This is a genomic window from Streptomyces sp. A18 (assembly GCF_059026065.1).
In genome coordinates, this window is the sequence record NZ_JBWLKL010000004.1 from 396,860 (window position 1) to 453,140 (window position 56,281).

Annotated in this window: 55 protein-coding genes and 1 pseudogene (2 of these 56 cut by a window edge); 21 read left to right on the forward strand and 35 right to left on the reverse strand. The window is 70.9% G+C overall.

Going from position 1 to position 56,281, the window contains the following annotated elements:
- On the reverse strand, positions 1–585 hold the start of the coding sequence (locus AC5P1C_RS09845; protein ID WP_493865380.1) for a phage minor capsid protein. The gene continues 1,647 nt to the left of window position 1, outside the view; only the first 585 of its 2,232 coding nucleotides appear in the window; its start codon is at positions 583–585; its stop codon lies off the left edge, out of view.
- 257 nt (positions 586–842) lie between these two features.
- Between AC5P1C_RS09845 and AC5P1C_RS09850 the strand changes: the two genes are divergently transcribed.
- A complete protein-coding gene (locus tag AC5P1C_RS09850) occupies positions 843–1,256 on the forward strand; it encodes a hypothetical protein (RefSeq protein WP_493865306.1) in 414 nt (137 codons plus the stop codon).
- A 107-nt stretch (positions 1,257–1,363) separates the two neighbouring features.
- On the opposite strand, the gene AC5P1C_RS09855 is transcribed toward AC5P1C_RS09850, so the two are convergent.
- From AC5P1C_RS09855 to AC5P1C_RS09970, 24 genes are all read right to left on the reverse strand, one after another.
- Positions 1,364–2,845 carry a phage portal protein gene (locus AC5P1C_RS09855; RefSeq protein ID WP_493865307.1) on the reverse strand — a complete coding sequence of 494 codons (1,482 nt, stop codon included), beginning with the start codon at positions 2,843–2,845 and terminating at the stop codon, positions 1,364–1,366.
- Between the two features lie 6 nt (positions 2,846–2,851).
- Entirely contained in the window at positions 2,852–4,111 is a 1,260-nt protein-coding gene (locus tag AC5P1C_RS09860; RefSeq protein ID WP_493865308.1) for a PBSX family phage terminase large subunit, read from the reverse strand.
- Between the two features lie 6 nt (positions 4,112–4,117).
- Positions 4,118–4,648, reverse strand: a complete 531-nt coding sequence (locus tag AC5P1C_RS09865; RefSeq protein WP_493865309.1) for a helix-turn-helix domain-containing protein — start codon at positions 4,646–4,648, stop codon at positions 4,118–4,120.
- A 377-nt stretch (positions 4,649–5,025) separates the two neighbouring features.
- A complete protein-coding gene (locus tag AC5P1C_RS09870; RefSeq protein ID WP_493865310.1) occupies positions 5,026–5,466 on the reverse strand; it encodes a DUF6221 family protein in 441 nt (146 codons plus the stop codon).
- A gap of 63 nt (positions 5,467–5,529) precedes the next feature.
- A complete protein-coding gene (locus tag AC5P1C_RS09875) occupies positions 5,530–5,892 on the reverse strand; it encodes a ribbon-helix-helix domain-containing protein (protein ID WP_493865311.1) in 363 nt (120 codons plus the stop codon).
- Positions 5,893–5,973: 81 nt separating this feature from the next.
- Positions 5,974–6,735, reverse strand: a complete 762-nt coding sequence (locus AC5P1C_RS09880) for a hypothetical protein (RefSeq protein ID WP_493865312.1) — start codon at positions 6,733–6,735, stop codon at positions 5,974–5,976.
- Between the two features lie 64 nt (positions 6,736–6,799).
- On the reverse strand, positions 6,800–8,227 hold the full coding sequence (locus tag AC5P1C_RS09885; protein ID WP_493865313.1) for a hypothetical protein: 1,428 nt from the start codon (positions 8,225–8,227) through the stop codon (positions 6,800–6,802).
- 201 nt (positions 8,228–8,428) lie between these two features.
- On the reverse strand, positions 8,429–9,253 hold the full coding sequence (locus tag AC5P1C_RS09890) for a hypothetical protein (RefSeq protein WP_493865314.1): 825 nt from the start codon (positions 9,251–9,253) through the stop codon (positions 8,429–8,431).
- Positions 9,253–9,984 (reverse strand): hypothetical protein, encoded by a 732-nt coding sequence (locus tag AC5P1C_RS09895; protein WP_493865315.1) that lies wholly within the window; start codon positions 9,982–9,984, stop codon positions 9,253–9,255. Before AC5P1C_RS09895 ends, AC5P1C_RS09890 begins: the two co-directional genes overlap by 1 nt.
- 199 nt (positions 9,985–10,183) lie before the next feature.
- Positions 10,184–10,309, reverse strand: a complete 126-nt coding sequence (locus AC5P1C_RS09900) for a hypothetical protein (protein WP_493865316.1) — start codon at positions 10,307–10,309, stop codon at positions 10,184–10,186.
- Positions 10,306–10,683, reverse strand: a complete 378-nt coding sequence (locus tag AC5P1C_RS09905; protein ID WP_493865317.1) for a hypothetical protein — start codon at positions 10,681–10,683, stop codon at positions 10,306–10,308. Before AC5P1C_RS09905 ends, AC5P1C_RS09900 begins: the two co-directional genes overlap by 4 nt.
- Before the next feature lie 26 nt (positions 10,684–10,709).
- Positions 10,710–10,889: a zinc finger domain-containing protein gene (locus tag AC5P1C_RS09910; protein WP_493865318.1), complete on the reverse strand. Its 180-nt coding sequence runs from the start codon at positions 10,887–10,889 to the stop codon at positions 10,710–10,712.
- Between the two features lie 87 nt (positions 10,890–10,976).
- Positions 10,977–11,471: a single-stranded DNA-binding protein gene (locus tag AC5P1C_RS09915; RefSeq protein ID WP_493865319.1), complete on the reverse strand. Its 495-nt coding sequence runs from the start codon at positions 11,469–11,471 to the stop codon at positions 10,977–10,979.
- The gene (locus AC5P1C_RS09920) at positions 11,471–11,983 is read right to left on the reverse strand and encodes an HNH endonuclease signature motif containing protein (RefSeq protein ID WP_493865320.1); all 513 of its coding nucleotides are present in this window, start codon (positions 11,981–11,983) and stop codon (positions 11,471–11,473) included. Before AC5P1C_RS09920 ends, AC5P1C_RS09915 begins: the two co-directional genes overlap by 1 nt.
- A gap of 144 nt (positions 11,984–12,127) precedes the next feature.
- Entirely contained in the window at positions 12,128–12,286 is a 159-nt protein-coding gene (locus AC5P1C_RS09925) for a hypothetical protein (protein ID WP_493865321.1), read from the reverse strand.
- Positions 12,283–12,843, reverse strand: coding sequence for a hypothetical protein (locus tag AC5P1C_RS09930; RefSeq protein ID WP_493865322.1), 561 nt, complete (start codon positions 12,841–12,843; stop codon positions 12,283–12,285). Before AC5P1C_RS09930 ends, AC5P1C_RS09925 begins: the two co-directional genes overlap by 4 nt.
- On the reverse strand, positions 12,840–13,562 hold the full coding sequence (locus AC5P1C_RS09935) for a zinc finger domain-containing protein (protein ID WP_493865323.1): 723 nt from the start codon (positions 13,560–13,562) through the stop codon (positions 12,840–12,842). Before AC5P1C_RS09935 ends, AC5P1C_RS09930 begins: the two co-directional genes overlap by 4 nt.
- Positions 13,559–14,461, reverse strand: a complete 903-nt coding sequence (locus tag AC5P1C_RS09940; protein WP_493865324.1) for a hypothetical protein — start codon at positions 14,459–14,461, stop codon at positions 13,559–13,561. The genes AC5P1C_RS09935 and AC5P1C_RS09940 overlap by 4 nt, the downstream gene beginning before the upstream one ends.
- A gap of 215 nt (positions 14,462–14,676) precedes the next feature.
- The gene (locus tag AC5P1C_RS09945) at positions 14,677–15,432 is read right to left on the reverse strand and encodes a hypothetical protein (protein WP_493865325.1); all 756 of its coding nucleotides are present in this window, start codon (positions 15,430–15,432) and stop codon (positions 14,677–14,679) included.
- Positions 15,429–16,673 (reverse strand): recombinase RecT, encoded by a 1,245-nt coding sequence (locus AC5P1C_RS09950; protein WP_493865326.1) that lies wholly within the window; start codon positions 16,671–16,673, stop codon positions 15,429–15,431. The genes AC5P1C_RS09945 and AC5P1C_RS09950 overlap by 4 nt, the downstream gene beginning before the upstream one ends.
- Positions 16,670–17,050: a hypothetical protein gene (locus tag AC5P1C_RS09955; protein WP_493865327.1), complete on the reverse strand. Its 381-nt coding sequence runs from the start codon at positions 17,048–17,050 to the stop codon at positions 16,670–16,672. The genes AC5P1C_RS09950 and AC5P1C_RS09955 overlap by 4 nt, the downstream gene beginning before the upstream one ends.
- Positions 17,047–17,427, reverse strand: a complete 381-nt coding sequence (locus AC5P1C_RS09960; protein ID WP_493865328.1) for a hypothetical protein — start codon at positions 17,425–17,427, stop codon at positions 17,047–17,049. Before AC5P1C_RS09960 ends, AC5P1C_RS09955 begins: the two co-directional genes overlap by 4 nt.
- A gap of 69 nt (positions 17,428–17,496) precedes the next feature.
- The gene (locus tag AC5P1C_RS09965; RefSeq protein WP_493865329.1) at positions 17,497–17,688 is read right to left on the reverse strand and encodes a hypothetical protein; all 192 of its coding nucleotides are present in this window, start codon (positions 17,686–17,688) and stop codon (positions 17,497–17,499) included.
- On the reverse strand, positions 17,685–17,867 hold the full coding sequence (locus tag AC5P1C_RS09970; protein WP_493865330.1) for a helix-turn-helix domain-containing protein: 183 nt from the start codon (positions 17,865–17,867) through the stop codon (positions 17,685–17,687). Before AC5P1C_RS09970 ends, AC5P1C_RS09965 begins: the two co-directional genes overlap by 4 nt.
- Positions 17,868–18,170: 303 nt before the next feature.
- Here AC5P1C_RS09970 and AC5P1C_RS09975 point away from each other — a divergent pair, with 303 nt between their 5' ends.
- From AC5P1C_RS09975 to AC5P1C_RS09990, 4 genes and pseudogenes are all read left to right on the forward strand, one after another.
- Entirely contained in the window at positions 18,171–18,632 is a 462-nt protein-coding gene (locus tag AC5P1C_RS09975) for a helix-turn-helix domain-containing protein (protein WP_493865331.1), read from the forward strand.
- Positions 18,633–18,658: 26 nt separating this feature from the next.
- A complete protein-coding gene (locus tag AC5P1C_RS09980) occupies positions 18,659–19,069 on the forward strand; it encodes a hypothetical protein (protein ID WP_493865332.1) in 411 nt (136 codons plus the stop codon).
- 46 nt (positions 19,070–19,115) lie between these two features.
- Positions 19,116–20,903, forward strand: a complete 1,788-nt coding sequence (locus AC5P1C_RS09985) for a recombinase family protein (RefSeq protein ID WP_493865333.1) — start codon at positions 19,116–19,118, stop codon at positions 20,901–20,903.
- 21 nt (positions 20,904–20,924) lie between these two features.
- Positions 20,925–21,230: pseudogene (locus AC5P1C_RS09990) on the forward strand (acyl-CoA thioesterase); the annotation flags it as partial.
- Positions 21,231–21,252: 22 nt separating this feature from the next.
- On the opposite strand, the gene AC5P1C_RS09995 reads toward AC5P1C_RS09990, so the two are convergent.
- Positions 21,253–22,734, reverse strand: coding sequence for an LCP family protein (locus AC5P1C_RS09995; protein ID WP_493865334.1), 1,482 nt, complete (start codon positions 22,732–22,734; stop codon positions 21,253–21,255).
- Positions 22,735–22,895: 161 nt separating this feature from the next.
- Between AC5P1C_RS09995 and AC5P1C_RS10000 the strand changes: the two genes are divergently transcribed.
- A complete protein-coding gene (locus AC5P1C_RS10000) occupies positions 22,896–23,936 on the forward strand; it encodes a glycosyltransferase family 2 protein (protein ID WP_493865335.1) in 1,041 nt (346 codons plus the stop codon).
- Between the two features lie 36 nt (positions 23,937–23,972).
- Here the strand turns inward: AC5P1C_RS10000 and AC5P1C_RS10005 are convergent, their stop codons facing one another.
- The 4 genes from AC5P1C_RS10005 to AC5P1C_RS10020 form a co-directional block, all read right to left on the reverse strand.
- Positions 23,973–25,613 (reverse strand): LCP family protein, encoded by a 1,641-nt coding sequence (locus tag AC5P1C_RS10005; protein WP_493865336.1) that lies wholly within the window; start codon positions 25,611–25,613, stop codon positions 23,973–23,975.
- A 74-nt stretch (positions 25,614–25,687) separates the two neighbouring features.
- A complete protein-coding gene (locus AC5P1C_RS10010; protein ID WP_493865337.1) occupies positions 25,688–27,418 on the reverse strand; it encodes an LCP family protein in 1,731 nt (576 codons plus the stop codon).
- 226 nt (positions 27,419–27,644) lie between these two features.
- Positions 27,645–28,931, reverse strand: a complete 1,287-nt coding sequence (locus AC5P1C_RS10015; RefSeq protein WP_493865338.1) for an LCP family protein — start codon at positions 28,929–28,931, stop codon at positions 27,645–27,647.
- A gap of 159 nt (positions 28,932–29,090) precedes the next feature.
- Complete coding sequence (locus tag AC5P1C_RS10020) at positions 29,091–29,846, reverse strand: TIGR03089 family protein (protein ID WP_493865339.1); 756 nt, start codon at positions 29,844–29,846, stop codon at positions 29,091–29,093.
- 138 nt (positions 29,847–29,984) lie between these two features.
- On the opposite strand from AC5P1C_RS10020, the gene AC5P1C_RS10025 reads away from it, so the two are divergent.
- The 3 genes from AC5P1C_RS10025 (at position 29,985) to AC5P1C_RS10035 (ending at position 33,779) form a co-directional block, all read left to right on the forward strand.
- Positions 29,985–31,361 carry a peptidoglycan recognition protein family protein gene (locus tag AC5P1C_RS10025; RefSeq protein ID WP_493865340.1) on the forward strand — a complete coding sequence of 459 codons (1,377 nt, stop codon included), beginning with the start codon at positions 29,985–29,987 and terminating at the stop codon, positions 31,359–31,361.
- A 143-nt stretch (positions 31,362–31,504) separates the two neighbouring features.
- Positions 31,505–32,587, forward strand: coding sequence for a mannose-1-phosphate guanylyltransferase (gene manB, locus AC5P1C_RS10030; RefSeq protein ID WP_493865341.1), 1,083 nt, complete (start codon positions 31,505–31,507; stop codon positions 32,585–32,587).
- Positions 32,588–32,768: 181 nt separating this feature from the next.
- A complete protein-coding gene (locus tag AC5P1C_RS10035; protein ID WP_493865342.1) occupies positions 32,769–33,779 on the forward strand; it encodes a DNA-3-methyladenine glycosylase family protein in 1,011 nt (336 codons plus the stop codon).
- Positions 33,780–33,947: 168 nt separating this feature from the next.
- Here the strand turns inward: AC5P1C_RS10035 and AC5P1C_RS10040 are convergent, their stop codons facing one another.
- The 3 genes from AC5P1C_RS10040 to AC5P1C_RS10050 are packed head-to-tail and all read right to left on the reverse strand — an operon-like array spanning position 33,948 to position 36,767.
- Positions 33,948–35,264: a coenzyme F420-0:L-glutamate ligase gene (locus AC5P1C_RS10040; RefSeq protein WP_493865343.1), complete on the reverse strand. Its 1,317-nt coding sequence runs from the start codon at positions 35,262–35,264 to the stop codon at positions 33,948–33,950.
- Positions 35,261–36,217 (reverse strand): 2-phospho-L-lactate transferase, encoded by a 957-nt coding sequence (gene cofD / locus AC5P1C_RS10045; RefSeq protein ID WP_493865344.1) that lies wholly within the window; start codon positions 36,215–36,217, stop codon positions 35,261–35,263. The genes AC5P1C_RS10040 and cofD overlap by 4 nt, the downstream gene beginning before the upstream one ends.
- Positions 36,218–36,251: 34 nt before the next feature.
- Complete coding sequence (locus AC5P1C_RS10050; protein ID WP_493865345.1) at positions 36,252–36,767, reverse strand: cysteine dioxygenase; 516 nt, start codon at positions 36,765–36,767, stop codon at positions 36,252–36,254.
- Positions 36,768–37,470: 703 nt separating this feature from the next.
- Between AC5P1C_RS10050 and AC5P1C_RS10055 the strand changes: the two genes are divergently transcribed.
- The 3 genes from AC5P1C_RS10055 to AC5P1C_RS10065 all read left to right on the forward strand — a co-directional run bounded on the left by AC5P1C_RS10055 (position 37,471) and on the right by AC5P1C_RS10065 (position 43,109).
- Positions 37,471–37,734: a WhiB family transcriptional regulator gene (locus AC5P1C_RS10055; RefSeq protein ID WP_016642094.1), complete on the forward strand. Its 264-nt coding sequence runs from the start codon at positions 37,471–37,473 to the stop codon at positions 37,732–37,734.
- A 204-nt stretch (positions 37,735–37,938) separates the two neighbouring features.
- The gene (locus AC5P1C_RS10060) at positions 37,939–41,613 is read left to right on the forward strand and encodes a glycosyltransferase family 2 protein (RefSeq protein WP_493865346.1); all 3,675 of its coding nucleotides are present in this window, start codon (positions 37,939–37,941) and stop codon (positions 41,611–41,613) included.
- Positions 41,610–43,109 (forward strand): DUF5719 family protein, encoded by a 1,500-nt coding sequence (locus AC5P1C_RS10065; protein WP_493865347.1) that lies wholly within the window; start codon positions 41,610–41,612, stop codon positions 43,107–43,109. Before AC5P1C_RS10060 ends, AC5P1C_RS10065 begins: the two co-directional genes overlap by 4 nt.
- Before the next feature lie 14 nt (positions 43,110–43,123).
- Here the strand turns inward: AC5P1C_RS10065 and AC5P1C_RS10070 are convergent, their stop codons facing one another.
- On the reverse strand, positions 43,124–43,585 hold the full coding sequence (locus AC5P1C_RS10070) for a metallopeptidase family protein (RefSeq protein ID WP_493865348.1): 462 nt from the start codon (positions 43,583–43,585) through the stop codon (positions 43,124–43,126).
- Positions 43,586–43,962: 377 nt separating this feature from the next.
- Between AC5P1C_RS10070 and AC5P1C_RS10075 the strand changes: the two genes are divergently transcribed.
- From AC5P1C_RS10075 to AC5P1C_RS10105, 7 genes are all read left to right on the forward strand, one after another.
- A complete protein-coding gene (locus AC5P1C_RS10075) occupies positions 43,963–44,337 on the forward strand; it encodes a DUF3499 domain-containing protein (RefSeq protein ID WP_030793262.1) in 375 nt (124 codons plus the stop codon).
- Positions 44,338–44,578: 241 nt separating this feature from the next.
- Positions 44,579–46,195, forward strand: a complete 1,617-nt coding sequence (locus AC5P1C_RS10080; protein ID WP_493865349.1) for an L-lactate permease — start codon at positions 44,579–44,581, stop codon at positions 46,193–46,195.
- 134 nt (positions 46,196–46,329) lie between these two features.
- On the forward strand, positions 46,330–47,694 hold the full coding sequence (locus AC5P1C_RS10085; protein ID WP_493865350.1) for a phosphomannomutase/phosphoglucomutase: 1,365 nt from the start codon (positions 46,330–46,332) through the stop codon (positions 47,692–47,694).
- Positions 47,695–47,990: 296 nt separating this feature from the next.
- On the forward strand, positions 47,991–48,167 hold the full coding sequence (locus tag AC5P1C_RS10090; RefSeq protein WP_493865351.1) for a Trm112 family protein: 177 nt from the start codon (positions 47,991–47,993) through the stop codon (positions 48,165–48,167).
- Between the two features lie 123 nt (positions 48,168–48,290).
- The gene (locus tag AC5P1C_RS10095; RefSeq protein WP_493865352.1) at positions 48,291–49,487 is read left to right on the forward strand and encodes an SIS domain-containing protein; all 1,197 of its coding nucleotides are present in this window, start codon (positions 48,291–48,293) and stop codon (positions 49,485–49,487) included.
- A gap of 85 nt (positions 49,488–49,572) precedes the next feature.
- Positions 49,573–50,730 (forward strand): mannose-6-phosphate isomerase, class I, encoded by a 1,158-nt coding sequence (gene manA, locus AC5P1C_RS10100; RefSeq protein WP_493865353.1) that lies wholly within the window; start codon positions 49,573–49,575, stop codon positions 50,728–50,730.
- A 128-nt stretch (positions 50,731–50,858) separates the two neighbouring features.
- Complete coding sequence (locus AC5P1C_RS10105) at positions 50,859–51,818, forward strand: cation diffusion facilitator family transporter (RefSeq protein WP_493865354.1); 960 nt, start codon at positions 50,859–50,861, stop codon at positions 51,816–51,818.
- A 105-nt stretch (positions 51,819–51,923) separates the two neighbouring features.
- Here AC5P1C_RS10105 and AC5P1C_RS10110 read toward each other — a convergent pair whose 3' ends face one another.
- Complete coding sequence (locus AC5P1C_RS10110) at positions 51,924–53,984, reverse strand: fructose-specific PTS transporter subunit EIIC (RefSeq protein WP_493865355.1); 2,061 nt, start codon at positions 53,982–53,984, stop codon at positions 51,924–51,926.
- Between the two features lie 397 nt (positions 53,985–54,381).
- Here AC5P1C_RS10110 and ahcY point away from each other — a divergent pair, with 397 nt between their 5' ends.
- Positions 54,382–55,839 carry an adenosylhomocysteinase gene (gene ahcY / locus AC5P1C_RS10115; protein ID WP_493865356.1) on the forward strand — a complete coding sequence of 486 codons (1,458 nt, stop codon included), beginning with the start codon at positions 54,382–54,384 and terminating at the stop codon, positions 55,837–55,839.
- 363 nt (positions 55,840–56,202) lie between these two features.
- Positions 56,203–56,281 carry the 5' end (the start) of a hypothetical protein gene (locus AC5P1C_RS10120; RefSeq protein WP_493865357.1) on the forward strand. Its footprint extends 536 nt past the window's final position, so 79 of the gene's 615 nt are visible here — the first part of the coding sequence; its start codon is at positions 56,203–56,205; its stop codon lies off the right edge, out of view.

The following is a 56,281-nucleotide window of genomic DNA, read 5'->3' on the forward strand; positions in this document are numbered from 1 at the left end:
TGCCCGCGCGGTCGCCGTGCGTACGGCCATCTCGGCGTAGGAGGGGAGCGACCAGCGGCGCCCCGCCTTGTCGACGAACGCCCGTATCCCGCGATCGGCGAACTGCCGCAGGGCGTCTTGCACGGCTTGGCGGCGGGTGCCGGTGCCGAGCAGGGGCGTTGCGGCCACGGATGCCACGACGGACCGGAAGACGTCGACGACGGCCCGCAGAATGCCGCGGTGCGTCGCGGTGACGACGTCGACCGCTTCCTGTGCAAGGCGGTCGACGGCCTGGGCCTGGGGCAAGCGGTCATCGACCAGGCGACGGGCGTCGTCGGACAGGGCGCCCAACTCGGCGACCGCGGCGCGGTGCCCCTCGTTGTACGCCTCGGCGACCGCGTCGAACACTTCGAGCTGCGTTGCGCGGCCCAGCTCGTCGACGACGGCCTGTGCGGCTCGCCTGAGCTGCTGCACGGCGGCGAGCTTGGCCTCGACCCATCCGGGTGCGTCGAGGCCCGCGGCGAGCTGACGGGCGATGATGCCCAACAGCCGCTCCTCGGCGCTGGCGTAGGTGTCGCGTGTGGTGCTGGCGAGGTCCTCGACCATGCCGGGGTGAATTGGCACGGCTCACCCCCCGTCGTGTCAGCCCCTGTGTCTGATCCAGCCATGCCAAGAGTGGTGTCTTCATTCGGGTGCCAGGCGAGGCCGGTATATCGGCGGTATTCGATCGTTGCGACCATGCGCTGAACCGAACCTCGCAGGCGGGGCAGGACCGTTCGGGTGACTCGGCCGCTGATGATCGACATTGGACGCAGGCGCGGCGGTTGACTGGTCCTGCGTTCCGATCGTCCGAGGAGGACTCCATGCTCAGCAGGACCATGCTCGCTGCCGCCGCGCTCGCTGTCACGGCGCTCACCGTGCCCGCCGCAGTGCCTGATGCCGAAGCCGTACCGGTGATGCACGCCGCCGCCGTACAGCTGTCCAACGATGCCAACGGGAAGTCAGTCGACGCCCTTGTGGGCGATCAGGTATCCGTCCGCCTTGCGTCGGCCGAAGGCACGGGCGGGTTGATCGTGACATACGGCGACCCCATGAGTTCCGACGAGGCCGTACTGGCCTTCAGTGGCGAACGCGGCGACTTCAAGGCTGCTGCTGAGGGGACAGTCAGCATCACGGCGACGGCTACCTGCAAAGACGCAGACGGTGCCGTGGCCGACTGTCCCGACGGCAGCGATTGGAAGGTCACCGTCAACGTCGCCGAGGCCCCTCCGGCCTAAGAGCCCGCGTCACGTCCTTGCGTGACAGGTCGTTTGGCCTGTTGATGCAGTTCAGGGGCTCGTTGCTTCGGGCGGATCTGCCCGAAGCAACGATGTGACACAGGCACTCAGGCGGCGAGCGGGTACGTTCCGCCGGGGTCGGGGGCGTCCGCGGCGCCGGTCTCGCGAAGGATGGCGGCGGCCTCGGCGGCGACCTCTCGGTCGTCCCACTCCGGGTTGAGGATCTTGACCCTGGTAGCGGTCGAGACAGCCTGTGCACGGTTCAACAGTTCGAGGGTCTGCGCCGTGTCCATGGGGGACTCGGCGACACCGTCGGAGAACTCGACCCGCGGACGTTCCGGGGTCGCTCTGCTGCGGAAGTGCACGGCGTCAAGGGCGAGCAGGGCGAACAGGCCGTCGGCAAGTCCCTGTTTCCAGTGGCCTGCCTTCTTCTTCCGCGTGATCATGCTCTTGTCGTCGTCGCTGTCGACCTCGGTTGCGGTCCGTGCCTGGCCGCCGTTGCGGTCGAGGCCGAACGAACGGGCGGCGTACCCAGCGGACTGGGTGGCCTGCCGGGTCAGTGCCTCGGTCGTCTGCTGGTGCTCCTCGACCCGGATTTCGAATTGGCTCAAGGTGATGCCGCCGTTTTCGGTTGGCGGCATGTTGAGCTGGGCGTATACCTCGGCGTCCTCGTCGAACGATGCGCCCTTTCCGGGTCCGTGGCTGCGGAGGTATCCGTCAGGGACGATCAGCCGCGCGCGGGCGAGGCGGATATCGCGCATCCACGACGTCCACGTTTCGTCGAGGCTGTCGAGCTGGTCATAGATCGGGGCGGCGTAGTCGCTGCGTCCGATCGGCGACCCCCGGTGCAGTCTGTTGGGCGTCATGTTGGGGATGTAGCAGGCGGTGAGCTGCCGGATTCCGGTCGTGGTCGACTCGCCGTCGTTCTCGATGCTGCCGACCAGGGCGGCCGTATCAGGGTGCTCGGTGAGCGGGACGCGCCGGCCGATGTTGTCGCCGTTGCCCTGGTAGAGGGCGTGCACGATCCGGCCGGGCTCGTGCCGCTCGATGTGCCGCCACACAAGTTGTGTGGTGCTGCCGGAAAGTTCCCTCCAGAAGTTCACCGCGGCGAGCATGCCGAACCTGAACTCGGGCACGGCGTTGTCCGGTTGGACGGCGGTCAAGAGCGGTCGATCGACTAGGTCGCGGTCCCACGTCGATCGGAGGTAGATCCCGGACAGGGCGGCGCACTGCTCGGCGGCCGACAAGAGCATCTGCTGTACGTGCCCGTCGGCGAGCAGCTGGTCGAGGCGGGTCTGAGTGCGAGCGTCTTCGACAATGAAGCTCGGCATGTCGGCGAACAACATGTCGGCGGACGTCTGGGCAATGTCGCCTGCGAGGGGGACGTGTAGGCGAGTGTCGCGGCTGGGACGGTGCGCGCTGCTGCGACGGCTCCACAGACGGCGGCGCGGCGTCTTCTGCTCGCGACCGTAGATGCGGGCCAACCTGTCACGGTCACCGGAATACCAGGCGTCATCAACGGCGATGCGGTCGTAGTACGGGGCCCACTGCGGGGGCGGCCACGCTGCGCCGTTCTCGGGCAGTGCCATCGGGGCTCACCTCCTGGTGGTGGTGTCGGATGCGGGGGCGGTGAGCAGGTGGCGCCACTCGTGCGCGGTGGAGTGGACGACGTAGCGCAGGGCGTCGGCTGAGTGGTCGTCGACCTTGATCGGGGCGTCGTCGCCGCGCTCGGTGGCCTTGGGGTCCCAGGAGTAGCCGGGGAGTTCGGCGAGCAGGCCCTCGCACGAGTCGTGCACGAGCAGGCGGTCGGCGGCGAGCAGGCTCGACACGGACCGGATTCCGTCAGTGACGTCGTTGGTGGCGCGGGCGAGGCCAGGGTGCCCGTCCTGCCACATCTGCGTAGAGAAAGAGGCGGCGCTCGGGTCAATGAACGTCCACTCGGGCGTGATGCCGAGGGCGTCGAGCCACGCGCGGACGGCGGCGCTGTACTGCGCATCGGTCATGCTGCGGTGCGCGGCGCGGGAGTCGTGGCGCCACTCGGCACACACGTACAGACGGCCGTCGGTGCCCTCGCCGAGCAGGACCGCAGCAAAGGGGTTGGTCGTGCCGTAGTCGATGCCGCACCAGTGCCGGCGCATGTCGGGCAGCTCGTCGACGACGTGGCGGGCCTCGTCCCACATGTCGTAGATGGCGCCCTCGGCGACCACCCACGCGCCGTCGATCATGCGGCGGCGCCACAGACCGACGTACTCGGCGGCGAGGTCGGCGACGTACTCGGGCGACAGACTCGGGTTGTCGGCGAGCTTGAAATGCCAGGCTCGGAGGTTGAGTTGGTGGGCGCGGTCGAGATATCCAGTTTTGAGCCAATGGCGCGGACTATCCGGGTTTGTGGTGGCGTACAGGCGCGCGCCGGGCACGGACAGACGGGCGAGAAGCTGCACCCAAAAGCCCTCGGGCAGGAGGGTTGCCTCGTCGACGTACGCGAGTTGCGCGGTGAGGCCACGTAGGCGGCCCTCGGCGCGGGCGTCCGCGGCGCCGATCAGGTGCACGGTGCGACCGAGGATCGTCGCCGTCGTCGCCCCGCGGGTATGCACGACGTGCCGGGCAAGGGGACCGAAAAGAGCGCGGTCTTGCAGGGGTTCGAGGATGTTCCGCTCGATCGTCTGGAGACTGCGCCCGCACACGATGATCAGGCCCGACGGTCCGGCGGTGGCAACGGCGATCACAAACGCCAACAGGCTTGCGATCGTCTTGCCGCTGCGCACGCTGCCGTGCCACAGGTTGATACGGGCGGTCGCCTGCCCGATGCTGCGGAGTTGCTTGCGAGACAGGGGCAGACAGTCGAGGTCGAGCACAGCGGCTCACCCCCCGGCGTCGCCCCCGTCGTCGTGGGCCTGGTCGTCGTTGGCGGCCTGCGTCAGTGCCTCGCCGAGGGCGCCCAGCATGCTGCGCACTTCCTCGGCGTTCTCTCCGCCCTCGACGGGTGCGAGACGTAGTGAGGTACCGACGGCGGTCTGTACCGAGCCGACGATCGCCCGTTGGTCGCCGAACCGCGGTTGCGGTAGGTGGGCTTCGTGCCACTCGCCCTCGCGGCCGGCGAACTCGCCGTGCGTGGTGGGCGCCCAAAGCTGGGTGCGTAGGCGCTCGGCGTCGCCCTGTAGGGCGAGGGCGAGGGCGGCACGGCGGGCGGCGAGGTCGGCGGTGCGGGCGCGGGTGGCGGCCTCGACCTGCTCGGCCCGATCGAACGACAGGGGTGGGTCGAGGTTGGCGGCGATCTTCGAAACGGTTGAGGGGGAACGTTTCAGCGTGCGGGCGATGTCGTTGCGGGACTTGCCCGCGGCGTGTAGCTCGCGCACCTGGCGGCGGTCGGCGTCCGTGATGGGGCGCGCCATCGGCGGTCACCTCCTGGTGCTGCTCCTCAGCGCGGGCGGGGGCGGCGGACTCTGGACGCGGGCATGCAAAACGCCCCGCGGCGGGGGCATGCGGGGCGAGGGTGATCGACGGCGTGAGCGGGAGCCCCCGGTCAAAGGGCTCCCGCTCCTTCCCGTGTCGGTCGCGCGGTGAGTCGGCCGCGCGGCCAAGTTCATGATTGCCTGATGCGGGCCGGTCTACGCCGTGGCGGCATCCCCTGCGATGCCGTCCCCCAGATGGCCGCGCGGGGGTGTTTCCGGGCACGCCGGGGACGGCCCCCACATTAGGTCACGGAACTATAACGGCGCAAGCTCGTTCGGTTCGCGTGCGCGTGGGATTGGGGCGCGTCCGGTCGCCGCTACAGACGCCAGTCATCGAGGTACTCGGCGTGGTCGGCGTAGGGGGCGAGCAGCAGACGCACGGGCTCACACGGCCAGTCTCCGGGGTGCGCAACGGTGACTTGGCAGGCGCCGCAGCATGGGAGCCACGTAGAGCGGTCGTCCACATCCGAGTCACTGCTCGGCTGCATGGTCGGTTCGTGCGGCGCGAGCAAGCCGCGGGCGGTCTCAACGTCGCGGAGGATGCGAGCCGGGGCGTTGGCGATGATGTGGGCGGCCTGCGCCTCTGTGGGGGCTCCCTCGTCGTACGTGACTACCTCGCCGCGGTCGTCGTGGATGCGGCCGGGCTCCTCGTCGTAGGGCTGCGTCCAGAGCCCTTTGCCTTCATGGCGGGCGGCCTCGGCCTTGGCGGCGCGTTCGTTGAGGCGGGCGTGCAGGAACGCGATCGGATCGCCGGTCATGTGGTCATCCTGTCGTGTCGGACGAATGCGCCCCGCCTGTCGGACGGGCGGGGCGCGGTGGCGTCAAGCGGGGTACGTGGGTCCGACGGGCGCATTGGGCAAGCGGCGATCGGCACTCCGGGGCGTCGGTCGCGCGTCGGACGTGGCGTCATACCGGCTGGTCGCGCGCTGTGCGAGCGTCTGCGGGTCGTCCATCTGATAGGCGAGCACGACGGGCGGAGTGCCGGGCGGGCACACGTCGTTCGCCCATGCGGTGCGGTACTGGTCGGCAAGCTGTCGGACGGCGCGTCGGACGGCATCGGACAGGTTGACGCCCGTACGCATGACAACGGCGAGGTCGGCGGCGAGCTGCTCGTCGACGCGGATCGAGGGGCGGGTACCCGGCTCGGGCGGGCCGGGCTTCTGGTTACGCTGGGCGGTAGCCATCGTTTGGGGTCGCTCCTTTTCGGTGGTCAGGGCCCGCCCAACGGTTTGTGAGGAACCGGGCGGGCCCGCAGTGTTTTTGGGTTACTGGGTGTCTGGCATGCGGTCGGTGTTCGTGTGGACGGCTTCGGCGAGGTGCTCGCCCTCGCTCTCGCCGAATCGCCATACCCGTACGCGCACGGTGTCGGCGGTCAGGCTCTCGCGGGCGGTGCTGAGTACCCGTCGGGTGAGGGCGGTCGGCGTCTCCGCGGTGGCAACGCTCTCGTTGGTCAGCTCTCGCCACTCGTTTCCGTCGTGCTCCTCGACGGTCACGAACGCGTGCCACTGATCGGCAGGCGGAGCCGCGGCGCGGCGCTGCTTCTCCTCGCGGAGGAACTGAGCGACACGGGAAGCGGTGTATCCGGTCTTCTGGGCGATCTCGTCGGCGCTCATACCGTCCTCGCGGGCGGCGAGGGCGATACGCCCCATGGCCTCGGCGACGGCGGTCGCGGCGGTGCGCAGTGCGCGGACGTCGGAGAGGTCGAGGTCGTCGGCGAGGTTGTCGAGGAACCGTTCGAGGTCCGCGGGGTCCTCGGTCCTGGCGCGTGCGCCGTCGTACTGCTCGGCGAGGTCGTGCACATCGGCGTACGGGGCGAGGTCGTACGGGTTGGGGTCGCCCTCGGCTGCTCGGCGGGCGGCGCTGTCGCGCTCGTGCTGGATCACCTCGGCGAGCAGGCGCTCGGCATAGGCGCGGGCGCCTTCGATGGGGTTGGGTCGGCTGGCCTTCATCTTGCGAGTGATCTCAACGGATGAGTAGGCGCGGCCGGTCTCGTATGCGTCGTCGTGGGGTGGCTGCTCGTTGCTCATCTGGGTTGCTCCTGTCGGTCCGGGGCGGGCCCGCCCTCGGGTGAGGGCGGGCCGGTCGGGTGGGCTACTCGGGGCGCCAAGCCATGACGCAACGGCGGGTGTGCGGCTCGATCCTCCACCCGGCGGCGCTCAGCTTGTCGGCGCCGATCTTCAGCTCGACGGCCCACGGCTTGCCGTCGCGGGTCACGTAGCGGCCGGACTCAAGCCAGTACAGGGCGATGCGGCCGTGTCCGCGGGGCTCGGCGAGGAATCCCCAGGCGTCGGGCTGGTGGTCGGGGTCGCCGGGCTCGGCGGCCACGTCTGTGTGGTCGGTGACCTCGGCGAGGCGCAGGGCGCCGAGGGCCGCGAGGGCGGCGAGTGCGTCGGAGTTGGCCGCGTGCTTGGGCGCGGTGCCCTTCGTGCGGCCGTTGTGGGTGACGATCACGCCCTCGACGACGCGCCGCTCGGTGGCCTGCTCGGTGGCCTGTTCGGTGGCGCGGCGGGCCTCGATACGGGCCTGTACGGCGGACGGGACGGGGGCGCCGTGGGCGCGGTGCTCGGCGGCCTGGCGCTCGTCCATGTGGGCGCGGTACGCCTCGCGGTCGGCGGCGGCCTCGGCCTTGACGCGGTCGAGGTCTTCACGGCGGAAGCTCGCGCGGGCGACGATCGGCTCGCGAGTGGGCTCTTGAGCGGCGCGATTGTCGAACAGGGCGCCTTGTTCAGTCGGGCGTTCGACGGCGAACAGGGCGTCGTCGGTGGGCTGCTCGCCGATCCACTCGCCGCGCCACGTGCCCTCGGCCTCGGCGGCCTGCTGCCCCTCGGTGTCCGTGGCCGCGCTGCTCGGTTCGGCGTCGAGCAGTGCGGCAACCTTGGGGTGCTCGCGGGCAATGTAGGCGTCGGCGGACGCGCGTGCGGCGTCGGCGGCTTCGCGGTCGGCCGCCGAGGGGGCGATCGCGGCGACCTGCTTGCGGGCGTGTCCGGCCTGCTCGACCCACGTCTGTGCGGCGATGCGCTCGGCGCGGGTGGCGTCGTCCGCCGTGAGCAGGCTGTCGGCGTACTCGCTGATGACGTTAAGGACGTCGGTGTTCTGCGGCTTGATGATCAGGGTGCGGCCTCGGCCGCGGCGTCCGGCGTCGAGGGCCTCGCGGGTGGCCTTGCTGGCGGGGTCGTGGTCGTCGGCCCCGGTGGCGAGGTTGGTGTCGGCGAGGTGGTCGGCGAGGGCGCCCGGAATCGTGACCTCACCGGAGCGCGCGGCGGCGGGGGCGGTGGGCGCGGTCTGCTCGGCGGGGGCCTGTGTGGCGGCGTCGAGCTTCTGCACGCACCGGGCGTGCAGGGTCGACACCGCATCGTCGTACCTGGCGCGGGTGCCCCAGTCGTCGTGAAGCGTCGTGTCCGTGCGCGGCCGGATGCTGCGGTTGCACAGGGCGCGGCCCTCGGAGTTGAAGGCGTGCGCCATGCGGCCGTTGTGCGCGGTCGACCAGACGGTGTCGGTGTCGGGGTTGTACTTGCCCATGGGGTCGCTCCCTTGGTTGGTGTGGTGCCGGGTGAGGTCCGGCGGTTCCTGTCGGGGTGAGGACCCTTCAGGAGTGCCAACAGTAGCCATTGCAGTAATGATTGCAGTAATAGTTACAGCAACAGTTATCAACCCGTGATGCGGGCCGAGCCGAACCAGGAACGACGGCACCCCCGAACGTGCGTCCGGGGGTGTGTCGCCCTATGCGGCCGAGGGTGTTCGGCGGGACTCCAGCGCGGTCAACAGGCCGACCAGGTCGGCCCCGCGCCACGCTCGGCGGCCTCGCTCGGCATCGACGGGTGCCGGGCACGTTGGGCCGGTCGAGCAGGTCGCCACGGCGGCCCGCGGGTCGCCTCCCCCGTTGTGCACGGTGATGCGGCCCGCGCGGCAGAACGGGCACGGCTCGTCGAGCGTGATCGTCCGGGCGGTGCGGCCGAGGGCGCCCTCGACCTGGCGGCGCGCGGTGTGGGCGACGTCGGCGATCTGGTCGACCAGGGTCGCCGGGGTGGGGGCGAACAGGTCGCGGTCGAGCGCGTCGTCGAGGGCGCGACCGCCGAGCCACACGGCGGCCCAGTGGAGACCGAATACGCGTGATCCGGTCGAGGCGATGCTCGCCGGTCCTGCGTCGCGGTACGTGGGCACGTGCCACAGGCTCGGGTCGCTCGGGTCGGCGCCGAGGGTCCATCGGCCGTTGAGGTCGCGGGCGGGGAGTTGCACGCGCTCGGCGACGGCGTCGCACATGTCGAACACCTCGCGCTCGACCTCGACCGCGGCATCGAGCGCCCGCAAGTTCGCCGGCGCGGGGTGCTCGCGGAGGATGAGGGGCAGACGGCCGACGGCGGCCTCGTTGAGGGCCTGGTCGTCCTCGGCCCGGTCGTCGGCGGCGAGCTGGTCGAGGAATCCGCGGCGCTCGTAGGGCATCCAGTCGGCGGACCGCGGGGGCTCGGCGATGGCGGCGAGCAGGTCGCCCCACTGCTCGCGGACGGTGGCGAGGTCGTCGGCGGCACGCTGGCCGGGGGTGGTCATCAGTGCTGCTCCTGGTGCTCGTCGGCGAGGGCCTGCTCGATGCGGTCGGCGCAGATGGCGGCGGCGCCCTGCGGTGATCCGGCGCGCATCCGGGCGGCGAGGGCGCGCGCACGCTCGACGGCCTGCGCGAGGGGCAGCTCGGCGGCCATGGCGGCTCGGTCGGCGTAGCGGTCGCGGCGGGCTGCCAACCAGGCGATGCGGTAGCGGCCCGCATTGCGCTCGGCGTCGTGGGCGTGCTGCTTCCATCCCTCGGACCGGCGGCGCTCGGTGGCGAGGGCGATGTCGTGGTCGCGCTGCTGCTCGGCGAGGCGGGCCTCGGTCGAGTCGGCGCGGTCGAGGATGCGCGCGTGTATGTGGGCGAGGGCGGGTGAGAGGCCGTCGTGTTCGGCGACGGCGGCGAGGGCGTGGCCGAGCGTTTCGGCGTTGCGGACGCGGGCGAGGACGGCGCGCACCTGGTCGCGGTCTACGCCCGCCACGCGGTAGAGGCGGCGTACCTCGGCGAGGGCGGCCTCGCGGTGGCGTTCGAGGGCCTGCGTAGTGCCTGCCATGGCGCGGCGGCTCTCGTCGGCGAGTCGCTGCTCCTCGCGTACGTGCTCGCTGAGTAGGGCGGCCTCGGCCGGGGACAGAACCCCTCGTCGGGCGCGGGAGAGCAGTACGTCGACGACGGCCCGCCGGTCGGTGCGGTCGCGGTAGTGGCCCTTGGGGGCGCGCTGCTGGGGGCGGGTGCTCATGCGGGTTGCTGCTCCTGGGCGTCGTCGAGGGTGGGGTGTTCGGGCGGGGCGGGGCGCGGCTGCTGGGCGAGGGCGTACAAGTCGCCCCCGTGGGCCCGGACGTTGGGCGACTGGTGCTTGCGGCGGCACTTGGGCCCGTATCCGTCGGGCGAGGGTGCGCAGAGTGGGCGGCGGCACGCCCGACACGTCCGGGCGGCGGTCACTGGTCGCCCTGGTGGACGCGGGCGGGCTCGCCGGACAGTCCCCACGCGATCAGGTGGACGCTGGCGGCGAGCAGGGCGACGGCAACGGCGAGGTTCGCGGCGAGGGCGGCGGCCGGGGTCACGGCTCGACCTGGTCGGCTGCTGCGCCCTCGGCGAGGGCCTGCTCGTCGGCGAGGCGGTCGGCGTACGCGCGGATGGCGCGGCGGGCGCCGCTGTATCCGGTGAGCAGGCCGCGACTTGAGCGGTTGAGACCCCATCGGCTCTGGGTGTCGTTGTGCTCGCGCTCGACCAGGGCGGCGAGGTGATGGGCGTGGGCGGTCAGGATGATGCGGGCGGCGGCGAGGGCCTGCTCGGGGGTCGGCTCGGCGGCGTCGAGCAGGATGTCGCGGAGCGTGGCGAGGGCGGGGTCGCGGTCGGCACTGTTGAACGCGAGGGCGTCGCGTACGTCCTGGGCCGTGAGTTCGTCGCGGTGAGAGTCGCGGGCGGCGGCGGTCATGGTGGGGCGCTCCTGTCGTGCGGTGGTCACTGCTGTGCCTGGGCGTGTGCGGCGGTGCGGGCGCGGTGCACGTTGTGTCGGCGCTCGCGGGTGCCGCTGTGCGAGGTGCACAGGGCGTTCGGCTGCGATCCGCACGCGGGGCACTCGACGCGGAGCGCGGGGAGGTGCAGCGCGGGGGCATCGTCCACGGGCGGGCGAGGCGTCATGGCGGGGTGTCTCCGGGTGTCAGTGGTGGGTGGTAGCGCGTGCGGGCCCGCACGTGGGCGGGCCCGCGTCCGGTCGCGGCGAGTGATCTAGAACGGGGGCTCGTTGCCGTATCCCTGGCGGGGCTGCTGCGTCGCCCACGGGTCGCCCTGGGGGGCCCCGTAGCCCTGTTGGGGGGCCTGTTGGCCGTATCCCTGGGCGCGTGGCTGCTGGCCGTTCTGGGCGCTGTTCTTGGCGACCTGGGCGGTAGCGTTCTTGAGCGCTGGCCCGACGTCGTCGGCCTGGATTTCGTACGACGATTTCCGCTCGCCGTCCTTCTCGTAGTGGCGCTGTCCGAGGCGGCCCACGACGATCACGCGGTCGCCGCGTCGGATCGTTTCTGCGACGTTCTCGGCCTGTTGGCGCCACACGCTGACGGACAGAAAGAGGGTGTCGCCGTCCTTCCACTCGTTCGTGGCGCGGTCGAGCGTGCGCGGGGTGCTGGCTACGCGGAAGTTGCAGACGGCGGCTCCGCCGGGGGTGAACCTGAGTTCGGGGTCAGCAACGACGTTGCCGACGACGTGCATCGGGGTTTCTCCGGCCATTAGGCGGCGGTCCTCTCGGGGGTGGTGCGGGTGGGAAGGGTGGCGACGGGGGCGAGTTGGGGCTCGCGGGTGCGGCGGCCACGGTTGCGGGCGCACGCGCGGCACTTGCGCATGCCGTTGGGGTGCGACGGGGGGTAGCTCACGTGGACGTTGTCCGGGTCGGTGAGGTCGTGGTCGTTCGTGCACCGGGTGCGGCGGGCGTTGACGGCCGCGGGGCCGGTCGAGCGGAGCACGTTGGTGCGGTGGTCGACGGCGTCGAGGTGGTCGTCGGCGACGCAACGGCGCACGGTGCACAGGTGGTCAAGTTCGAGGCCGGCGGGGATGGGGCCGCGGTTTTGCTCGTACGACCAGCGGTGGGCGGGGACGACGCGGCCCTCGGCCCAGAAGCGGCCGTATCCGTCGCGGTCGAGGCTGCCCTCGGGCCACAAGAGGCACGGGGTGGCGAGGTTGGCGGGCACGGGTCCCGGGGCCGTCTTGGCGGTGAAGCGCTCGGCCGGGGTGGTGCGAGCCATCGGGACGTACCTCCGGGGGATGTGCGGCGGGCTGCGGGATGTGGGGGTGTGCTGCCGAGACAGAAAGTCTTTCTGCCGAGACAGAAAGCTAGCAGGTAGGGGGGCGCCACGTCGCGGGGGATGCGCCCCCCCTGTCCTGCGGTGTTAGGCGGCCTTGCGGTCGGCCTGGTCGAGCCGGGTGATGGTCCACCCCTGGTCGCGTAGCTCGGCCACGATGCGGGCGGCTGCGGCCTCGGCCTGGTCGTGCTCGCGCTGCGCGTCCTCGACGGCGGCCCGGACAACGGCGAGGGCGGCCGGGGTCATCGCTGCGCCCCGGTGATGTGCCGGGCGCGCTGGCGGTTCTCGGGCCGGACGATCGCGGGCGCGCTCATCAGGGCGCGGGCGTCTCGGCTCACCTCGGCGGCGAGGCGGCGCCGTCGGGCTGCTCCCTCGGCGGCCTGGCGCACGGCGTCGAGGCGGGCCTGTTCGCGGGCCTGCTCGGCGACGGCCCACCATGCGAGCCACGAACGGTGACGGTCCTCCTCGTCGGGCCGGTAGAAGGGCGGGGTCGGCGGGTGCCCGGCGGCGGCGAGCTGCTGCTCGGCCTTGCGCTCGGCGAGCAGTGCGGCCCCGTCGGCCTCGCGCACGGTGCGCCACCGGTCCCACCCTGCGTGTTCCTGGTAGATCACGTAGGCGCCCTTGTCGACCAGGTCGCGAAACACCTTCTGGGACCGCTTGCGGTCCGATGTGCGGACGATGACCGGAGCGTCGGGGCGATGGCCCCAACTGGCCTCGATACGCCACGCCTTGACGTTCTTCGTCCGGTCGCCGCTCGCGGCCTTGCGGCGGTGGGTGCGGGCCTGCTTCGGGGTGGGGCTCATGCTGCGGTCTCCTGCTCCTGGCGGCGGGCGTGGTGGGCGTGGGCGTCCTCGACGCGGGATGGGTGGGAATCGGCACGGGCGCGAACGCGCTGCTGTGGGTCCTTGCCGGGCCGGATGTTGCGGGTCCGGCACGGCTGGCCCGTGTCGGCGCCGCACCACGTGCACGCCACGGCGAGGGCGTCGGGCAGACCAGCGGCGGCCAGACGCTCGCGCTCGGCTCGGTGCGGACGGTGGGCGGCGAGGGCTTGGGCGACGGTGGGAGGCAGGTAGGTGCCCAACTCGGCGAGACGGCGCTGTACTTGCACGGCGGGCGGTCCCGCGGTGATGACGTGGTGGGTGACGGGCGCCCGCTGTCCGGAAGCGACGGCGGCGCGCTCGGCCCGCAGAGCGGCGACAAAGGCATCACCGGTCTCGTCGTCGGGGCTGATCTCGGGGTGTGCGGTGGGCTCGAACGTGCCGACGTGGCGGCGCATCGTGTCGGCCTTGTGGGCGTGCCACGGGCGGGACACGTCCGAGGGCTGAATGCGGTAGGGGCTGCGGGCGATGTGGTCGCGGGCGACGCGGGCGGCGTCCCATCCGGGGATGGTGGCGGGGACGTCGGACAGCAGGTCGCACCACTGGGCGAGGCGGTCGGCGGCGGCGGCCTGGTCGTCGAGGGCGAGCCGGGGGTCGAGCTTGACGACGTAGGCGAGCAGGGCGGCGACTTCACGGGGGGTCACTGCTGGGCCTCCATGGCGGCGAGGGCGGCGGCGAGGTGGTCGGCGGACTGGGCGACGCGTCCGCGGGGCTGGGCGCGGTCGAGGGGGATCACGTTCGAGGCGGGCGCGGCCGGGGCTGCGGCGGGGACGGTGCCGGGCGCCGGGGCTGGCGGCAGGGACTGCCACGCCCGCAGGAAGTACCGGGCATGCGACACGCCTCGGCGGTTACGGGCGGCGGCCTGCACGGCGGCCGTGGCGAGCATGTCGAGGCCCGACCGCTTCATCAGGGCGTCGACGATGAACCACTCGGCCTGGGCGAGATTCCAGGCGACCAGGACCCCGGCGGCGGTGATCTGGTCGACCAGGGGGCGGGCGAACTCCGGGATCACTGCGACCGCGTCGCGCCCGCGCTCGCTCCCTCCTTCACTCAATCCCTCTATGGGTGAGTGATGGGGGCCGGAATCCGGTCCCCAAAGGGGCCGAGATTCGGCCCGGTACGGGGTTTGGGGGGTCTCGGCGGGGGGACCGGACTCCGGCCCGGTAAGGGGGCCGAGATCCGGCCCGGTAGCGAATAGGGGGCCGGATTCCGGCCCTGGGGTCATCTGCGTTGTGGGGCCGGATTTCGGCCCGGTAGAGCGGGCGGCGCGGGCGTATCCGACGGCTCCGGGGATCTTGTAGAGGGTCGCGCGGCTGCCCTTGGCGGGCTCGTCCTCGGTCAGTTCGCCACTGGCGAGGGCGGCGTCGACGGCGGCCCGCGCGGTCGAGCGTGAGGCGGCGAGTCGGCGCATGAACTCGGCCGTGCCCATACGCGCGGTGGCCTCGGGGCCGGTGGTGGCGTCGGCGACGGCGAGCAGGACCAGGCGGGCGTTTCCGCGCGCCTTCGCACGGGTCCACACCCAATCCATGGCGTCGAGGGTCACGGGCGGTTGCTCCTGTCGTACAGGGGGCGCCTGGGGCGAGGGTCCGGCGACACCTCGCCCCAGGGCCGTTCACGGGGTTGTGCGGTGGTGAGTGCGTGCGGGCTGGTGCTCGTCGCATCGCCATCCGCACGGGTAGAGCCGGGCAGGCTGCGCGTGACACCGGGGGCGGCCGTACTCGCACGACGGCGGCGGCTCGTCCTCGTACCGCGGTGCGCTCACCGCTCGCCCTCGGCGGCGGCCGGCGGGCTGGGCGCGAGCGCGGGCAGATGGTCGGCGAGGGTGCCCGTGCGCCACGCGGCGGTGACCAACTCGCGGCCCGCGGCCGGTTGCGCCTTGCTGCCTCGGGTGTAGGTGAGGCGGTGCGAGGCGGCCCGCGAGGGGCGTATCTCGACTCCGGGCACGTCGTGCACCACTCCGGACGCTTCGTCGAGGTACCGGGCGGCACCGGCCGCGGTCGCCTCGGATAGGACGCGTCCGGAGAATCCGGGGCGCACGCTGGTGAGGACCTGGGCGGGGACGAACTCGACGACGTGCTCGGTGGGGAAGTGGTCGCGCACCCATCCGCGGAACGCGTCGGCATCGACAACCGTCGCTTCCCGCTCGCCTCCCTGGCGGGAGACAGAACCGACCCTCGTTCCGTCGGGCAAGGTGGCGTCGACTTTCGTGCTGCCACTGGCCTTGTACTGCCGTTCGAGCAGGTCGTCGGCCTCGCGCTTGGCGTCCTTGTAGGCGTCCTTGACCTGGTCGAGCAGGGCGCCGAGGACGGCCTGTCGCGTGACGGCATCGCGGACGGCGGCCGGTTCCGGCGCGGCGGGACCCGCGACGGCGGGCGCCGGGTCCGCAGGGTCGAGCGGGTCCTCGCCGCGGGCGGCGCGTTCCTCGGCCTCGATCCGGTTCATGCCCATGCGCTCGGTGATCGTGTCGAGGTGGTGCTGTTCGATCTCGGTCAACGGCTGCTCAGTCGTGGTCACTTCGCGCCCCCGGCGTTCTCGATCATGGCGCGGAACTGGTCGAGCTGGGCGGCGAGGGCCTGCTCGATCGGCAGGCCGTAGGCGCGCTCGAAATCGGCGTCGAGGGTGGGCAGGTTGGCGCGCGAGGCGGCGAGCCTGAGCGCGTTCTCGGCCTCGGCGGCGGCCTGCTCGGCGGTAACGACGCTCGCCGGTATGGCGCCCTCGGCGGCGACCGCATCGGAAACCGAGTGCGGCGTCGGGGTCGGCGGGTCCTGCTCGGCCGGGGCGCCCTGGTCGGCCTGCTTCTTGGCGCCCGGCTTGGTGGCGCCGATGGCGGCGAGGCGGGCGAGGTGGTCGGGGTGCGCGCCCCGCTCCTGTGCCGCGCTGTGCAGCTCGCGCACAGGGCCGACCGACTCGGCGGCGTGCGCGTCGCGGAGTTCGGCGAGGCACACCATGTAGTCCGCGGGGGCACCGGCGGCCTCGGCGGCGGCGAGAATCGCGGCGAGCTGGTCGACGTCGGACGTCTCCGCGGCCTCGGCGAGGTAGTCACGCGTGGCCGCGGTCGCGTCCGGGGGGCCGTTCGGCGTCGACTGCACGACGGTCACACCCTGCTGCATGGGCGGAGCGTCGGCGCGCTCGACGACTACCGGGTTGCCCTCCTGGTCGACGACGGCGCCCAACTCCTCGGGCGTATAGATCGCCCCGTGCAGCACTTCGGGGCACGCCGAACGCACGGCCTCGGCGATGGCGCGGGCCCGCAGCATGGCGCGCGGGAACTTCTCCCACGGCTGCGGCTGGTTCTTCTGGTCACGGGCCTGCGGGCGGCCGTCAACGAGCTTGCACAGACCCGCGGTAACGGCGTCGTCGAGGACCCACTCGATAACCGTCTCGTCGTCAGGGTCGTCGTGCCGCTGAATACGCACCTCACACCGGGTGCGCTCGGACTTGATCCGGACACGGTGGCCCGCGGTACGGGCGCGGCCGAGCATGAGATCGGCCGACTGGGTCGGCTTGCCCTTGATCACGTGAATCGTGGTGATGGTGGTCACGACGTCGAGGCCGAGCGCGCGGCCGTACTCCATCGCCCACAGAACAGAGGCGGGCTGCTTGCGGTAGGCGTCCGGCAGAAGGGGAGTGTTCGCGAGGGACTCGCAGAACTGCCACGCCTCGTACGGACTCATGTGGCTAAGGGACAGGGCGCCCCCGCGGGCCGGGGCGACGGCGGTCGGGGCGTGGGCGGTGGGCAGGGTGGTCACGGTCACGAGCGGGTGTTCCTGTTCTGTGCGGTGCGGTGGCGAATGTGGGCGGCGGCCTTGGTGATGCGGGTGGCGAGGGTGATCGCGTCGTCGGGGTCGAGCAGAGGGTCGAGGGCGACGGCGGCCGGGCAGTCGTCGAGCAGGGCCTCGCGGGTGGCGTCGGCCTGGGCGGCACGCATGGCGCGGCCGTAGTCGGTGGCGTCCTCGCTGCACATCGCGACGTCGAGGGCGACCACGCTCGCGGCGTGGGCGGTGAGCAGGCGGCCGACGGCGTCGGGGTCCTGGGCGTAGGCGAGGGCGAGTTTGTCGAGCAGCGGGTCGACCTGCTCGGCGAGCGGGAGGCGCACGGCGCGGCCGTCGGCGGAGAGCTGGGGGCGGATCACTGGTGCAGCTCCTCGGGCATGGTCGGCTCGTCGACGGCGAGGGCGCCGGTGATGGCGTCGTAGACGTACGGGCGTCTCCAGTCCGCGGCGGGGAATGTCCGGCGCAGCAGGTCGCGGGCGGCGCGGTGCGCTGTGCGGTCGGCGGTGAGGGGGAGGCCGAGTGCGTCGTCGAGGGCGACGGCTGTCGCGGGGCGCTGCTCTCCGTCGCGCGCGGCCGTCACGGGGACAGTCCGCACTCGGGCGGCGCCGGGCGCGATGGCGTCCAACTGCCGTGCGAGCAGGGCAACGGGGTGGGCGAGGTCGCTGCGGGCCTGGCGGGCGCCCTGTACGGCAAGGGCCACGCGGGAGGGGCGGCGGGTAATCTCGGGCGTGTTCACGATCGGTACCTCTCGGGGTTCGGTCGGAAAGGGGCCGTCCGGGTCGCATCCGGGCGGCCCTTCGTCGTGTCAGGCGGCGGCGCGGCGTTCGAGGTCGGGCGCCTGCTGGGACTTCCGGCGTTCGAGGCGGCGCAGTACGAGTTCGACCTCGGGGGCCAGGCGGCCCGCGGCGCGGTCGCGGTCGCGGCGGAGGCGAGCGGCGTCAAGGACCCGACGCGCGTTGGCGATGGCCTGCTCGCGGGAGATGAGGGCGGCGCTCATGCGGCGGCCCCGGCGGTGGCGCGGGTGTAGAGGTGCGACGCAGAAATACCGACGGTGTCGGCGACGCGGTCGGCGTGGTCGCCGCGGGGGGCGCCTACGCCGTTCCAAATGCGCCACGCGGTGGGCACGGAGAGACCGGTCTCGCGGGCGAGCTGGGACGGGTTCCTGATGCCACGCATGCGGGCGGCGGTGTGAAGGAGGGCGCGGTCGTACAACGGAAGGCACCGTTCTTTCTGTCTCGGTAGTTACCTGCCGAGACAGAAAGTAGCAGCTTTCTTTCAAGTTCGAAACTTAGCGGTCAAGTCACTGATCATGCAGGCGCGTTGACGCGCGGTGATCGGAATGGCATATTCGGTCATGTGTGCGAACCAGAAGGGGACGGTTCGCCATCAATCCGTACGTCTAGGGGGGCGTCATGGGGCAAAGCGCCGTGTCTAAAACGTGGCGTGTCCATACGGACACTCACGCGCTACATTTCAACCATGAAAAACAGCAAGCGCCATACAACCCCCGCGCCCGCTCAAGCGTCACCAGATACGGCCGACTTCGGCACGTGGTTGATGCGACGCCTCGAAGAGCTCGGCTACAACATGTCAGGCCCCCGGTCCGGAGGCCGCACAGCCTTCGCTGAAAACTCGGGGCTCAGTCCATCAACGGTCACCCGCCTACTCAGGGGTGAGATGCCAACCGATACCCGAATCCTGCGGACCCTCGCCGAGGCAATCCGCGTGCCCTACCCCGAAGTGCTCGTACGCGCCGGCGTCCTGACCCCCGACGAACTCGCCGCAGTGCAAAGGCCCATGACCGAGCACCAGATCACACCCGAACAGGCCGCCGACGAACTCGGCATCACAGACCCCGCGGAACGCAAGGTGTTCGTCAGCATGACGCGCACCCTCGCCCGCACCCCGCCCAACGAAGGCGAGCAGAAACTCGCCGACTGAACGATCAGCACGGAGGACACCCGCACATGCCCCGCCTCGCCCGACGCCTCTACGTCCCATCGGTCGCTATCGCTGTACTCGGCGCCGTTGTCGCGACGCTCGGGGTCCTCCACAACCATGACGACGTATTCCGCCTCGGCATGATCGCCCTGGTCGCTGCTATCCCCGCTCTCTGCTACTGCCTTACACACCGCGCCACCCGCGCGAGCGACTACCAACTCGCCGAAACACACAGCGCCGGATACCGGCTCGCGCTGCAACACGTATCCCTAGGACTCCTCGGCTCACCGGCGGCACCGCCGGATGGTGGCGAGGGCGTCGAGGAGGAAGACACGCAAGGAATCGCCACCATCCCTCGCGGCGACCTCCCCGACAACGTGCGGCTGATCCGGCCGCACGACGACGAAGACGACATGAGGAAACGGAAGGCACAGTGAGTTCGCTGTCCACGCCAGAGCAGCAAGCAAGGGGGATGCAAACGCGATGATGCGAGCGCCAACAACGCAGCCCATCACGTGGGAAGAGCTAGAAAAGGTCTTCCGAGACGTACCCGAGTCGTTCCAGACCGACGACCTGCCCGCCACGTTCCTACCCGGCGTGCAGATACCGGATGATCTCTCCGAACTCGAACCGTATATCGGGTACATCAGGGTCAGTACATGGCGAGAGGAGAAGATCAGCCCCGAACTTCAGAAGTCGGCTCTACTCGAATGGGCCAGACGCACCAAGCGCCAGATCATCGGCTGGATAGTCGACCTCGACGCCACCGGCCGCAACTTCAAACGCAAGATCATGCGTGGCATCGAGGGAGTAGAGGCAGGCTTCGCCCGCGGCATCGCCGTATGGCGCTACAGCCGCTTCGGACGCAACAGGACCGGCAACGCCGTCAACCTCGCCCGCCTCGAATACGCAGGCGGACGCCTCGAATCTGCCACGGAACCCGTCGATGCCAACACGGCAATCGGCGAGTTCCAGCGGGAAATGATCTTCGCGTTCGGCAACTTCGAAAGCAACCGCGCCGGGGAACAATGGCGCGAGACCCACGAGCACCGCAGGAACACAGAACGGCTCCCCGCCACCGGGCGAAAGCGGTTCGGCTACATCTGGCACCGCCGGTGGGACCCCAGGACAGAAACGCTCCAGAAAGAGCGCTACGCCCTCGACCCCGACTCCGCCGAGATCCTGCTCGAAGCCTACGAACGCAAGGTCTACGGAGGCGAGGGGTTTACCGCGATCTGCGCATGGCTCAACGCCCTCGGCTTCCGCAGCACCATGGGAAACCTCTGGGAACAGTCAGCGCTGCGCAAGTACATGGACAGTGGCTTTGCCGCCGGCCTGCTGCGGACTCACGATCTGGATTGCAAGTGCACCGAACTTGCGACGTGCAAGAACTGGCATTTCCTCCCTGGTGCCCAACCGGCCGTGGTCGACGAGGGGCTGTGGAAGGAGTACCTAGATCATCGGTCACTGATCAAGGGAATGGCGCCGCGCGAGCGAAACGCAACCTACCCGCTCACCGGGCTCATGCGGCACGGCCAGTGCCGACGGGGCCTAGGTGCCTTCCGGGGCGGCTCTACGGGTCGCACCGTCAACGGATACGGCTACCGCTGCAATTGGTACATCAAGAGCGGCGGAAGCGCCTGTGAGGGCGTGAGCATCACCCGAGCCAAGGTGGAAAAGCAGGTCCTCACCTTCCTTGCCGACGAAGTAGCCCCGGCCGTTGACGCGGTACCACCCGTGCAGCAGCGACAGCAGGACGTCAGCCGGGCGCGCGATCTCGCCAAGCGGGAAAGGGAACGACTCACGAAACAGATCAAGAAACTGAGCGACGGCCTCGCTCGGCTCCGCGCACACCACGCGGTGAACCAGGAGGAATACGAACCGGGGGAGTACGAGCAGGCGCGCGACAAGATCAGGAAGGAGAGGGCGGCGGCCGAGAAGGCTCTCGATGCCGTCGTCGAGGTGGAGGCGACGCCGCAACAGATCGACTTTCAACCGCTCGTTGTCGGCCTGCTCGATGAGTGGGACACGCTCAATGTGGCGGAGAAGAACGGCATCCTGCGGAAGATCCTTCGCCGTGTGTCGGTCGTGCGTATCGACCGGGGCCGGGGCAAGCGAGCGACATCCCGCGTTGAGATTCACCCGGTGTGGGAACCGGACCCGTGGGCGCCCCGGAAGGTGTCACTTATGAAGCGGCCCAAGGTGTCCCTTGTGAAGAGGGCCGAGCAGGTAGCGGCCGTGCAGGTGCCGCGCCTCGCCGCTGTTGCGTAAGCGTGTGTTTGTGCTTTAGAGGATCTACTGCATGTGAAGGCGCAGGTGAACTGGACCGGGCGCAGCTCCATGGAGGTCGGCGTCCGCGTCCTCGCCGAGCGTTGGAACGAGTCGACGCCCGCGCAGCAGGTGGGCTCGGCCTACCTCGTCTTCGCCGCCGTCGACGCGGACGGCAAGCCGCGGGGTGTGCCGCCGGTGCTCCCGGAGACCGAGCGCGACCGGCGCCGTTATCAGGAGGCGCAGATCCGGCGTACGCACCGGCTCGCGCGCCGCCGGGCCATCAAGGAGCTGCGGCAGGCACGTGCCGCGGAGGGCCTCGACGACTGAGCGCCCTCCGGGCACGTCCGCCCTACTGGCACACCACCTGGTCGCCCGTCAGGGCCCCGAACTCACCTTGGTACGCGTCCTCCGCCCGTACCGGCCTGACCTGCTTGAAGTCCTGGCCCGCGAGCACCTTCAGGGTCGCGCCCTGCCCCTTCACCGCCCGCATCTGGCAGCCGGGCAGCGCCGTCGCCAGGGACTTCGCCGAGCGGTCCCAGCGCGGGTCGTACGCGACGACCGTGCGCTTGAGCGGCTTGCCCACGAAATTGCCCGGGGTCCGCGTCGTACGGAAGCCGGTGGACCGCAGCGCGGTGTCGACCCGCTTGCCCAGGCCCGGTGTGCCCGCGGCATTGTCGACCTGCACCCGGATCTGCTGCGGCGACACGTCGACGACGGCCTTGCGCTTGACGCCGTGCGGGGCGAGGGGGCGGTCGTCGCGCAGCGCCTGGAAGAGCTTCGCGGACCTCTGCGGGTCCCACTTCAGGGTCGACCCGATGCCCGGCACCATCACGCCCTTGCTGCGCAGCGGCACCGTCGTGAACTCCGACGACGACGGCGAGAAGCCGCGCATCGCGCGTCCCAGGGCCAGCATCTCGTTCGTGCCGAAGCCCTTGTCGGCCCGGACCGAGCCGAGCAGCGTCCTGGACACGTCACGGAACTTGAGCGGGTTGAGCAGCACCCCGCTGCTGGTGGCCTTGGAGATCAGCGCCGCCAGGAACCGCTGCTGGCGCTGCATCCGCCCCAGGTCCGACGAGCCGTCGACGTGCCGGGTGCGGACGTACTGCAGCGCGGCGCCGCCGTTCAGCTTGTGCGTGCCGACGGGGAGATCGAGTCCGGTGTACGAGTCCTTCAGCGGGCGGGTCGTGCAGATCTCCACGCCGCCGAGCACGTCCACGGTCTTCATGAAGCTGGTGAAGTCGATCTCCATGTAGTGGTCGATCTTGACCTTCGTCATGTTCTCGACGGTCCGCACGGTGAGGTTGGGACCGCCCTCCGCGTACGCCGCGTTCAGCTTGACCGGATGCGGTTTGTGCTTGTCGCCGGAGTTCCGGTCGACGTGCTCGGGCATCTCCGCGTAGCTGTCCCGGGGCAGGCTCACCACGCTGGCGCGGTCCCGGTCCTCCGAGATGTGCACGATCATGACCGTGTCCGTGCAGTGGCAGGGCGCCCCACCGAGCCGGTACTTCTGCTTCTCCGCCTTGGTGATCTTGTCCCGGCCGTCCGTGCCGACGAGCAGCACGTTCATGCCGTTGCCGCCCTCCGGCCGGTTTTTCATGTCCTTGAAGGCGTCGACCCGGTCGATCTCCGTGTCGAGACTGGTCAGGACGCCGTGCCCGATCCCGGCCGCGACCAGCACGGTCAAGGAGAACCCCGTCGCCACCCGCATGGCCCAGCGTGGCCGCCTGCGCTGCTTGACCGGCCGCCCCGCGGACTGCTGGGGCTGCCTCGCACGTGGCGGTCGAGGGCCACGCGGCGGCGGGGTGGGGGAGCGGCGGGGCGGTGTGGGCACGTGTGGGGACACCTCCGCGGTGACGGGCCCGTCCGGGACGGGCGAGGGGACCCGCGATGGGCCGGGGAACGCGAGTACCGTAGGCCCATACGATCTGCGACCCGGGGCAGCAGGCCGGGCGGCGCGCGCCGGTGTCCCCCATTCGCGGTAACGTGGCGCCGATGAACGCGACGCCCGACGTGCAGCTTCCTGCCGTATCCGTGATCATGCCGGTGCTCAACGAGGAACGGCACCTGCGTGCTGCCGTCTCCGCGATCCTCGAGCAGGAGTACGACGGTGAGATGGAGGTCGTCGTCGCGCTCGGTCCCTCCACGGACCGCACGAACGAGATCGCCGCCGAACTGGTCGCCGAGACCGCGGGCAACCGCGCGAAGGTGCAGACCGTCCCGAACCCCACGGGACGCACACCCGCCGCCCTGAACGCCGCCATCAAGGCCTCCAGTCACCCGATCGTGGTGCGCGTGGACGGCCACGGCATCCTCTCGCCGGGCTACATCGCCACGGCCGTACGCCTCCTCGAGGAGACCGGCGCGCAGAACGTCGGCGGCATCATGCACGCCGAGGGCGAGAACGACTGGGAGCACGCGGTCGCCGCCGCCATGACGTCGAAGATCGGCGTGGGCAACGCCGCCTTCCACACCGGGGGCGCGGCCCAGCAGGCGGAGACCGTCTACCTCGGCGTCTTCCGCCGCGAAGCCCTGGAGCAGCAGGGCGGCTACAACGAAGAGTTCATCCGCGCCCAGGACTGGGAGCTGAACTTCCGCATCCGCGAGGCGGGCGGCCTCATCTGGTTCTCGCCCGAGCTGAAGGTGCAGTACCGCCCCCGGCCGAGCGTGAAGGCGCTCGCCAAGCAGTACAAGGACTACGGCCGCTGGCGGCACGTCGTCGCCCGCTACCACGAGGGCTCCATCAACCTGCGCTACCTCGCGCCGCCGACCGCGGTCTGCGCGATCGCGGCGGGCGTCGTCGTGGGCGCCGCGGTGACGCCCTGGGGCTTCGTGGTCCCCGCCGGCTACCTCGCGGCGATCGCTGCGGGCTCACTGCCCGCGGGCAAGGGGCTTCCGCTGAAGGCGCGCCTCCAGATCCCGGTGGCGCTCGCGACCATGCACATGTCGTGGGGCTGGGGCTTCCTGACCAGCCCGCGCTCCCTCGCCAAGAAGGTCATCGCCTCCCGGCGCCCGGCCGTGCTCAGCGAGGCCTGAGCACAGCCGGATGAGCCGGGGGCAGGGCCCTCCGGCTCACTCCCAGGTGAACTTCGGGTCCACGTGCATGCACGCCTTCTTGTCCGAGCCGTTGAGCGCCTCGGCCGATTCCGGCGTCTTGTCGTCCTGCTTCGGCTTGGGAGGGGCGTTCCCCTCCCGCCAGTCGGCACCGACGACCAGGGTGACCCCTGAGACGTCCGTCGACTGCTTCACCGAACTCAGCCGCATGCCAAGGGACTTGGCGACCCGCTGGGCGTCGCCCTCCAGGTCGGCGCTGGGGAACTTGATGACGGTCTTCTCCTGCGCGAGCGCCGTCGTCGTATCGGCCGCCGCCTTGGCGAAGCCCTTCCCCGCGAGGATCTGGGTGACCGTGCTCGCGCGCCCGCTGACCGGGGGCTCGACGTTCGTGCGGGTGCCGTTCTGCACCTGCACCGCGATCTCGCCGTCATCGGCCGCCGGATCGTCCGAGACCTTCTCCTTGGCCGGCTTTTTCTTGCCCTTGCCGTCCAGTGAGACGTCGTCGCGTACGAGGCGGAAGAGCTGCTCGGCGTCGCCCGGCTTGGGGATCACGCGCGCGCCCACGTACTCGTACGGCATGGTCGTCATCGTGGTCCGCTCCGGCGAGACCTTCTTGAGCTCGTTGCTCAGGTCGAAGAGCTTCTTGACGCTGCCCAGGCCGTCGTCGACCTTGAGCGCGCTGGTGGCCGTCTCGGCGAGCTTGCGGAGCTTGTTGGGGCTGCTCAGATTGGCGTTGTTCCGCAGCTCGCGCACCAGCGAATTCATGTACATGTGCTGGGCCTTGGCGCGGCTGATGTCGGTGCCGCCGTCGAAGCCGTAGCGGGTGCGCAGCCACTGGAGGGCCTGCTCGCCCTTGACGGCGGTGGTGCCTTTCTCGAGCTTCAGGCCTGAGCCGTGGCCCGCGCTGTCGCGCGAGTGGATGTTGGCGTCCACACAGACCGGTACGCCGCCGATGGCGTCCGCCATGGAGACCACACCCGCGAAATCCACTTCCATGAAGTGGTTGACGTGGATGTTGGTGAGCTTCTCCCAGGTGGCGACCGTGCAGCCGGGGCCGCCGCGGCCGAGCGTCTGGTTCGTCATCGTCCGCTGCGTAGACGCCGCGTAGACCTTGCCGTCGTCCGGGTCGGTGCACTTGGGAATGTCGAGGAGCGTGTCGCGCGGCATGCTGATGACCGACATGTTCGTGCGGTCGGCCGACAGGTGGAGCAGCATCTGCACGTCGGCGAGCGGCGGTGACCCGAAGGTCTCCTTGGCCCCGCCGAGCTTCTGGTTCTCCTTGGAGTCCCGCGCGTCCGAACCGATAAGGAGGATGTTCAGCGGGGTCTGGCCCGCCGCGTTCGGCGTGGGCTCGGGGGCCCGGTGCTCGCCGAGGTTCAGGTCGTCGGTCTCCAGGTTGCCGTTCAAGTGCTGGTAGTAGAGATATCCGGCGCCGGCCGTGCCAAGTATCAGTACCGACAGGATCGTTGCCGACCAGCGGAGTATCCGGCGTCTCGGACGCGGAGTCCGTCCGCCACCACCCCCACGGCCGCGCCTCTGGTGCCCGCTGTCCGCGGAGGGCTCCCCACCCTCGTGCGTCGGGCCGTCTTCCAAGCCGAGATCACTCGCGTGCGGGGCGCGTTGTCGCGCCCCCTCCCCACGCACGCTGCTTTTCCCCATCCCCTGCCCCTCCCCGCGCTACCCCGAATTACGGCCATCCTGCGCCCAGTTAGACGCAGAATGGCCGCCTCAGGTCACTTGGCACACACAGTCTTGTCAGCTTCGACCTTCTGGATGCCCTCAGGCGCCTTCGACGGGGTGCTGATCGGAACCCCCGCACCCTTGAAGTCGCTGCCCAGCGTCAGCTTGATGGCGGGGAGCCCCTGCGAGTTCTTCTCGCTCTTGCCGGGCTTCATCGCGGAGCCGGACAGGCCCATGACGTCGGCGAGCCTCCGGGCCTGGTCGGCCTGGTCGGGGGCGTACTCCAGCGTCGTCTTCTTGAGGTCGGACGGCGCGTTGCCGAGCTGGCTGGCTTTGGACATGCCCTCAGTGTTCTGCAAGTACGTGAGAGTTGCCTGAGCGGCGCCGGTCTTGCCACTGCCGTTGTAGATGTTGACCCGCACGTCGGAGGCCGCGGACTTGCTGCCCTTGAGCCGGGCGGCGACCTCCGCCTTCTCCTTCTTCTCCTTCTTCTTCACCGCGGTCAGCGACTCGTCGGCGCGCATCATGGAGAACAGCGGATCGGCCTTGGCCTTGTCGACGACGACCGTCGTGTGGACCTTCTCCGCCGGGTTGTCGATCACCGGCACGGTCGCGAAGCTGAGGTTCTTCATGTCGAGCTTGCCGAGCTCCATGCCCAGGTCACGGAGTTTCATGATGTCCGCGATCTTGGAGTCGACGGTCAGCGCCTCGGTGCCCGCTTCGGCCAGCTTTATCATCTTCGACGGGTTCGTGAGCGTGTCGTTCGACTTGAGCTTGCGCATCAGCGAGCTGAGGAACTGCTGTTGCAGCTCGATGCGGCTCAAGTCCCCGCCGGTGCCCACGGAGTGACGAGTGCGGACGAACGCCAGCGCCTCCTCGCCCTCGATGGTGTGCTTGCCCGCGGGCAGCTTCAGGTGCGAGTCCGGGTCGTCGATGTCCTTGGCCAGACAGACGTCCACGCCGCCGACCGCGCTGGAGAGCGTCTTGACCGCGTTGAAGTCGGCCACCATGAAGTGGTCGGGGACTATTCCGGTGATCTCCGTGACCGTACGCATGGTGCAGCTCGGCGTGCGCTCGCTCTGCCCGAGGCTCTCGTTGAAGCGGGCGCCCTGGGTGCCGCCGATCGTCTTCTTGCTGCCGTCCTCCATCGTGGTCGGGCAGTCCGGAATATCCGTGATCATGTCGCGCGGGATGCTCAACGCGGTGGCGTTCGTACGGTCCTTGGAGACATGCAGCAGGATCGTCGTGTCCGCGTGGCCGACGCTTCCCTTGTCGCCGTACTTCTCGTTGCCCTCGCCGCTGCGCTTGTCCGTGCCCATCACGAGGATGTTGATGGCACGGTCCTTGCTGAAGCCGCCGGTGCTCGCGCCGTCGTCGGCGATCGAGTTGATGTTGCCGTTGAGGTGTTGGTAGTAGAGGTACCCGCCGACACCCGTCACCAGCAGGAGGAGGGCGAGCGAAGCGCCCGTCCACATCAGGACCTTCTTGCCCTTGGCCTTCTTCGGCTTCTGCTTGCGGCGCCCGCCCGCGGCCTCCGGCTGCGGAGCCCGGCGCCTGCGCTGCGGCGGCACGTCGCGCTGTTCGTCACGGGGCTCGTCGCGTCGGCCATCGCGGCCGCGCGTTCCCTGGCGAGGCGAGGACCGCGGTGATCTGCGGGGTCCAGGCACTGCCGACTGCCCTGCGGAAGGGCTCAGTCGCAGTTCGTAATCGCCGGTGTTCGGGTTGAGTACCCACTGGTCTGCGGGGTCGATGTTCTCCGCCCGCCCACGGCCTTGCGCGTCCACGGTTAGCTGCGTCCTCCGTCGGGGCCACGCGGCGCCTTTCCCCCCTCAGATAAGGCGCTCGGTCAGTCGTTCAGGGTGCGCGGCCATGAAGGGCCCGGCGCACCGGATCGCTCACACTATCCGGCCGGTTCAGCGGCGAACGACGCCGGTGACAAATTCCACTTCCCTACAACTGGGCAATCCGCCCCATTTCTTTGTGTGGGCGGTCTTGCGCTTGAGGATGGCTTTACTCGCAGGTCGTTCCGGCAGCCGTGTTGCCCCGGAATGTGGGAGCGGGGCTCGGCGTACGAGAAGGGTCGTCCGGCTTCTCGCCGCCGTCCGAACCGTCGGCATCCTCGGAGTCTTCGTAGCCGTCCGCCCGCGCGTCGCGAGGGGCCGTTTCGGGCTCCTCGCGCGTCACTTGGAGGGGTGCGTCCGTTCGGAGGCGGGTGAAGAGTTCGTCCGCCGCGGGCTCGACGAGTTCATCCCGATTGGGGTCGTAGACATACGAACGCCGGGGCACGGTGAGGAACTGCACCTGTTCTGTGGGGATGTTGCGCATGCCGCGCACCAGTTCGTACAAACCACGCAAACTCGCAAGGGTCGGGTCCGTGGTCAGCGAAGAAGTGGCCGCGTCGAGAACCGGATAGAGCTTCGCCGGATTGAGCAGGACGTCATTGCTCTGCACCTTGTTGACGAGCGCCGCGAGGAACTGCTGCTGGCGGTCCATCCGGTCGGTGTCGCTGCCGTTGCCGATGCTCTTTCTGGCCCGCACGTAGCCGAGCGACTGTTCGCCGTTGAGGGTGTGCTTGCCCGCGGGGAGCTTCAGGCGCGCGTCTTTGTCGTTGATCGGCTTCTTGAGGCAGACCTGTACGCCGTCGACGGCGTCGACCATGTCCTTGAACCCGGCGAAATCCACCACCATGTGGTGGTCGACGCGGATCCTCGACATCTTCTCGATCGTACGAATGGTGCAGGCCGTCCCGCCGAACTGGTACGCCCAGTTGAACTGCGCGAACCGGGCCCGCGTCCGCGATCCGTCGGCCTTGCGGCAGCTGGGGATGTCCACCATCACGTCCCGCGGGATCGACACCGCGGTCGCGCTCTTCCGGTCGGCCGCGAGGTGCAGCAGGATCGTGGTGTCCGAGCGCTGGGTGCCCGGATCGCGGCCGTACTTCTTGTTGCCCCGGCCCGAGCGGGTGTCGGAGCCGATCAGGAGGATGTTCTGCGCGTCGTGCACCAGCGGCGTCGGGCGCTCCTTCTCGTAGCGTGCCAGCTCCGCCGCGGCGTCGGTGTCCTTGGTGATGTTGCTGTCGAGCTTCTTGTAGACCGCCCAGCCCGCGCCCCCGGCCACCAGCACGAGCCCGGCAACCCCCATCGCCGTCCAGCGCAGCCAGCGCCGCCTGCGCCGGGCGACGCCCTCACCCGTGGGGCTGGAGCCCGCGCCGGGTGCGTACGTGCCCAGTGGCTCAGGCGGGGCGCCATCCGGATCCGGGTGCTCCGGACCGGCGGGCGTGCCTGCGGTGTCGGACACGTATACGTCCACCCCTCGTAGCGACGTCGGTGCATGGTGCGCTCTTACGACCATGGACCGACGTGACGCCGGGGGCCTGCGGGCCAGGGGCTCGTGTGGGCCGAACGGGGGACAGCGGGGGCGGGGCGGCGGCGGGGGAGACCCGCCGCCGGGCAGGGACTACTTGGCGGTGGCGGTGACCCGCTCGTCCTCGATCCGCTTCGCCAGGCCGTCCTCGGCGAGCCGGTCGATGTGGCGGCAGAGCACCACGGAGCCGCCGGCGGCCAGCGGGGCGTACAGACCGGAGCTCAGGCCCTCCAAGGTGTCGTACGACAGACCCGAGAGGATCCGGGAGCCGGGCGCGAGCCCCAGCGCACCGGCGTCGGCGCGGGCCCGCTCCACCAGCTCGGCACCCGTCAGTTCGCCGGCGCCGGCGACGGCGAGGGCGGGCTCGTCCGGGTCCACGGGAGCGTACGGAGCGAAACGGTCGCCCTGGCTCGGCACCTCGACCGCGTAGTCGGCGAAACCGGCGGGGGCCTGCGGGAAGCGCCCGCCGAGCGGCCTGAGCGCCAGGGCGACCCGCTCGCCGGAGCAGGCCCGCGCCGCCTCCAGGGAGTCGGGCCCGCTGACGACGAGGTCGGCGCCTGCCGGGTCGCCGCCCACGTCGGCGACGACACCGACGGACGAGCAGGCGAGCAGCCAGGCCGCCGTCTGCCAGTGCGCGGGAAGCAGCAGCGCGAGCCGGTCGCCGGGTTGGGCGGCCAGGTCGTCCTGGAGCAGATTGGCGGTCTTGGCCACCCAATTGGCGAAGGTGGCCACGGACAATTCGACGCGCTCGCCCGTGGCGTCGTCGTAGAAGGTGATGAGCGGGCGGCCCGGGTCCGCGGCGAGCGCGGAACGCAGCAGGTCGGCAGGGGTGCGGTCGGTGGCGTTCACGGGCGCAAGGGTACGCGGGTGCCCTGCCGCCGCCGGGTGTGGCGGGGGAGTGCGGGCCACCGGTTCGGCGGACACGAACAGACGGCCCGTCAATTCCCCAATGGACAGATGTGTTCTGCTATGCGAACTATCGGTTGTATGCGTGGATTTCTAGCTTCCTCGATCGGCGTCACGTGCGCGGCCGCCCTGGCCCTTCCCCTCACTCTGCCGTCGTCCGGCGCCAGCGCCGCGACCCCGGCCGCGGAGTCGCCAGCGGCGCGCTTCGCACCATCCATCCCTGGCAGCACCCAGTCCCTCCCGCTCGCCCCACTCGGCTCCGACCGTTCCACGGGCGGCGGCGCCTCCCGCGAACAGGGCCTGCTCCAGCGGGAGGTCCGGCCCTTCTCCCTCGTCGGCGTCGTCTGGGACGACCCGGACGACGAACTGCACGGCAGCGTCCAGGTCCGCACGCGTGCGACCGGCACCGGCACCTGGTCCGGCTGGCAGTCCGTGGAGACCCACAACCACGAGCACGCGGCCGACCCGGACACCCCGGAGCGCGCGTCGGGCAAGGTCCGCGGCTCCACGGCACCGCTGTGGGTCGGCGACTCGGACGCCGTCGAGATCCGCGTACGCGGAGAGGTGCCGGAGCACCGCGCGAGCGCCGGTTCTCCCGGGGAACAGGCCCTCCCCTCGGGGCTGCGACTCGAACTCGTCGACCCCGGCGCCGAGCCGCCCCCGCAGGGCCCCGCACCCGAGAACCCCCGCTCCCCGGCCCTGACCGCGGAGACCGCCGCGTCCTCCGCGGTCAACGCCGACCTCGCCCCGATGGGCGCCGCCGCCATCCCCGCGCTCAGCAAGAAGGAGACGGAGTCCGACCTGATCGCGGCCCGTGGCGGCCCGCAGGATGCCGCCGGGAAGGCGCGGCCCTACGTGGGACCCCGGCCGCGCATCATCACGCGCAAGGGCTGGGGCGCGGACGAGAAGCTCCGCGAGAGGCAGTTCGGGTACTCGAAGACGGTGAAGGCCGCCTTCGTGCACCACAGCGCGACCGGCAACAACTACCGCTGCTCACAGGCGGCCTCCGTGCTGCGCAGCATCTACCGCTACCACGTCAAGAGCAGCGGCTGGCGTGACTTCGGCTACAACTTCGCGGTCGACAAGTGCGGAAACATCTACGAAGGACGCGCCGGAGGTGTGGCCAAGCCGGTCCTCGGGGCCCACACTCTCGGTTTCAACACCAACAGCACGGGCATCGCCGTCCTCGGCAGCTTCGGCTCCTCCAGTCCGCCGTCGGCCGCCGTGAAGGCGGTCGCGCGGCTGACCGCGTGGAAGCTCGGCCTGCACGGCGCGAACCCGCGCGGAAAGACATATCTGAAGTCCGGCGGTGGCAATCTGTACAGGAAAGGCACGAACGTCCGGCTCCATGTGATCTCCGGACACCGCGACGGCTTCGCCACGGAATGCCCCGGCGCTCGTCTGTACAAGAAGCTGGGCACGGCCCGCTCTTCCTCGGCCCGCCTCCAGGGCCGCTGAGGCCGGGCCGCACCGCACGACCGGTACCACACGGCACACCGCACGACCCGCACAGCGCACTGCACGATCTGCAAAGCCATCTGCATACACTGGCCGGCCGCGACTCAAGTTCGGCCGGCCCCAGCAGGAAGCAGAGACGACAGGTGACAGAAGCGATCCTCCTGGTCGGCGGCAAGGGCACCCGGCTGCGTCCGCTCACGGTGCACACCCCCAAGCCGATGGTTCCGGCGGCGGGCGTCCCGTTCCTCACCCACCAGCTGGCACGGGCCCGCGCGGCAGGCGTGGAGCACATCGTCCTGGCGACCTCGTACCTCGCCGAGGTCTTCGAGCCGTACTTCGGTGACGGCTCGTCCCTCGGCCTCCACATCGAGTACGTCACGGAGACCGAACCCCTCGGCACGGGCGGCGCGATCCGCAACGTGGCATCGCGCCTGAGCTCGGGACCCGACGAGCCGGTCCTGATCTTCAACGGCGACATCCTCACGGGCCTGGACATCCGCGCCCTGGTCACGACGCACGAGGAGTCGGGGGCGGACGTCTCCCTGCACCTCACGAAGGTCACCGACCCCCGCGCGTACGGCCTCGTGCCGACCGACGACACGGGCAGGGTGCAGGCCTTCCTGGAGAAGCCGCAGACCCCCGAGGAGATCGTCACCGACCAGATCAACGCGGGCGCGTACGTGTTCCGGCGCTCGGTCATCGACTCGATCCCGGCGGGCCGCCCGGTCTCGGTCGAACGCGAGACGTTCCCCGACCTGCTCGCCTCCGGAGCCCACCTCCAGGGCATGGTCGACTCGACGTACTGGCTGGACCTGGGCACGCCCCAGGCCTTCGTACGCGGCTCCGCCGACCTCGTCCTCGGCCGCGCGCCGTCCCCCGCGATCCCCGGCCGCTGCGGCGATCGCCTGGTCCTGCCGACGGCCAGGGTCGCCCCGGACGCCAAGCTCACCGGCGGCACGGTGGTCGGCGACGGCGCGGTGATCGGCGAGGGCGCACGGGTGGACGGCAGCACGGTGCTCGCGGGCGCGGTCATCGAACCGAACGCGATCGTCACGGACTCGCTGATCGGCGAGGGCGCGAGGGTGGGCCCCCGCACGGTCCTCGCGGGCGCGGTGATCGGCGACGGCGCGGAGGTCGGCGCCGACAACGAACTGCGCGACGGCGTACGGGTGTGGTGCGGGGCGAGGGTGCCGGCGGGGGCGGTGCGGTTCTCGTCGGACCAGTAGCTGGGCTTCGCTTCTGGCAGCCCGTCCGGTGGTCCTCCAGCCCGTCCGGTGGTCTTTCAGCCCGTCCGGCGTTTGAGGACGAACTCGGCGGAGCCGGTGATGAGGGCACGCAGGGCCCCCGCGCCAGCGGGTTTCGGGAAGGGGCGGGGCCGGGGAAACAAAAGCCCTTACCCTCATACAGATGTCATCCCGTTTCGCCCCCCGCTCCACCCCCACCCGCACCACAGTGCGCGGCGGCGAAACGGTCGTGCCCCAAGGCGCCCCCCGTCACCCGACGACGGGACGGACCCGCACCTGGACCCCGCCCTATCCCCTGAACCTGGCCCTGACGGTAGGCCCCCTCCGCAGAGGCCCCGCGGACCCCACGTTCCGTACGACCCCGGACGGCTCGGCCTGGCGGGCAAGCCGCACCCCGGAGGGCCCCGGCACGCTCCGGGTGGCCGCGCGCGGCGGCACGGTGGAGGCGCAAGCCTGGGGCGAGGGCGCCACCTGGCTCCTGGACCAACTCCCGCAATTGATGGGCGAGTCCGACGCCCCGGAGGCCTTCACCCCCCGCCACCGCCTGCTCGCGGCAACAGCGCACCGCCGCCCCGGTCTCCGCCTCATCCGCACGGGCCTGGTCCTGGAGTCCTTGATCCCGTCGATCCTGGAGCAGAAGGTCACGACGGACGAGGCGTACCGCGCGTGGCGCCTCCTGGTCCGCAAGTACGGCGAACCGGCACCGGGCCCGACCCCCGCCGAACTCCGCATGTACGTCATGCCGGACCCGAGGACCTGGACCCTGATTCCGTCCTGGGAGTGGCACAAGGCGGGCGTGGACAACAAACGCGCGTCGACGATCCTGCGCGCGGCACGCGTGGCCGCGCGCATGGAGGAGGCGGCGACGATGGAGCCGCTCCAGGCCCAGGCCCGCCTGGAACTGATCCCGGGCATCGGCCCGTGGACGTCGGCGGAGACGATCCAGCGCAGCAACGGCGCCCCGGACGCGGTCACGGTGGGCGATTTCCACCTGCCGGGAATCGTCGGCTACGCGCTGGCGGGCGACCGTACGGCGGACGACGAGGAGATGCTGCGTCTCCTCGCCCCCTACGAGGGCCAACGCCACCGGGCGGCCCGCCTGATCCTCCTGAGCGGCCACACCCCGCCCCGCAGACAGCCGCGTATGCGGGTGGGGAACATCGCGGCACTCTGATGCGCCCCGCAAGGGGCGCGGTAAACGCCGGGCCAAGCCTCTACGGGAGGCCCCGCAAGGGGCGCGGGGAACTGCGCGACAAGCCCCCACAAGCCGGCAGCCGAAATCAGACCCCGCAGCCGCACAGCCCGCACAGCCTGCACAGTCCAACGCCCCCGGCGAGCCCCCTCACCGCACCCGGACGAAGTCCCCCGCATCCCGCGCGGCCCGAGCCGCGGGCTCACCCGCCGCATGCCCCACGGCAACAGCCCCCATCGGGTCCCAGTCGCCCGGCAGCTCCAGGACCCGACGTACGACATCCCGGCAGAACATCGTCGACGAGACCCAGGCGGAGCCGAGCCGCTCCCCGGCGAGCGCGACAAGGAAGTTCTGCACCCCGGCGCCCGCGGCGACCACGAACATCTCCCGCTCGGCCGCGTCCCGCCGAGCATCCCCGTACGTATGGGAGCCGTCCATCACCAGACAAGGCACCACCAAGTAGGGCGCCCGGCGCAGCAGATCGCCCCGCCGCACACGCTTGGCGATGGACTCCGCGGACTTCCCGTCCCGCTCCAGATCCGCGACCCACGCGTCCCGCATCGCGTCCAGCAGCCGAACCCGCGAGCTCTCGGACTCCAGGAGGACGAACCGCCACGGCGTCGTGTGATGCGGCGCGGGCGCGGTGATCGCCGCCGCCACGGCCCGCCGCACGGCCCCGGGATCCACCGGATCGTCCGTGAACTCCCGCACGGTCCGCCGCTGCGTCACCGCCTCCCGCACGGCCTCGGACGTCCCGAGCCGGAACATGTCGTCACGCGAGCCGCGCACCATGGCGCGAGCCCCCTCTTCGGTGTCCCCCACGACGTGCGGCAGCCCGCGGACCACCGCGACCGGCAGCCCGTCGGACTTCCCTTTGACCAGGTCACCGGCCGCGGCCAGCTCGTCCGCGGTGGCGACGACCGTCGCGCTCAGCGGATTGCCGTACGCGTCGGACCCGCCCCGCAGATCGTCGAGGACCCGCACGCCGGCGGCCCCGATGGCGACATCCGTCAGGCCGTTGCGCCAGGGCCGCCCGAAGGTGTCGGTGACCACGACGCCCACGTCCACGCCCAACGCGTCCCGCAGCCCGTCCCGCACCGCACGCGCCGACGCGTCGGCGTCCTCGGGCAGCAACAGCACCGTCCCCGCAGGGGTGTTCGAGGCGTCGACACCGGCGGCGGCCATCACGAGCCCCTGCCGGTTCTCGACGATGCGCAGGGCCCCGCGCCGCGCCACGACCCGCACCGTCTCCGCGTCGATGGCCGCCTCGCGGTCACCCGCCTCGACGACGCGCCCCTCGGCCTTGCTGACGATCTTCGAGGTGACGAGCAGTACGTCACCGTCGGTGAGGTCCGGCTCCGCGGCCGCGATCAGCTTGGCGAGGTCGTCCCCCTGACGCACCTCGGGCAGTCCGGGAACGGCCCACACCCGGTACGACGGCGAAGCCCCGGCCTCGGAAGAGCTCACGCCCGCACCTCCTCCGCGAGGGCGAGCGCCGCGCGCGCCATCTCGGCGGTCGCGTCGTCGTCGCTCATCATCAGCGGGATCGCCCGGCACTGGATCCCGGCCGACTCGACCTGCTCCACGACACCCGCGTCCACGGTGTCGACGAGCCATCCGTCGAGCAGCCCGCTCCCGTAGTGCTCGGCGACCGCGGCCGCCGTCGTCTCCACGCCCACCGCGGCGAGCACCTTGTCGGCCATGCCCCGCACGGGCGCGTCCCCGACGATGGGGGAGAGCCCGACGACGGGCACGCCCGCGTCGGCGATGGCCTCGCGGATCCCCGGCACGGACAGGATCGTCCCGACGCTCACCACGGGGTTGGACGGCGGGAAGATCACGACGTCCGCGTCGGCGATCGCCTCCAGGACGCCGGGCGCGGGCTTGGCCTGGTCCGCGCCGACCGGCACGACGGCGTGCGCGTCCACGGAGGCCCGAAGGCGCACCCAGTACTCCTGGAAGTGCACGGCCTTCTGCTCGCCGTCGACCGTGACGGCGACGTGCGTCTCGACGCGGTCGTCCGACATCGGGATGAGCCGCACGCCGGGCCGCCACCGCTCGCACAGCGCTTCGGTGACCGCGCTGAGCGGGAATCCGGCGGCCAGCATCTGCGTCCGCACGATGTGCGTGGCGAAGTCACGGTCGCCGAGCCCGAACCACTCGGGTCCCACTCCGTACGCCGCGAGTTCTTCCTTGACCTTGAACGTCTCGTCCGTACGTCCCCAGCCCTGCTCTTCGTTGATGCCGCCGCCGAGCGTGTACATCACGGTGTCGAGGTCGGGGCAGACCTTGAGCCCGAACAGGTGGATGTCGTCACCGGTGTTGCCGATGACCGTGATGTCCGCGTCAGGCGCGGCTTTCTTGAGCCCGCGGAGGAAACGGGCGCCGCCGATACCGCCGGCCAGGACCACAATGCGCATGGCACCAAGCATGTCAGGCAGGTACGACAGTGCGTCAGGCGGTTACGACATCTCCGGCCGCCGGAGCGGTGGCCCGCACGCCGCACTGCGCCGCGTGCATCGGCATGTCGGTCAGACCGGGGTAGTAGATGTGCAGGCTGACGGCCGGTTCCAGGGCGTCGTTGACGACGTCGTGGGCGTACCCGGGCGCGAACACGCGCTGGGCCCCGGCGCCGAGCGCGCGCTGACCGCGCTCCGTACGCTCCGTCAGTTCGCCCTCCAGGACCGTGAGTACGCCGGAGGAGAGGCCGTGGTCGTGCGTCCCGCTGCCCTGGCCCGGCACCCAGGAGAGCAGCCAGACCTCGTATCCCGGCCCTGTGCGCAGGCGGTGGTACCAGCGGCTCGTCGCGTCGTACTCGACGAGGTGGGCCCACTGGGCGCGGTCGGCGGCGATGGTGCGGGCAAGGCCGACGAACTCGGCCACGGTGGCCGGGTGCTCGCGGGCGGGCTGCAGGAGGTGCGGGACTTCGAGGATGTCGCCGGCGATCTGGAGGTCGCTGTCGCTGTTCATGGTGCGGTGGTTCCTCAACGTGAGTGCTGGGAGTCGCTAGGGAGCTGATGCGAGGGAACAGAAGGGGCTACAAGGTCACAGAAGGGAAAAGCGGCTCGGACGGCGATAGGGCGCCGGAGCGGGCTCAACAGCTGGAAGCGGGAAGGCTCAACAGCTGGAACAGGAACAGAGACAGCGCGCGTGGGCAGCACCGAGGAGCCCGCTGGTGCGGGTCGTCGAGAGTGCCAAGTTTGCGAGCATGCCCACTAGGACAGCGGCTCACACCTTCCCTGTCAACTCTATGTCCGCTATGTGGGATATGTTTCACCTCATCCGGTTGCTCTCGCAGGTGAAAGGTTTGTGCAGCGGGCGCACCGGACACATCGCGCTTCAACCGGCGCGTAAACCCCGACGTGATCCCGTGACCCGAATGTGATCCCCTTCGCTTCGGTGGACCGGTCGCAACGGGATCGATCTCCGTGGCGTCCTTCCCTGATGAGGGGTGATCACGGACCTCGGTATGGGCCGCCGGCAAGGTGACGGGGTTTATGCCGATTTGAACACTTTCCGCATTACCTTGGTTCCGCAGGGTGAATAAGGGGCCCAATAGCAGATCTCGGCTTGACTGGCCCGGATCGGCACACTTGTAATTTCACTCGTGTCGTTCAGCCGAAATCGGTAACGGCAAGCACCACGGGGACGCACAGACAGACGAGGGGCGCACATGACCGAGCTGGTTCAGGAACTGCTGGTCGAGGACGCGGACGAGGAACTCGGCTGGCAGGAGCGCGCGCTGTGCGCCCAGACCGACCCCGAGTCCTTCTTCCCCGAGAAGGGCGGCTCCACGCGAGAGGCCAAGAAGGTCTGCCTCGCCTGCGAGGTTCGCTCGGAATGCCTTGAGTACGCACTGGCGAACGACGAGCGGTTCGGAATCTGGGGCGGCCTTTCGGAGCGTGAACGCCGCCGCCTGAAGAAGGCCGCCGTCTGAACACGAGGTGGTTCCGCCCGACCGACCTGCCGACCAAACGGCACACACCCCTACGTAAGGAACAGCCCGACGCCCGTGGGTTATCCACAGGCGGCGGGCTGTTGTGATGCCAGCCGTTAGTGTGGGGCCCCGTCCGAGACGCCCCGGCGCCCCCATGAAGCGCAGGCGTCCACCGCAGTCCATCGAACCGGGGCCCGTACCTCGATGTCCGTGCACAGCCATTCGGCAGCCAGTCACCACGACGCTGCCGCTCCTGAGTTCCCGCGGCACGTCGTCACCGCCGTGATCGTCTCCCACGACGGCGCCCGCTGGCTGCCCGACGCCCTGGCCGGTCTGCTCGGCCAGGAGCGCCCGGTGCAGAACGCCGTGGCCGCGGACACCGGCAGCGCGGACGACTCCGCCCGCCTGGTCACCGAGGCACTCGGCCCCGACCGCGTCCTGCACCTGGCCCGGCGCTCCGGCTTCGGCACCGCCGTCGACGAGGCGAACCGCACCGCCGGCGTGCTGACCCCGGAAGAGCTGCCGTATCTGAAGCGTCCAAGCGGCTGGGACCCGGTCAGCCGGACCTGGCGAGACGAGACCTACGACCTTCCCGAACTGCCGCACGGCGAGCCCGAACAGTGGCTGTGGCTGCTGCACGACGACTGCGCGCCCGAGCCCGGCGCCCTCGCCGAACTGCTCCGCGTCGTGGAGAACGAACGCGAGGTCGGCAAGGACGTCGCGATCGTCGGCCCCAAGCTGCGCGGCTGGTACGACCGCCGCCAGCTCCTCGAGGTCGGCGTCTCCATCGCCAACAGCGGCCGCCGCTGGACCGGCATCGACCGCCGCGAACAGGACCAGGGCCAGCACGACCACGTACGGCCCGTCCTCTCCGTGTCGACCGCCGGGATGCTGATCCGGCGTGATGTCTTCGACGAGCTCGGCGGGTTCGACCGGCGCCTTCCGCTCATGCGGGACGACGTCGACCTGTGCTGGCGCGCCCAGAACGCCGGACACCGCGTGCTGATCGCCCCCGAAGCCGTCGTGCGGCACGCCGAGGCCTCCTCGCGCGAGCGCCGCACCGTCGACTGCGTCGGGCGTACGTCGACGTCGCCGCACCGCGTGGACAAGGCGGGCGCCGCCTACACCCTGCTCGTCAACGCCCGTACGGCCGTGCTGCCCTGGGTGCTCTTCCGGCTCGTCTTCGGCACGTTGCTGCGCACCGTCGCGTATCTGGTCGGCAAGGTTCCGGGCCAGGCGGTCGACGAGGTCGCCGGTCTCCTGGGGACGCTGCTGCGGCCCGGACGGATCGTCGGCGCCCGCAAGCGGCGCGGCAAGTCGGCGCTCGAACCGGCCGAGATGAGGCCGCTGTTCCCGCCGCCGGGCGCCACGGTGCGCGCCACCGTCGAACAGGTCGCAGGCAATGTCGTCGGCCGCTCCGACCCCGAAGCCGTCACCGGCGCGGGGCGGCACGGAGCCGTCGAGTCCGGACCCGGCGGGGACGACGCCGACTTCCTCCAGGTCGAGCAGTTCGCACGCCTGAAGCGCGTGGCCCGCAAGCCGGGACCGATGCTCTTCGTAGTGCTGCTTTTCGCCGCGCTCATCGCCTGCCGCGAACTCCTCGGCAGCGGTGCCCTCGCGGGCGGCGCGCTGCTGCCCGCGCCCGGCGACTCCTCCGGTCTCTGGGCGCGCTATCTGGACGCCTGGCACCCCGTGGGGACCGGCGGCACGCAGTCGGCGCCGCCGTACATCGCGCTCGTCGCGGGGCTCAGCACCCTGATGTTCGGGTCCACCGGGCTCGCCGTCACGGTGCTCCTCGTCGGCTCGGTGCCGCTGGCCGGCTTCGCCGCCTACTTCGCCTCACGGCCGCTGGTCACCTCGCGCCTGCTGCGCGCCTGGGCCTCGGTCTCGTACGCCTTCCTGCCGGCCGCCACGGGCGCGCTCGCGGGCGGGCGCATCGGCACCGCCGTCCTCGCGATCCTGCTGCCGCTCATGGCGCGCGCGGGCATCGCCGCGAGCGGACTGACCTCTTCGGAGGGTGCGCGCGGCAGTTGGCGCGCCTCATGGGCGTTCGCCCTGCTCCTGACGATCACCACCGCCTTCACGCCGATCATCTGGCCCATCGCCCTGGTGCTCGGCCTCGCGCTCCTCGTGGTGCGCAGGGGCGACATCACGGCGTACGGACTGCGCTTCCTGGCCGCGCTCGGCACCCCGCTCCTGATCCTCGCGCCGTGGTCGCTCTCGCTGCTGCCCTTCGGCTTCTTCGGTGAGGCGGGCCTCGAGTTCGGCACCGGCTCCGCGACCGGGCTCGACCTGCTCGGGGGCAGCCCCGGCGGCCCCGGGACCGTGGACGGGCTGCTGCTCATCGGCATCGTGCTCGCCGCCCTTGCCGCACTGCTGCGCACCGAGCGGCAGCTCGCCGTCCGCACCGCCTGGGTCGTCGCGCTGGTCTCGCTGGTCTTCGCGGCGCTCTCGAACAGCTCGGCGTGGGCAGGCCCCGCGACCCTCGGCTACGGCATCGCGCTCCTGGCCGCCGCCGCGCTAGGAGCCGACGGGGCACGCACACGTGTCGCCGAGCAGAGCTTCGGCTGGCGCCAGCCGGTCGCCGTCCTCATCGCCTTCGCCGCGGCAGCCGGGCCGCTGCTCGTCGCCGCTGGATGGATGATCCGTGGCGCCGACGGCCCCCTGGAGCGGCGCGACCCGGTGCAGGTACCCGCGTTCGTCGCCGAGGAGAGCGGCACGCAGGACCAGGCCCGCACGCTCGTCCTGGACAGCGAGTCGGCCGCCCAGGTGTCGTACACACTCGTCCGCGGCTCCGGCGCCCGGCTCGGTGACGCCGAGCTCGCCGAAGCGGGCGGCTCGAACGAAGGCCTCGACAAGATCGTCGCCCGGCTCCTCGCGGGCTCCGGCGCCGACCAGGCCGACCAGCTCGGCGGCTTCGCCGTGCGCTACGTCCTCGTACGGGACGGCGCGCCCCGCGAGATGAGCCGCACCCTGGACTCCACCCCCGGCCTGACCCGGCTCAGCCAGGAGGACGGCAGCGCCCTGTGGCGCGTGGACCGGCAGGTCGCACGCGCCGCGATCGTCCCCGAGTCCGGTGACCCCCTGCCGGTGGCGGCGGGCCCCGTGGAGCTGCACACGAACATCCCGGCGGGCGACGAGGGCCGCACCCTGCGGCTCGCCGACGCGGCCGACGACGGCTGGACGGCGACCCTGGACGGCACCCCGCTGACCAGCACCACGCTGGACGGCTGGGCGCAGGGCTTCGACCTGCCCGCGTCGGGCGGCCGCCTGGACGTCACGTACGACACCCCCATGGGCCACACGGGTTGGCTGTGGGCCCAGGGCGCGCTCGCCGTGGTCCTGGTGGTGCTCGCCCTTCCCGGACGCCGCCGCCACGTGGACGACGACCTCCCCGACGAGCCCGTCATCCCCGCGCAGCCGGTCGAGGGCGAGGGGCGCAGGGCGCGCAGGCTGCGGGCCGCGCAGGCGGAGCAGGAGGCCGCGCAGGCAGGCGCCGGGCAGGACGACGCCGGTACTCCGCCTCCTCCTCCGGAGGAGGAAGGGGCCTACGCGGCGGTGCCCCAGCAGCAGTCGCAGTCGTACGGCGAGTGGGAAGCCCCCGCCCACCCGGGCGCCGGCTACGGCACCTATCAGGGCGAGCAGCAGTACCAGGACGCGCGGTATCCGGCCGGCTCGTACGACGAGACCGCGTACCAGGACCCCTACCAGGGCGGCCAGTACGACCCGTACGCCTACGGAGGCGTGCAGGGCGCCGGCGAGCCGTACGGCCAGCCGTACGACGCCGCGTACGGGCCGCAGCAGCCCCCGATGCCGCCGCAGCCCCCGCAGCCGCCGCACGGCACCGACAGTGAGCGCCCCGACGGGAGCCAGCAGTGAACCGCACGACCCAGTCCCTGATCGCAGCCGTGGCCGCGCTCGCCGCCGTCACCGGATTCGCCGTGGTCAACGCGCCCGACGGCAGCGGCGACGACGGCGCGAAGGCGGCCGCGCGGCTGCCCGTCGAGCGGTCGAGCCTGCTCTGCCCGGTGCCCAGTTCGTCCGACCTCGCCGAGACCTCGTACACGGCGTTCACGCCGAAGGGCGAGGGCTCCGGCGAGGCGGGCAAGGCGGAACTGCTGCCCGCCACCAGGGCGTTGAAGGTCACACCGGAGGGCTCCGCCAGGGAAAAGAAGAAGGACGACAAGCCCTTCCTGACCTCGAAGGCACCGGGCAAGCCCGTCACCGGTGAGGAGTCCGGTGGAGAGTCGCCCGCGCTCCTCGGCACCGCCGACGGCAAGCTGGCCCCGGGCTGGACCGTGCAGCAGACCACCAAGTACGAGGTGGGCAGCGGCCGGGGCCTCCAGGGCACCAACTGCACGGCGCCCGACACGGACTTCTGGTTCCCGGGCGCGAGCACCGACAAGGACCGCAGCGACTACGTCCACCTGACGAACCCGGACGACTCGGCGGCCATCGTCGACGTCGAGCTGTACGGCAAGGACGGCGCCCTCAAGACCGAGGTGGGCGAGGCGATCCAGGTGCAGCCGCACTCCAGCGTCCCGGTCCTGCTGTCCACGCTCTCGCCCAAGGAGCAGACCAACCTCACGATGCACGTGACCGCGCGCAGCGGCCGGGTCGCCGCCGCCGTGCAGTCATCGGACGACAAGCTCGGCGGCGACTGGCTGCCCCCGTCCGCCGACCCAGCGAGCCGTCTGGTCCTGCCCGGCATCCCCAAGGACGCCACTTCCGTACGTCTGGTGGCCTTCGCGCCCGGCGCGGACGACGCGGACCTGAAGGTCCAACTGGCCGCGCCCTCCGGCTCGATCAGCCCGGCGGGACACGCGAACCTGCACGTCAAGTCCGGCATGACGACCGCCGTGGACCTCGGTGACGTCACCAAGGGCGAGGCGGGCTCCCTGATCCTGACGCCGACCGAGGACGCGGCGCCGGTGGTGGCGGCCCTGCGGGTCACCCGCGGCAAGGGCGCCGACCAGGAGACGGCCTTCATCCCCGCCACGAAGGCGATCGGCACGCGCGCGACGGTGGCCGACAACCACTCGAAGGGCTCCACGCTGTCGTTCGTCGCCCCCGGCAGGACCGGCAAGGTGAAGGTCACCGCGTCGGACGGCAGCGAGGGCGGCTCGTCGACGAGCAAGACGTACACGGTCAAGGGCGGCACGACGCTGGGGGTCAAGGCCCCTGTCCCGAGCGGCCTCAAGGGCACGTACGCCCTCACGGTGGAACCGGTGTCGGGGGGTGACGTCCACGCCTCCCGGATGCTGGAGGACCCGCAGGGAGGCGTCCCGATGTTCACTGTCCAGACCCTGCCGGACGACAGGGGGACGGTGTCGGTGCCCGAGGCGGAACAGGATCTGAAGGTGCTGCAGAAATAGGCCTCGGCAGGCCTTCAGTCCTCGCCGTACCTCGGGTCCACCGACTCGGGCGAGAGCCCGAGGATCTCGGCGACCTGTTCGACCACCACTTCGTGGACGAGCGCGGCCCGCTCCTCCCGCCCCTTGGTCCTGATCTCCACCGGGCGCCGGTAGACGACCACCCGGGCGGGCCGCCCGTCGGAGGCCTCGATCGTGCCCCCGAGCGGCACGACGTCGTCGTTCCAGTCGTCGTCGCCCGCGCCCCCGGCCCGTCCAAGTGCGGGCACATCGAGCACCAGGAACTCGATCTCGCTCAGCTGCGGCCACCGCCGCTCGAGGCGTTCCACGGAGTCCTGCACCAGGTCGGTGAAGACCTCGGCGCGGCTCGCGGACAGCGGCACCTGGGGAGGCGCCACGGGGCCGCGCATGCCCCTGCCGTGGCGGTCGCGGCGGCGGGGCCTCGGGTCTGCGGTGCGGGGCTGTACGGGGTCGTCCATCACTGACGAAGAGTAGTCCTCGAGATCGCCGTTTCCGTACAGCTTCCACCCTGCTTTCGCCCGGCTTCCGTACCGGCTTCCGCCCGGCTTCCGTACGGCTTCTCTGCGGCGCGCGCCGTGTCGCATGATGACCGTTCCGGCCAGACTTGGGCCCGATTCCGTATCTCTCCGGGACCGTCGATCTCGCGTCGAATGACGGGATTTGCGCCAAGTGGTGACCGGATTCAACACCACTGGTCACCCAGGCCTCTTGTGTCACCGCAGGTCAGCGAGGCGTCCCGCGAGCGTGCCGTGGCGGGGATCACACCACGACACGGTGGGGTGACCTCCCGGAGAGTCGTCGCGGCCCGCTCAAGAGTGCGGTACCGTCCAACATCGTGAGCCCTGTACGTCGCTGTTCGCGCACCGCTTGCGGCCGTCCCGCCGTCGCGACGCTGACGTACGTCTACGCCGACTCGACCGCGGTCCTCGGCCCCCTCGCCACCTACGCCGAACCCCACTGTTACGACCTGTGTGCCGAGCACTCCGAGCGCCTCACCGCGCCCCGCGGCTGGGAGGTCGTCCGCCTCGCCGACGCCTCCGGTCCCGCCCGCCCCAGCGGTGACGACCTCGAAGCGCTCGCCAACGCGGTGCGTGAGGCGGCCCGCCCGCAGGAGCGCGCGGCGGAGGCCGGCGGCGGAGCCCGCAGGGCGGACCCGATGGAGGTCGCACGCCGCGGCCATCTGCGGGTGCTGCGCTCACCGGATTCCTGAGCGCCCCTCTCCGTACGGCGCCGTCTCCGTAAGACGCTCCTCCCCGCAAGGCGCGCCTCTCCCTACGACGCGTCTCTCCGTAGACCTCTGCTTCCGCGGCCTCGTGTCTCCGTAGACCCCTGTCGTTTATTTCTGAACAACTTCTCGTGCACAACCCATTGACGTGCCCATGGCGTCGACACGAGCATTCCCCCACTCGTGAGAGATCACTTTCCGCATCACGGAAACCGGGGAGCCGTCCGTGTACGTGCAGCAGTTGGAGCCCGTGGCCGATTCGCTCGGCCTGTCCGCCCTCATCGCGACCCTGCCCCTCCTCACCGTCCTCGTCCTGCTCGGTGCCGTCCGCATGAAGGCCCACCACGCGGGCCTCATCGGCCTCGGAGTCGCCGCCCTCGTCGCCTGGATCGCGTACGGGATGCCGCTCGGCCAGACCGCGTCCGGCGCCGCGCAAGGTGCCCTCTTCGGGCTCTTCCCCATCCTGTGGATCGTCGTCAACGCCCTGTGGGTGTACCGGATGACCGTCCGTACCCGGCACTTCGACATCCTGCGCCGCTCCTTCGGACGGCTCTCGGACGACCCCCGCATCCAGGCACTCGTCGTGGCCTTCTGCTTCGGGGCCCTGCTGGAGGCGCTCGCCGGATTCGGGGCGCCCGTCGCGATCTCCGCGGTGATGCTGGTGGCGCTCGGCTTCGACCCGGTCAAGGCCGCGGTCGTCGCCCTCGTGGCCAACACCGCGCCCGTCGCCTTCGGCGCCATGGGCACGCCCGTGGTGACGCTCGCCCAGGTCACCGGCCTTCCGCTGGACACCGTCGCCTCGGTCGTCGGCCGCCAGACCCCGCTGCTCGCTCTCGTCGTACCGCTGCTCCTGGTCTTCCTGGTGGACGGGCGGCGCGGCCTGCGCGAGACCTGGGTGCCCGCCCTGGTCTGCGGATTCGCCTTCGCCGCCGCGCAGTTCGCCGCGTCCAACTACGTCTCCGCCCAGCTGGCCGACATCGGGGCGGCGTTGGCGGGTGCGGGCGCTTTGATGGCGGTGCCCAGCGCGCGCAAGCCCGCCGAGGAGCCCGTACGCGTCGCGGTCCTCACCGGCGTACGCAGCGAAGACCTGGACCACGACGACCCGCGCCCGGAGATCCTGCGCGCCTACGCCCCGTACGCGCTCATCGTCGCCATCTTCTCGGTGGCCCAGATCCCGCCGGTGAAGGACCTGTTGGCCAAGGCGACGCAGACCTTCGACTGGCCCTTCCTGGACGTCGCGGGACCCGACGGCGAACCGGTCGGCGGCAATCTCTTCTCGCTGCCGCTCGTGGCGACGGGCGGGACGCTCGTGCTGCTCGCGGGCGTCGGCACGGCGGCCGTCATCGGGGTGCACGCGCGCGTGGCGGTCAAGGAATGGCTGGCGACCGTGCACGAGCTGCGGTTCGCGATCCTCACCGTGACCTCCGTGCTCGCCCTCGCGTACGTGATGAACCTGTCCGGACAGGCCGCGACCATCGGCCACTTCGTGGCGGCCGCGGGCGCGGGGCTCGCCTTCCTGTCGCCGGTGCTCGGCTGGTTCGGCGTCGCGGTCTCCGGCTCGGACACCTCGGCCAACGCTCTCTTCGGCGCCCTCCAGGTGACGGCGGCCCAGCAGTCCGGGCTCTCGCCCGAACTGCTCGCGGCGGCCAACAGTTCGGGCGGTGTGCTCGGCAAGATGATCTCCCCGCAGAACCTGACGATCGCGTGCGCGGCGGTCGGCCTCGCGGGCAAGGAGGGCGATCTGCTGCGCAAGGTGCTCCCATGGAGCCTCGGCCTGTTGCTGGTGATGTGTCTGATCGTGGTGGGACAGAGCACGGTGGTGCTCGGCTGGATGCTGCCGTGACGACAGCGTGAGCCGGCTTCCCGGCACTCACAGCTGGTTGTCATTCGTTGCGGGTAGTTTGGGGTGACCGACGAGCACTCTCCGAGTGCTCTCCGAAACCGCTGAACTCGCAGAACCTGCAGAGAGGGTTGGCCGTGACTGCTGATCTGTCCCAGATCGTGAAGGCGTACGACGTGCGCGGGGTCGTCCCTGACCAGTGGGACGAGTCGCTCGCCGAACTGTTCGGCGCGGCCTTCGCGAAGGTGACGGGCGCGGCAGCGATCGTGACCGGGCACGACATGCGGCCGTCGTCGCCCGGCCTCTCGCGGGCCTTCGCGCGGGGCGCCGCGGCGCTGGGCGTGGACGTCACGGAGATCGGCCTGTGCTCGACGGACCAGCTGTACTACGCGTCGGGCGCGCTGAACCTGCCGGGCGCGATGTTTACCGCCTCGCACAACCCCGCGCAGTACAACGGCATCAAGATGTGCCGCGCGGGCGCCGCTCCGGTCGGGCAGGACACCGGCCTCGCCGAGATCCGCTCCCTGGTGGAGGGCTGGTCGGAGTCCGGCGCCCCGGCGCCGGCGGCCACGCCGGGCACGCTCACCGAGCGGGACACCCTGGAGGACTACGCGGCGCACCTGCGCGGCCTGGTCGACCTGACCTCCATCCGCCCCCTGAAGGTCGTCGTCGACGCGGGCAACGGCATGGGCGGGCACACCGTCCCGACGGTCTTCGCGGGCCTGCCGCTCACGCTCGTTCCGATGTACTTCGAACTGGACGGCACGTTCCCGAACCACGAGGCCAACCCGCTGGACCCGAAGAACATCGTGGACCTGCAGAAGCGGGTGCGCGAGGAGGGTGCCGACCTGGGCATCGCCTTCGACGGCGACGCGGACCGCTGCTTCGTCGTCGACCAGAACGGCGATCCGGTCTCACCGTCGGCGATCACGGCCCTGGTCGCCTCGCGCGAGCTGGCGCGCAACGGCGGCAAGGGCACGGTCATCCACAACCTGATCACCTCGTGGTCGGTCCCCGAGGTCGTGCGGGAGAACGGCGGCACGCCGGTCCGCACCCGCGTGGGCCACTCCTTCATCAAGGAGGAGATGGCCAAGACGGGCGCGATCTTCGGCGGCGAGCACTCGGCGCACTACTACTTCCGCGACTTCTGGAACGCGGACACGGGCATGCTGGCCGCGCTCCACGTCCTGGCGGCGCTCGGCGACCAGGACGGCCCGCTGTCGGCCCTCGTGGCGCAGTACGACCGCTATGCCGCCTCCGGCGAGATCAACTCCACGGTCGACGACCAGACGGCCCGCCTCGCGGCGATCAGGACGACGTACGAGGCGGCGGATGGCGTCACCATCGACGACCTGGACGGCCTCACGGTGACGGCCACGGACTGGTGGTTCAACGTCCGGGCCTCCAACACGGAACCACTCCTGCGCCTGAACGTGGAGGCAAGGGACGAGGCAACGATGACAAGGGCAAGGGACGAGGCTTTGGCGATCATCAGGGCGTGAGCCAAAACTGAGGTGGCCGGCGTTTGTGGGAGTCCGCCGCTCCCGCCCACCCTGACCGCCGCCGCGTTTGTGCCCACCGGCCCGCAAGGCGGAACGGGTGGGCAGAAACGCCCACCGGCCCGCAGACGCATACGACGGCGTGCCCCACCAGGGGGCCTGGGGCGAAGCCCCGGCCAGGTAGCCCGCCCAGGGGCCAGGAAGAAGCCCCAGCCGGGAAGCCCGCCCAAGGCCCAGGGGCCGGAGGTAGGCTGACCAGGCGACATTCCCCACCCCACCCGCTCGAAGGGACCCACCCCATGCCGCTCGAAGCCGGCCTCCTGGAGATCCTCGCCTGCCCGGCCTGCCACGCCCCCCTCAAGGAGGCGGACGCGGAGCTGGTCTGCACGGCAAAGGCCAAGGACTGCGGCCTGGCCTACCCCGTCCGCGACGGCATCCCCGTACTCCTCGTCGACGAGGCCCGCCGCCCCGCGTAAGGCCCGCGCAAGGCCCTGACAAGGCCTGCAAAGCCCTCGCAGGCCAGGCGTAACGGCGAAACGACAAGAAGTGTGACCGGCGGCGCTCCGCCCCGCCGCCCGGCGAATCGGAGGCCCGACCCCATGCTCGACGAATCGCTGCTCGACGCCCCCGAGGCCCTCGCCGTGGCCGACCGCCGCGGCCTCCTCCGCGGCGCCGCAGAAGCAGGCGCCCGCGTCCGCACAGCGGTGCGGCACGCCAAGGAGGCCGGGCTCACGCAGCTCAAGCCCGACGGCCGCCCCCGCGCCATTCTCATCGCGGGCCCCGGCACCGCGGCCACCTGCGTGGCCGATCTGCTCGGCACCCTCGCGGGAGCGGGCTGCCCCGTGATCCGCCTCGCCCCCACCGGCGTGGCCCCCGCCGCAGGCGCCCTGCGCTGGGCGCTCCCCGGCTGGGCGGGCCCCCTGGACCTGCTGCTCGTCGCCACCCCGGACGGCACGGAACCAGGCCTCGAACTCCTCGCGGAACAGGCCTACCGCCGCGGCTGCACCGTCGTGGCCGTAGCCCCCGCCCGCTCCCCGCTGGCCGAGGGCGTGGAAGGCTCGCACGGCCTCACGGTCGCGATGGCCACATCCCCGTACGGGGAGTACGAAGCCCCGCACGACGGAGAGCGCGCCTCCGAGTCGTACGAGGCCCGCCGCCTGGACGACGAGGCCGCCGCCTCCGCCCCCGCCACCCTCTGGGCCCTGCTCACCCCGCTCCTCATCCTCCTGGACCGCACCGGCCTGATCACCGCGCCGGTCGAGACCCTTGAGAAGATCGCCGACCGCCTCGACCACGTCGCTGAACGCTGCGGCCCGGTCATCGCGACGTACAGCAACCCCGCCAAGACGCTCGCCGCCGAACTCGCCGAAGCGCTCCCGGTGATCTGGACCGAGGGCCGCCTCGCGGGCCCCGTCGGCCGCCGTTTCGCCGCCTCGCTCGCCGAGCTCGCCGGACACCCGGCGGTCGCGGGCGAGCTGCCCGAGGCGCTGCCCGCGCACGGCGCCCTGCTCGCGGGCAACCTCGCCCCGAGCGGCGGCGGCGACGACTTCTTCCGCGACCGCGTCGAGGACTCCCAGCAGCTGCGGGCCCGCGTCGTCCTGCTCCGCGACCGCCCCGTGGACGCCGGAGGCCTCAGCGCGGCGCCCGCGGCCCGCGAGCTCGCCCACGGCCACGACATCGCGATCAGCGAGCTCGAGCCAGAGGACGGCGAGGAACTGGAGACCCTCGCGGACCTGATCGCCGTCACGGATTTCGCCGCCGTTTACCTGGCGCTCGCCCCGAGGGACGGATCATGACCCCAGCCCGGTCATGACCGCAGCCCCCGCACCGCATCGCACCGCACCGCCTGCACCGCGTACGTACGTAAGGGAGAACCCCTCCGTGGACCGCCTCACCAACACCATCCGCCCCTACGCCTGGGGCTCCACCACCGCCATCGCGGAGCTCATCGGCGTCGAGCCGACCGGTGAGCCGCAGGCCGAGATGTGGATGGGCGCCCACCCCGGCGCGCCCTCGCGCACCGGGCGCGGACCGCTCGACGAGGTGATCGACGAGGACCCGGGGCGCGAGCTCGGCCGGGCGGCGGTCGCCAGGTTCGGCCCTCGCCTGCCCTTCCTCCTCAAGCTCCTCGCCGCGGGCGCGCCGCTCTCCCTCCAGGTGCACCCCGACCTGGAGCAGGCCAGGGAGGGTTACGAGGACGAGGAGAGCCGCGGCGTCCCGATCGACGCCCCGAACCGCAACTACAAGGACGCCAACCACAAGCCCGAACTGATCTGCGCGCTCACGGAGTTCGACGGCCTCTGTGGCTTCCGAGACCCCGTCGCAGCCGCGGACCTGCTCGCCGGTCTGGGCGTCGACTCCTTGAAGCCGTACGTCGATCTCCTGCACGCCAAGCCCGAAGAGGGCGCGCTGCGCGAGGTCCTGACGGCCGTTCTGACCGCGGACCCCGCAGAGATGGCCGCGACCGTCGCCGACGCCGCCGCCGCGGCCGAGCGCCTGGGCGGCGCCTACACCCCGTACGCCGGTCTCGCGCACCACTACCCCGGCGACCCCGGCGTCATCGCGGCGATGCTCCTCAACCACGTCCGACTGCAGCCCGGCGAGGCCCTGTTCCTCGGCGCCGGAGTCCCGCACGCCTACCTCGACGGCCTCGGCGTCGAGATCATGGCGAACTCGGACAACGTCCTGCGCTGCGGACTGACCCCCAAGCACGTCGACGTACCCGAACTCCTGCGCATCGTCCGCTTCGAGGCGACCGATCCGGGAGTCCTGCGCCCGGAGGCCTCACCCACCGGCGAAGAGGTCTACGACACCCCCATCGACGAGTTCCGCCTCTCCCGCTTCGTCCTGCCGGAGGGCGCCGCCGCATCCCACGACCTCACGGCCGTCACCCCGCAGATCCTGCTCTGCGTCGCGGGCTCGGTCCGCGTGGGCGACGCCGGGGAACTGACCCCCGGGCAGTCCGTGTTCGTTCCCGCGGAGGAAAAGGCCGAAGTGTCCGGAGTCGGCACGGTCTTCCGTGCCACTGTGGTGGCCTGACTCACCACCAGCGCCTCGTGCTGCAACAATGACCCACCGCAAAGGGCGGGCAAGCAGCGCCCGGCCGGTCGGCAGCGAAGCCGACGGTGGGTCATGAACGTACGCAGTCGAAGGGACAACGGGCACACATGAGCGCGTCAGGCGGAACAAAGGCGATTGTCGCGGCACTCGCCGCGAACCTCGCGATCGCGGTGGCGAAGTTCGTCGCGTTCCTCTTCAGTGGCTCGTCCTCGATGCTCGCCGAGAGCGTGCACTCGCTCGCGGACTCGGGCAACCAGGGGCTGCTGCTGCTCGGCGGCAAGAAGGCGCAGCGCGAGGCGACCCCGCAACACCCGTTCGGGTACGGGCGTGAGCGCTACATCTACGCCTTCCTGGTCTCCATCGTGCTCTTCTCGGTCGGCGGCATGTTCGCGATCTACGAGGGCTACGAGAAGATCAAGCACCCGCACGAGATCGAGGCCTGGTACTGGCCGGTCGGCGTCCTGGTGTTCGCGATCATCGCCGAGACCTTCTCCTTCCGCACGGCCATCCAGGAGTCGAACCACACCCGCGGCAACCTCACGTGGACGCAGTTCGTCCGCCGCGCGAAGGCCCCCGAGCTGCCGGTCGTGCTCCTGGAGGACCTGGGCGCGCTGGTCGGTCTGATCCTGGCCCTCGTCGGCGTCAGCCTCGCGCTCGCGACGGGCGACGGCGTCTGGGACGGCATCGGCACGCTCTGCATCGGCGTCCTGCTCATCCTGATCGCGATCATCCTCGCCGCCGAGACCAAGTCCCTGCTCCTGGGCGAGGCCGCGGGCACGGAAGAGGTCGAGAAGATCGAGAAGGCGCTCGTCGACGGCGAGAAGGTCACCCGCGTCATCCACATGCGCACGCTGCACCTCGGCCCCGAGGAGCTGCTCGTCGCCGCCAAGATCGCCGTGCGGCACGACGAGACGGCCGCCGAGGTGGCCGTGGCCATAAACGCCGCCGAGGAGCGCATCCGCGCGGCGGTCCCGATCGCCCGCGTGATCTACCTGGAGCCGGACATCTACGACGAGACGGCGGCCGCGGACGGCACGAACCCGGCGAAGTCGCCGGGCGGCCACTGATCTTCTTCAGCAGTACGGCAGCTTCAGCAGTACGTACGTCGATGGGGCCCCGCACCTGCACGGTGCGGGGCCCCATCGACGTACTGGCGTCTGCTGCTGCGGTTGCTACTGAACCTCGCGCAGCACCTCGATGACCGCCGCCTCGTCGGGCGCCGCCTCGAGCCGCTCGCGGAAGCCGGTGTCCATCAGCTTGCGCGAGAGCAGCGCGAGAATCCGCAGGTGCTCGTCGCCCGCGGCCGCCTCCGGCACGGAGATCATGAAGATGAGCTTGGCCTTCGTACCGTCGAGCGCACCCCACTCGATGCCCTCGGCCGACCGCGCGAACCCGACGACCGGCGCGGTCACCGCGTCGGTCTTGGCGTGCGGGATGGCGATCTCCTCGCCGAGCCCGGTCGTGCCCTGCTCCTCGCGGCGCAGAGCGGTCCGCACGAGCTCCTCGACGTCGTTCACCTTGCCGGTGGCGGCGAGGAGGTTCGCCATCTCGCGGATCGCGGAGTCCTTGTCGGCGGAGTCCAGCTGGACCTTCACGGTCTGCTCGGTGAGGTAGCCGGAGAGGACGTCCTCGGCCTTGGGGGAGGGGGCTGCTGCCGGCGCCGGGGCCTTCCGCAGGGCGTCGGCACCGCTCGGGGCGACGGCTCCGGCGCTCACTCCCGCGAGCACCGGCTCGGGACCGCCCGGTACGCCGACGACCGGCGCACCACGCCGCTTGCGCTCGCTGATGTCGACCAGCGTGACCGTGGTCAGCGCCGTGACGACGGCACCGATGGCGATCGCGATGAAGAACATCGGTACGCCGCCGACGGCACCCAGGACCGCCACGATCGGACCGCCGTGCGGCACGGCGTCCTCGACGCCCGCCTGACCGGCGATCGCACCGGCGACGGCGCCACCGAGCATGTTCGCGGGGATGACCTGCGCGGGCCGCGCGGCCGCGAAGGGGATCGCACCCTCCGAGATGCCGAAGAAGCCCATGAACAGGGCGGCCAGACCGGTCTCGCGTTCCTGCTCGCTGTAGAGGCGCTTGCGGATCAGCGTCGCGATGCCCTGCCCGAGCGGCATGACGGGGATGGCGGCGGCGCACATGCCCATGACGGTCTGGTTGCCGGTCGCGATGAGTCCCGCGCCGAACAGGAACGCCGTCTTGTTGACCGGACCGCCCATGTCGAACGCGATCATGAGCCCGAGGATCGCGCCGAGGAGGATCGCGCTGGTCCCGGTCATGCCGCTGAGCCAGTCGGTCAGATGCTCGAAGACCCACGCGATCGGCTTGCCGATGACGTAGATGAAGAAGAGCCCGAGGGCCGTCGTCGCGACGATGGGGATCACGATGATCGGCATGATCGGCTGGGCGAACTTCGGGACCTTGACCTTCTTGATCCACAGCACCAGATAGCCGGCGAGGAAGCCGGTCACGATGGCCCCGATGAAGCCCGCGCCCGCCTTGGAGTCGTACAGCTCGCCGGTGTTGGCGATCCAGCCGCCGATCATGCCTGGCACGAGCGCGGGCCTGTCGCCGATCGCGTACGCGATATAGCCGGAGAGGATCGGCACCATCAGCGTGAAGCCGATGACACCGATGTCGTTGACGTGCTTCCAGAACGTGTCGTCAGGGATGACGAGCCCGCCCTGGGGGTCCGTGTGCCCGCCGAGCGACAGCGAGATCGCGATCAGCAGCCCGCCGACCACGACGAACGGAATCATGTACGAGACGCCGTTCATCAGCGCCTTGTACGCGAGGCTCCGCTCCTTGCCGCCCCCGCCTCCACTGGAGAGCGGCTCGGCGGAACCGCCGCCTCCGCCTCCGCCGTGCACCGGCGCGCTCTGCACCTGCTCGATCAGGCGCTCCGGGTGGCTGATGCCCTCGGACACCCCGACGGACAGCACGCGCTTGCCCACGAAACGTTCGCGGTCGACGTCCTTGTCAGCGGCGATGATGATGCCGTCGGCGTCTCTGACATCGTTGTCAGAAAGTACGTTCTCGGCGCCGATGGAGCCTTGCGTCTCCACCTTCATGTCGATGCCGAGGCTCTCCGCCGCCTGCGAGAGCTTCTCCGCCGCCATGTACGTGTGGGCGATACCGGTCGGACAGGCGGTCACCGCGAGCAGCTTGAGCTTCTTCCGCTCGCTGTCGCTCCCGCCTATGGGGGGATCGGCCGGATGGGTCACGTGGATCTCCTAACACCTTCGTCACACAAGATCGCGCAAATGTTCCCGATCTCAAGGCATCCTGCAACACATGCGCGCAGGTTCAAAAGCGCAAAGGTCCCGAATGGGCGGGTCTGCGGCCCCGTTCTTTTCCTGCCCGAGGCCGCCCCGCCCCCTCCGGCGCGCAGGGAGCGCGCAGGGAGGCGGGCTGGGGCTCGCTGGGCCAATCGGTGTAGCTTTGTGACCGAGCCAGACGTCGCTGCTGATGGCGGTCGGGCGGTGCCTCCACGGGCCGACCGAGGGAGAGAGGGCCTCCGACGGACTGCGCTGCTGTTGCGCCGGTGCTTCTCTGCGCCGTCGTCGCAGGTCAGCCATGTCCACCCACCCTCGATCAACCCCCACGAGGAGCAGCTCACCAATGACGACTCTCACCAACGGCCAGGACTTCAAGGTCGCCGATCTCTCCCTGGCCGAGTTCGGCCGCAAGGAGATCACCCTCGCCGAGCACGAGATGCCCGGCCTGATGTCGATCCGCAAGGAGTTCGCCGCCGCCCAGCCGCTGGCCGGCGCCCGCATCATGGGTTCGCTGCACATGACCGTGCAGACCGCCGTCCTCATCGAGACCCTGACGGCTCTCGGGGCCGAGGTCCGCTGGGTCTCCTGCAACATCTTCTCGACCCAGGACCACGCGGCCGCCGCCATCGCCGTCGGCCCGAACGGCACCCCGGACAACCCCCAGGGCATCCCGGTCTTCGCCTGGAAGGGCGAGACCCTTGAGGAGTACTGGTGGTGCACGGAGCAGGCGCTGACCTGGCCGAACACCCCCACCGGCGGCCCGAACATGATCCTGGACGACGGCGGCGACGCCACGATGCTCGTCCACAAGGGCGTCGAGTACGAGAAGGCCGGCAAGGTCCCGTCCGAGGACACCGCCGAGTCGGACGAGCACCGCGTCGTCCTGCAGGTCCTCAACCGCACCATCACCGAGGGCTCGCAGAAGTGGACCCAGCTCGCCTCGGAGATCCGCGGCGTGACGGAGGAGACCACGACGGGCGTCCACCGCCTGTACGAGATGCACCGCGACGGCACCCTCCTCTTCCCGGCGATCAACGTGAACGACGCCGTGACGAAGTCGAAGTTCGACAACAAGTACGGCTGCCGCCACTCCCTGATCGACGGCATCAACCGCGCCACGGACGTCCTGATCGGCGGCAAGACCGCCCTCGTCTGCGGCTACGGCGATGTCGGCAAGGGCTGTGCCGAGTCCCTGCGCGGCCAGGGCGCCCGCGTGATCATCACCGAGGTCGACCCGATCTGCGCGCTGCAGGCCGCGATGGACGGATTCCAGGTCGCGACGCTGGACGAGGTCGTCGACAAGGTCGACATCTTCGTCACGACGACCGGCAACAAGGACATCATCATGGCGAGCGACATGGCCAAGATGAAGCACCAGGCGATCATCGGGAACATCGGCCACTTCGACAACGAGATCGACATGGCGGGTCTCGCCAAGATCCCCGGCATCGTCAAGGACGAGGTCAAGCCGCAGGTCCACACGTGGACGTTCCCGGACGGCAAGGTCCTCATCGTCCTGTCCGAGGGCCGCCTGCTGAACCTGGGCAACGCGACGGGCCACCCGTCCTTCGTGATGTCCAACTCCTTCGCGGACCAGACGCTGGCCCAGATCGAGCTGTTCACCAAGCAGGAGGAGTACCCGACCGACGTCTACGTGCTCCCCAAGCACCTCGACGAGAAGGTCGCCCGCCTCCACCTGGCCGCACTCGGCGTCAAGCTCACGACGCTCCGCCCGGAGCAGGCCGCCTACATCGGCGTAGAGGTAGAGGGCCCGTACAAGCCCGACCACTACCGCTACTGACAGCCCCGGCCATCAGGAGGGGCGACGCCCCACCTCGGCCCGGTCAAGCTCATCCGCAGGCCCCCGCCCACTGGGCGGGGGCCTGCGCCCGTGGGCAGGCGGGGCCGTGCAGACCGCAGTTGACCAGGGCCCCGGCCGGACCGGGACGACGGTGGCTGACCTACCTTGGCTTCGAGCCGGCCCGGCTCGGCCCGCAGCTGCTGGTGGCGCACAGCCGACCTACGACCTGCGAGCCGGGCTGGCTCGGCACACAGCTCCTGGTGGCGCACAGCCGACCTACGGCATGCGACATGCGACCTGCCCCGGCACTTGAGCAAGATCCGCCCCTGGCCCAGAACCCGCCCCGACAAGGACCGAGTCCCCATGCCCCGCGGCCACTATTCGCTCCACGACACGCACGACCACACCCCCCTCGGCGAGGAACACTTCCACTGCGCCCCCG

Coding starts and splice junctions, on each gene's coding strand:
- AC5P1C_RS10050 (WP_493865345.1), bottom strand. CDS start 36,767: ATGAACAGCGACAGCGACCTCCAGATCGCCGGCGACATCCTCGAAGTC.
- AC5P1C_RS10035 (WP_493865342.1), top strand. CDS start 32,769: ATGTCATCCCGTTTCGCCCCCCGCTCCACCCCCACCCGCACCACAGTG.
- AC5P1C_RS09875 (WP_493865311.1), bottom strand. CDS start 5,892: ATGGCTACCGCCCAGCGTAACCAGAAGCCCGGCCCGCCCGAGCCGGGT.
- AC5P1C_RS09870 (WP_493865310.1), bottom strand. CDS start 5,466: ATGACCGGCGATCCGATCGCGTTCCTGCACGCCCGCCTCAACGAACGC.
- AC5P1C_RS09880 (WP_493865312.1), bottom strand. CDS start 6,735: ATGAGCAACGAGCAGCCACCCCACGACGACGCATACGAGACCGGCCGC.
- AC5P1C_RS10070 (WP_493865348.1), bottom strand. CDS start 43,585: ATGGACGACCCCGTACAGCCCCGCACCGCAGACCCGAGGCCCCGCCGC.
- AC5P1C_RS10005 (WP_493865336.1), bottom strand. CDS start 25,613: ATGGGGAAAAGCAGCGTGCGTGGGGAGGGGGCGCGACAACGCGCCCCG.
- AC5P1C_RS10095 (WP_493865352.1), top strand. CDS start 48,291: ATGCTCGACGAATCGCTGCTCGACGCCCCCGAGGCCCTCGCCGTGGCC.
- AC5P1C_RS09920 (WP_493865320.1), bottom strand. CDS start 11,983: ATGGCTCGCACCACCCCGGCCGAGCGCTTCACCGCCAAGACGGCCCCG.
- AC5P1C_RS09970 (WP_493865330.1), bottom strand. CDS start 17,867: ATGCGTGGCATCAGGAACCCGTCCCAGCTCGCCCGCGAGACCGGTCTC.
- AC5P1C_RS09885 (WP_493865313.1), bottom strand. CDS start 8,227: ATGGGCAAGTACAACCCCGACACCGACACCGTCTGGTCGACCGCGCAC.
- AC5P1C_RS09975 (WP_493865331.1), top strand. CDS start 18,171: ATGAAAAACAGCAAGCGCCATACAACCCCCGCGCCCGCTCAAGCGTCA.
- AC5P1C_RS09965 (WP_493865329.1), bottom strand. CDS start 17,688: ATGAGCGCCGCCCTCATCTCCCGCGAGCAGGCCATCGCCAACGCGCGT.
- AC5P1C_RS09850 (WP_493865306.1), top strand. CDS start 843: ATGCTCAGCAGGACCATGCTCGCTGCCGCCGCGCTCGCTGTCACGGCG.
- AC5P1C_RS09985 (WP_493865333.1), top strand. CDS start 19,116: ATGATGCGAGCGCCAACAACGCAGCCCATCACGTGGGAAGAGCTAGAA.
- AC5P1C_RS10055 (WP_016642094.1), top strand. CDS start 37,471: ATGACCGAGCTGGTTCAGGAACTGCTGGTCGAGGACGCGGACGAGGAA.
- AC5P1C_RS10060 (WP_493865346.1), top strand. CDS start 37,939: ATGTCCGTGCACAGCCATTCGGCAGCCAGTCACCACGACGCTGCCGCT.
- AC5P1C_RS09865 (WP_493865309.1), bottom strand. CDS start 4,648: ATGGCGCGCCCCATCACGGACGCCGACCGCCGCCAGGTGCGCGAGCTA.
- AC5P1C_RS10105 (WP_493865354.1), top strand. CDS start 50,859: ATGAGCGCGTCAGGCGGAACAAAGGCGATTGTCGCGGCACTCGCCGCG.
- ahcY (WP_493865356.1), top strand. CDS start 54,382: ATGACGACTCTCACCAACGGCCAGGACTTCAAGGTCGCCGATCTCTCC.
- AC5P1C_RS09895 (WP_493865315.1), bottom strand. CDS start 9,984: ATGAGCACCCGCCCCCAGCAGCGCGCCCCCAAGGGCCACTACCGCGAC.
- AC5P1C_RS10000 (WP_493865335.1), top strand. CDS start 22,896: ATGAACGCGACGCCCGACGTGCAGCTTCCTGCCGTATCCGTGATCATG.
- AC5P1C_RS10090 (WP_493865351.1), top strand. CDS start 47,991: ATGCCGCTCGAAGCCGGCCTCCTGGAGATCCTCGCCTGCCCGGCCTGC.
- AC5P1C_RS09925 (WP_493865321.1), bottom strand. CDS start 12,286: ATGACCCCGGCCGCCCTCGCCGTTGTCCGGGCCGCCGTCGAGGACGCG.
- AC5P1C_RS09910 (WP_493865318.1), bottom strand. CDS start 10,889: ATGACGCCTCGCCCGCCCGTGGACGATGCCCCCGCGCTGCACCTCCCC.
- AC5P1C_RS09980 (WP_493865332.1), top strand. CDS start 18,659: ATGCCCCGCCTCGCCCGACGCCTCTACGTCCCATCGGTCGCTATCGCT.
- AC5P1C_RS10025 (WP_493865340.1), top strand. CDS start 29,985: ATGCGTGGATTTCTAGCTTCCTCGATCGGCGTCACGTGCGCGGCCGCC.
- AC5P1C_RS09930 (WP_493865322.1), bottom strand. CDS start 12,843: ATGAGCCCCACCCCGAAGCAGGCCCGCACCCACCGCCGCAAGGCCGCG.
- AC5P1C_RS09905 (WP_493865317.1), bottom strand. CDS start 10,683: ATGACCGCCGCCGCCCGCGACTCTCACCGCGACGAACTCACGGCCCAG.
- AC5P1C_RS09890 (WP_493865314.1), bottom strand. CDS start 9,253: ATGACCACCCCCGGCCAGCGTGCCGCCGACGACCTCGCCACCGTCCGC.
- cofD (WP_493865344.1), bottom strand. CDS start 36,217: ATGCGCATTGTGGTCCTGGCCGGCGGTATCGGCGGCGCCCGTTTCCTC.
- AC5P1C_RS09915 (WP_493865319.1), bottom strand. CDS start 11,471: ATGGCCGGAGAAACCCCGATGCACGTCGTCGGCAACGTCGTTGCTGAC.
- AC5P1C_RS09855 (WP_493865307.1), bottom strand. CDS start 2,845: ATGGCACTGCCCGAGAACGGCGCAGCGTGGCCGCCCCCGCAGTGGGCC.